This is a genomic window from Pseudomonas sp. P4_C1, from assembly GCF_056402155.1.
Genome location: NZ_JBFUHY010000003.1, coordinates 57,672 through 115,342, shown reverse-complemented (window position 1 = coordinate 115,342; position 57,671 = coordinate 57,672). Strand labels below are relative to the sequence as shown.

General features: G+C 59.2%; 51 protein-coding genes (1 of these 51 only partly in view). 30 read left to right on the top strand and 21 right to left on the bottom strand.

Going from position 1 to position 57,671, the window contains the following annotated elements; genetic code table 11:
* Positions 1-780 precede the first annotated feature (780 nt).
* The 7 genes from AC1DU9_RS02995 to AC1DU9_RS02965 all read left to right on the top strand — a co-directional run bounded on the left by AC1DU9_RS02995 (position 781) and on the right by AC1DU9_RS02965 (position 12,746).
* Entirely contained in the window at positions 781-2,832 is a 2,052-nt protein-coding gene (locus AC1DU9_RS02995) for a putative bifunctional diguanylate cyclase/phosphodiesterase (RefSeq protein WP_223459999.1), read from the top strand.
* 253 nt (positions 2,833-3,085) lie between these two features.
* Positions 3,086-4,441 carry an imelysin family protein gene (locus AC1DU9_RS02990; RefSeq protein WP_223459997.1) on the top strand — a complete coding sequence of 452 codons (1,356 nt, stop codon included), beginning with the start codon at positions 3,086-3,088 and terminating at the stop codon, positions 4,439-4,441.
* A gap of 281 nt (positions 4,442-4,722) precedes the next feature.
* A complete protein-coding gene (locus AC1DU9_RS02985; RefSeq protein ID WP_223459995.1) occupies positions 4,723-6,150 on the top strand; it encodes a di-heme oxidoreductase family protein in 1,428 nt (475 codons plus the stop codon).
* 27 nt (positions 6,151-6,177) lie between these two features.
* On the top strand, positions 6,178-7,242 hold the full coding sequence (locus AC1DU9_RS02980) for an imelysin family protein (RefSeq protein ID WP_223459992.1): 1,065 nt from the start codon (positions 6,178-6,180) through the stop codon (positions 7,240-7,242).
* 14 nt (positions 7,243-7,256) lie between these two features.
* Positions 7,257-8,357 carry a DUF1513 domain-containing protein gene (locus AC1DU9_RS02975; protein WP_223459990.1) on the top strand — a complete coding sequence of 367 codons (1,101 nt, stop codon included), beginning with the start codon at positions 7,257-7,259 and terminating at the stop codon, positions 8,355-8,357.
* Positions 8,358-8,557: 200 nt separating this feature from the next.
* Complete coding sequence (locus AC1DU9_RS02970) at positions 8,558-9,706, top strand: efflux RND transporter periplasmic adaptor subunit (RefSeq protein ID WP_223459988.1); 1,149 nt, start codon at positions 8,558-8,560, stop codon at positions 9,704-9,706.
* Positions 9,707-9,719: 13 nt separating this feature from the next.
* The gene (locus AC1DU9_RS02965) at positions 9,720-12,746 is read left to right on the top strand and encodes a multidrug efflux RND transporter permease subunit (protein ID WP_223459986.1); all 3,027 of its coding nucleotides are present in this window, start codon (positions 9,720-9,722) and stop codon (positions 12,744-12,746) included.
* A 216-nt stretch (positions 12,747-12,962) separates the two neighbouring features.
* Here AC1DU9_RS02965 and AC1DU9_RS02960 read toward each other — a convergent pair whose 3' ends face one another.
* The 5 genes from AC1DU9_RS02960 to colR all read right to left on the bottom strand — a co-directional run bounded on the left by AC1DU9_RS02960 (position 12,963) and on the right by colR (position 16,681).
* The gene (locus AC1DU9_RS02960; protein WP_223459984.1) at positions 12,963-13,190 is read right to left on the bottom strand and encodes a hypothetical protein; all 228 of its coding nucleotides are present in this window, start codon (positions 13,188-13,190) and stop codon (positions 12,963-12,965) included.
* Between the two features lie 2 nt (positions 13,191-13,192).
* Positions 13,193-13,906 carry a lipopolysaccharide kinase InaA family protein gene (locus tag AC1DU9_RS02955; RefSeq protein ID WP_223459982.1) on the bottom strand — a complete coding sequence of 238 codons (714 nt, stop codon included), beginning with the start codon at positions 13,904-13,906 and terminating at the stop codon, positions 13,193-13,195.
* Positions 13,907-13,910: 4 nt separating this feature from the next.
* Positions 13,911-14,579, bottom strand: a complete 669-nt coding sequence (locus AC1DU9_RS02950) for a class I SAM-dependent methyltransferase (protein ID WP_223460067.1) — start codon at positions 14,577-14,579, stop codon at positions 13,911-13,913.
* A 160-nt stretch (positions 14,580-14,739) separates the two neighbouring features.
* The gene (locus AC1DU9_RS02945; protein WP_223459979.1) at positions 14,740-16,008 is read right to left on the bottom strand and encodes a sensor histidine kinase; all 1,269 of its coding nucleotides are present in this window, start codon (positions 16,006-16,008) and stop codon (positions 14,740-14,742) included.
* Positions 15,998-16,681 (bottom strand): two-component system response regulator ColR, encoded by a 684-nt coding sequence (gene colR, locus AC1DU9_RS02940; RefSeq protein WP_007985839.1) that lies wholly within the window; start codon positions 16,679-16,681, stop codon positions 15,998-16,000. Before colR ends, AC1DU9_RS02945 begins: the two co-directional genes overlap by 11 nt.
* A gap of 202 nt (positions 16,682-16,883) precedes the next feature.
* Between colR and AC1DU9_RS02935 the strand changes: the two genes are divergently transcribed.
* Together AC1DU9_RS02935 and AC1DU9_RS02930 are read left to right on the top strand one after the other, a co-directional pair.
* The gene (locus AC1DU9_RS02935; protein ID WP_477809717.1) at positions 16,884-18,833 is read left to right on the top strand and encodes an LTA synthase family protein; all 1,950 of its coding nucleotides are present in this window, start codon (positions 16,884-16,886) and stop codon (positions 18,831-18,833) included.
* Positions 18,834-18,887: 54 nt separating this feature from the next.
* Positions 18,888-19,631 carry a phosphatase PAP2 family protein gene (locus AC1DU9_RS02930; RefSeq protein ID WP_477809716.1) on the top strand — a complete coding sequence of 248 codons (744 nt, stop codon included), beginning with the start codon at positions 18,888-18,890 and terminating at the stop codon, positions 19,629-19,631.
* A 191-nt stretch (positions 19,632-19,822) separates the two neighbouring features.
* On the opposite strand, the gene groL is transcribed toward AC1DU9_RS02930, so the two are convergent.
* The 4 genes from groL to AC1DU9_RS02910 all read right to left on the bottom strand — a co-directional run bounded on the left by groL (position 19,823) and on the right by AC1DU9_RS02910 (position 23,335).
* Positions 19,823-21,469 carry a chaperonin GroEL gene (groL, locus tag AC1DU9_RS02925; RefSeq protein ID WP_150728305.1) on the bottom strand — a complete coding sequence of 549 codons (1,647 nt, stop codon included), beginning with the start codon at positions 21,467-21,469 and terminating at the stop codon, positions 19,823-19,825.
* A gap of 49 nt (positions 21,470-21,518) precedes the next feature.
* A complete protein-coding gene (locus tag AC1DU9_RS02920; RefSeq protein ID WP_007985847.1) occupies positions 21,519-21,812 on the bottom strand; it encodes a co-chaperone GroES in 294 nt (97 codons plus the stop codon).
* Positions 21,813-22,060: 248 nt separating this feature from the next.
* Positions 22,061-22,537, bottom strand: coding sequence for an FxsA family protein (locus tag AC1DU9_RS02915; protein ID WP_223459973.1), 477 nt, complete (start codon positions 22,535-22,537; stop codon positions 22,061-22,063).
* 66 nt (positions 22,538-22,603) lie between these two features.
* Positions 22,604-23,335: a HugZ family pyridoxamine 5'-phosphate oxidase gene (locus tag AC1DU9_RS02910; RefSeq protein WP_477809715.1), complete on the bottom strand. Its 732-nt coding sequence runs from the start codon at positions 23,333-23,335 to the stop codon at positions 22,604-22,606.
* Positions 23,336-23,496: 161 nt separating this feature from the next.
* Here AC1DU9_RS02910 and AC1DU9_RS02905 point away from each other — a divergent pair, with 161 nt between their 5' ends.
* Complete coding sequence (locus AC1DU9_RS02905) at positions 23,497-24,255, top strand: SDR family oxidoreductase (protein ID WP_223459968.1); 759 nt, start codon at positions 23,497-23,499, stop codon at positions 24,253-24,255.
* Positions 24,256-24,376: 121 nt separating this feature from the next.
* Here the strand turns inward: AC1DU9_RS02905 and apbC are convergent, their stop codons facing one another.
* Positions 24,377-25,471: an iron-sulfur cluster carrier protein ApbC gene (gene apbC / locus AC1DU9_RS02900; RefSeq protein WP_477809714.1), complete on the bottom strand. Its 1,095-nt coding sequence runs from the start codon at positions 25,469-25,471 to the stop codon at positions 24,377-24,379.
* A 184-nt stretch (positions 25,472-25,655) separates the two neighbouring features.
* On the opposite strand from apbC, the gene metG reads away from it, so the two are divergent.
* The 8 genes from metG (at position 25,656) to AC1DU9_RS02860 (ending at position 32,559) form a co-directional block, all read left to right on the top strand.
* Positions 25,656-27,707 (top strand): methionine--tRNA ligase, encoded by a 2,052-nt coding sequence (gene metG, locus AC1DU9_RS02895; protein WP_223459964.1) that lies wholly within the window; start codon positions 25,656-25,658, stop codon positions 27,705-27,707.
* A gap of 164 nt (positions 27,708-27,871) precedes the next feature.
* A complete protein-coding gene (locus AC1DU9_RS02890; protein ID WP_477809713.1) occupies positions 27,872-28,441 on the top strand; it encodes an electron transport complex protein RnfA in 570 nt (189 codons plus the stop codon).
* A complete protein-coding gene (gene rsxB / locus AC1DU9_RS02885) occupies positions 28,438-29,451 on the top strand; it encodes an electron transport complex subunit RsxB (RefSeq protein ID WP_477809712.1) in 1,014 nt (337 codons plus the stop codon). The genes AC1DU9_RS02890 and rsxB overlap by 4 nt, the downstream gene beginning before the upstream one ends.
* Positions 29,438-30,424 (top strand): RnfABCDGE type electron transport complex subunit D, encoded by a 987-nt coding sequence (locus AC1DU9_RS02880; RefSeq protein WP_477809711.1) that lies wholly within the window; start codon positions 29,438-29,440, stop codon positions 30,422-30,424. The genes rsxB and AC1DU9_RS02880 overlap by 14 nt, the downstream gene beginning before the upstream one ends.
* Positions 30,421-31,032, top strand: a complete 612-nt coding sequence (locus AC1DU9_RS02875) for an RnfABCDGE type electron transport complex subunit G (RefSeq protein ID WP_477809710.1) — start codon at positions 30,421-30,423, stop codon at positions 31,030-31,032. Before AC1DU9_RS02880 ends, AC1DU9_RS02875 begins: the two co-directional genes overlap by 4 nt.
* Positions 31,025-31,609 (top strand): Rnf-Nqr domain containing protein, encoded by a 585-nt coding sequence (locus tag AC1DU9_RS02870; protein WP_223459953.1) that lies wholly within the window; start codon positions 31,025-31,027, stop codon positions 31,607-31,609. The genes AC1DU9_RS02875 and AC1DU9_RS02870 overlap by 8 nt, the downstream gene beginning before the upstream one ends.
* Positions 31,610-31,634: 25 nt before the next feature.
* Positions 31,635-32,273: an endonuclease III gene (gene nth, locus AC1DU9_RS02865; RefSeq protein WP_223459951.1), complete on the top strand. Its 639-nt coding sequence runs from the start codon at positions 31,635-31,637 to the stop codon at positions 32,271-32,273.
* Between the two features lie 106 nt (positions 32,274-32,379).
* The gene (locus AC1DU9_RS02860) at positions 32,380-32,559 is read left to right on the top strand and encodes a PA3496 family putative envelope integrity protein (protein WP_223459949.1); all 180 of its coding nucleotides are present in this window, start codon (positions 32,380-32,382) and stop codon (positions 32,557-32,559) included.
* An 80-nt stretch (positions 32,560-32,639) separates the two neighbouring features.
* Here the strand turns inward: AC1DU9_RS02860 and AC1DU9_RS02855 are convergent, their stop codons facing one another.
* The gene (locus AC1DU9_RS02855; protein WP_008053528.1) at positions 32,640-33,266 is read right to left on the bottom strand and encodes a response regulator transcription factor; all 627 of its coding nucleotides are present in this window, start codon (positions 33,264-33,266) and stop codon (positions 32,640-32,642) included.
* A gap of 471 nt (positions 33,267-33,737) precedes the next feature.
* Between AC1DU9_RS02855 and AC1DU9_RS02850 the strand changes: the two genes are divergently transcribed.
* Positions 33,738-34,442, top strand: a complete 705-nt coding sequence (locus AC1DU9_RS02850; RefSeq protein WP_477809734.1) for a hypothetical protein — start codon at positions 33,738-33,740, stop codon at positions 34,440-34,442.
* Between the two features lie 149 nt (positions 34,443-34,591).
* On the opposite strand, the gene AC1DU9_RS02845 is transcribed toward AC1DU9_RS02850, so the two are convergent.
* Positions 34,592-35,809: an argininosuccinate synthase gene (locus AC1DU9_RS02845; protein WP_007985864.1), complete on the bottom strand. Its 1,218-nt coding sequence runs from the start codon at positions 35,807-35,809 to the stop codon at positions 34,592-34,594.
* A 129-nt stretch (positions 35,810-35,938) separates the two neighbouring features.
* Entirely contained in the window at positions 35,939-36,844 is a 906-nt protein-coding gene (locus tag AC1DU9_RS02840) for a flagellar protein MotY (protein ID WP_477809709.1), read from the bottom strand.
* A gap of 159 nt (positions 36,845-37,003) precedes the next feature.
* On the opposite strand from AC1DU9_RS02840, the gene pyrC reads away from it, so the two are divergent.
* Both pyrC and rnt read left to right on the top strand, forming a co-directional pair.
* Positions 37,004-38,050 carry a dihydroorotase gene (gene pyrC / locus AC1DU9_RS02835; RefSeq protein WP_223459944.1) on the top strand — a complete coding sequence of 349 codons (1,047 nt, stop codon included), beginning with the start codon at positions 37,004-37,006 and terminating at the stop codon, positions 38,048-38,050.
* Positions 38,047-38,724, top strand: a complete 678-nt coding sequence (gene rnt / locus AC1DU9_RS02830; protein WP_046043606.1) for a ribonuclease T — start codon at positions 38,047-38,049, stop codon at positions 38,722-38,724. The genes pyrC and rnt overlap by 4 nt, the downstream gene beginning before the upstream one ends.
* A 211-nt stretch (positions 38,725-38,935) precedes the next feature.
* Here the strand turns inward: rnt and AC1DU9_RS02825 are convergent, their stop codons facing one another.
* Complete coding sequence (locus AC1DU9_RS02825; protein ID WP_093226492.1) at positions 38,936-39,538, bottom strand: peroxiredoxin; 603 nt, start codon at positions 39,536-39,538, stop codon at positions 38,936-38,938.
* A 311-nt stretch (positions 39,539-39,849) separates the two neighbouring features.
* Between AC1DU9_RS02825 and AC1DU9_RS02820 the strand changes: the two genes are divergently transcribed.
* A complete protein-coding gene (locus tag AC1DU9_RS02820) occupies positions 39,850-40,068 on the top strand; it encodes a bacterioferritin-associated ferredoxin (protein ID WP_008053520.1) in 219 nt (72 codons plus the stop codon).
* Between the two features lie 198 nt (positions 40,069-40,266).
* Positions 40,267-40,743, top strand: a complete 477-nt coding sequence (gene bfr / locus AC1DU9_RS02815; RefSeq protein ID WP_223459941.1) for a bacterioferritin — start codon at positions 40,267-40,269, stop codon at positions 40,741-40,743.
* A gap of 181 nt (positions 40,744-40,924) precedes the next feature.
* Here bfr and grxD read toward each other — a convergent pair whose 3' ends face one another.
* Positions 40,925-41,263 (bottom strand): Grx4 family monothiol glutaredoxin, encoded by a 339-nt coding sequence (gene grxD / locus AC1DU9_RS02810; protein ID WP_223459939.1) that lies wholly within the window; start codon positions 41,261-41,263, stop codon positions 40,925-40,927.
* 97 nt (positions 41,264-41,360) lie between these two features.
* Positions 41,361-43,469, bottom strand: coding sequence for a molybdopterin oxidoreductase family protein (locus AC1DU9_RS02805; RefSeq protein ID WP_477809708.1), 2,109 nt, complete (start codon positions 43,467-43,469; stop codon positions 41,361-41,363).
* A gap of 540 nt (positions 43,470-44,009) precedes the next feature.
* Between AC1DU9_RS02805 and argF the strand changes: the two genes are divergently transcribed.
* Positions 44,010-44,930 (top strand): ornithine carbamoyltransferase, encoded by a 921-nt coding sequence (gene argF / locus AC1DU9_RS02800; protein ID WP_223459934.1) that lies wholly within the window; start codon positions 44,010-44,012, stop codon positions 44,928-44,930.
* Positions 44,927-46,036 carry an ABC transporter ATP-binding protein gene (locus AC1DU9_RS02795; RefSeq protein WP_223459932.1) on the top strand — a complete coding sequence of 370 codons (1,110 nt, stop codon included), beginning with the start codon at positions 44,927-44,929 and terminating at the stop codon, positions 46,034-46,036. The genes argF and AC1DU9_RS02795 overlap by 4 nt, the downstream gene beginning before the upstream one ends.
* Positions 46,037-46,164: 128 nt before the next feature.
* Here AC1DU9_RS02795 and AC1DU9_RS02790 read toward each other — a convergent pair whose 3' ends face one another.
* The gene (locus tag AC1DU9_RS02790) at positions 46,165-46,947 is read right to left on the bottom strand and encodes a PhzF family phenazine biosynthesis protein (RefSeq protein ID WP_223459929.1); all 783 of its coding nucleotides are present in this window, start codon (positions 46,945-46,947) and stop codon (positions 46,165-46,167) included.
* 106 nt (positions 46,948-47,053) lie between these two features.
* Positions 47,054-47,524 carry a Cys-tRNA(Pro) deacylase gene (gene ybaK, locus AC1DU9_RS02785; RefSeq protein ID WP_477809707.1) on the bottom strand — a complete coding sequence of 157 codons (471 nt, stop codon included), beginning with the start codon at positions 47,522-47,524 and terminating at the stop codon, positions 47,054-47,056.
* A 348-nt stretch (positions 47,525-47,872) separates the two neighbouring features.
* Between ybaK and AC1DU9_RS02780 the strand changes: the two genes are divergently transcribed.
* The 4 genes from AC1DU9_RS02780 to glpD all read left to right on the top strand — a co-directional run bounded on the left by AC1DU9_RS02780 (position 47,873) and on the right by glpD (position 52,893).
* Positions 47,873-48,724, top strand: a complete 852-nt coding sequence (locus AC1DU9_RS02780; RefSeq protein ID WP_108214995.1) for an MIP/aquaporin family protein — start codon at positions 47,873-47,875, stop codon at positions 48,722-48,724.
* A gap of 74 nt (positions 48,725-48,798) precedes the next feature.
* A complete protein-coding gene (glpK, locus tag AC1DU9_RS02775) occupies positions 48,799-50,304 on the top strand; it encodes a glycerol kinase GlpK (RefSeq protein ID WP_477809706.1) in 1,506 nt (501 codons plus the stop codon).
* Between the two features lie 95 nt (positions 50,305-50,399).
* Positions 50,400-51,155: a DeoR/GlpR family transcriptional regulator gene (locus tag AC1DU9_RS02770; protein ID WP_007971301.1), complete on the top strand. Its 756-nt coding sequence runs from the start codon at positions 50,400-50,402 to the stop codon at positions 51,153-51,155.
* A 199-nt stretch (positions 51,156-51,354) separates the two neighbouring features.
* On the top strand, positions 51,355-52,893 hold the full coding sequence (gene glpD / locus AC1DU9_RS02765; RefSeq protein ID WP_477809705.1) for a glycerol-3-phosphate dehydrogenase: 1,539 nt from the start codon (positions 51,355-51,357) through the stop codon (positions 52,891-52,893).
* 67 nt (positions 52,894-52,960) lie between these two features.
* Here the strand turns inward: glpD and AC1DU9_RS02760 are convergent, their stop codons facing one another.
* The 3 genes from AC1DU9_RS02760 to AC1DU9_RS02750 all read right to left on the bottom strand — a co-directional run bounded on the left by AC1DU9_RS02760 (position 52,961) and on the right by AC1DU9_RS02750 (position 56,662).
* On the bottom strand, positions 52,961-54,067 hold the full coding sequence (locus tag AC1DU9_RS02760) for an NADH:flavin oxidoreductase/NADH oxidase (RefSeq protein WP_223459920.1): 1,107 nt from the start codon (positions 54,065-54,067) through the stop codon (positions 52,961-52,963).
* Between the two features lie 276 nt (positions 54,068-54,343).
* Positions 54,344-56,053 carry a single-stranded-DNA-specific exonuclease RecJ gene (gene recJ, locus AC1DU9_RS02755; RefSeq protein WP_477809704.1) on the bottom strand — a complete coding sequence of 570 codons (1,710 nt, stop codon included), beginning with the start codon at positions 56,051-56,053 and terminating at the stop codon, positions 54,344-54,346.
* A gap of 66 nt (positions 56,054-56,119) precedes the next feature.
* Positions 56,120-56,662 (bottom strand): YaeQ family protein, encoded by a 543-nt coding sequence (locus tag AC1DU9_RS02750; protein WP_223459916.1) that lies wholly within the window; start codon positions 56,660-56,662, stop codon positions 56,120-56,122.
* Between the two features lie 147 nt (positions 56,663-56,809).
* Here AC1DU9_RS02750 and AC1DU9_RS02745 point away from each other — a divergent pair, with 147 nt between their 5' ends.
* Positions 56,810-57,671, top strand: partial view of a CaiB/BaiF CoA transferase family protein gene (locus AC1DU9_RS02745; protein WP_223459914.1) — the 5' portion only. Its footprint extends 338 nt past the window's final position; 862 of the gene's 1,200 nt are visible here — the first part of the coding sequence; the start codon lies at positions 56,810-56,812; its stop codon lies beyond the right edge, outside the window.

Sequence of the window (57,671 nt, the reverse complement as noted above, 5' to 3'; positions counted from 1 at the left end):
GCACCCGGCCAGACAAAAGTCTGCCCGCACACAGCCGCCATAACGCATTTACAAACAGCGGATAAGCTGGCGGCAATTATGCGGATACTGGCACTGGATGACTATGACTTGCCGGGTTCTCACACCCGATCGCTGAGTTTTCAGCGACAGCCAAAGGCTATTCAGCCCGCTTCCGACGGGCAACCTGAAAACTGCGTGGGAAACTTCTGGCGCTTTCCTACACCGCTAACCAGCAAAAACGTAACGCGGAGTGTCTCTGGCAGCATTCCCACGCGGGAACGTGGGAACGATCAGCTTAGAGGCGTGGGAGATTGGTCGGCTGGCAGGCCTGGTTCTTCATGCGTACGCATTTCCCTGTAGGAGCTGTCGAGTGCAACGAGGCTGCGATCTTTTGGCTTTATTACCTACAAACAAGATCAAAAGATCGCAGCCTTCGGCAGCTCCTACGGAGTAATACATCCGCGAAATCAGGTCGGCTATCTGGCCGCCTGAGCGAGCAACCCAGGACAATTTCCCACGATGAAACAAGTCTTGCCCTCCTTGCCCCAACGCCCCGGACGACTAACATCAAACAAAAGGAAAATATCTCCACTCCTGCCCCTCAAGTTGAAGGACTCGACAACCGACACAGTGCTAATAGGCTAACTCGCCAGGACAACTGCAAATCGGCCAGGCTGAAGGCAAAATCCCCCAGGGATGATTGTCCCTTTGACTGCCATCACGGGATTGCCAATACTCATGGCAACTTGATGCTACCCGCACGGAACAAGGAATAACCCTTTGAAGCTGGAACTCAAGAACAGCTTGTCGGTGAAGTTGCTCCGGGTCGTGCTCCTGTCGGCATTGATCGTCGGCGTGGTCTTGAGCTGCGCCCAGATTGTGTTCGATGCCTATAAAACACGCCAGGCCGTCGCCAGCGATGCCCAGCGCATCCTCGACATGTTTCGCGACCCCTCGACCCAGGCTGTATATAGCCTGGACCGGGAAATGGGCATGCAGGTAATCGAAGGCCTGTTTCAGGACGCCGCCGTGCGCCAGGCCTCCATCGGCCATCCCAACGAAGCCATGCTCGCGCAAAAAACCCGCGAGTTGCAGCACTCCTACAGTCGCTGGCTGACCGACCCGATTCTTGGCAAGGAACGCACCTTCACCACCCAACTGGTCGGTCGCGGGCCTTACAGCGAGTATTACGGCGATCTGAGCATCACCCTCGATACCGCCACTTACGGCCAAGGGTTCATTGTCAGCTCGGTGATCATCTTCATTTCCGGCGTACTGCGCGCGCTCGCCATGGGGTTGGTGTTGTATCTGGTCTATCACTGGCTGCTGACCAAGCCGCTGTCGCGGATCATCAAGCACCTCACGGAAATCAATCCGGATCGTCCCAGCGAACACAAGATTCCGCTGCTCAAGGGCCACGAGAAAAACGAACTGGGCATCTGGATCAACACCGCCAACCAGTTGCTCGAATCCATCGAACGCAATACCCATCTGCGCCACGAAGCGGAAAACAGCCTGTTGCGCATGTCCCAATACGACTTCCTGACGGGACTGCCGAACCGGCAGCAATTGCAGCAGCAACTGGACAAGATCCTCATCGACGCCGGCAGACTGCAGCGCCGGGTCGCGGTGTTGTGTGTCGGCCTCGATGACTTCAAGGGCATCAACGAGCAGTTCAGCTACCAGACCGGCGACCAGTTGTTGCTGGCCCTGGCCGATCGCCTGCGCGGGCATAGCGGTCGCCTGGGTGCCCTCGCCCGTCTCGGTGGCGACCAGTTCGCCCTGGTCCAGGCCGATATCGAGCAACCCTACGAAGCCGCCGAGCTGGCACAAAGCATTCTCGATGATCTGGAAGCGGCGTTTGCTCTCGATCATCAGGAGATCCGCCTGCGCGCCACCATCGGCATCACGCTGTTCCCCGAGGACGGTGACAGCACCGAGAAGTTGCTGCAAAAGGCCGAGCAGACCATGACACTGGCCAAGACCCGTTCGCGCAACCGCTATCAGTTCTATATCGCCAGCGTCGACACCGAAATGCGCCGCCGCCGCGAGCTGGAAAAAGACCTGCGCGATGCACTGATCCGCAATCAGTTCTACCTCGTCTACCAGCCGCAGATCAGCTATCGCGATAACCGCGTGGTGGGCGTCGAAGCCCTGATTCGCTGGCAACACCCCGAGCACGGCATGGTGCCACCGGACCTGTTCATCCCGCTGGCCGAACAGAACGGTACCATCATTGCCATCGGCGAATGGGTGCTGGACCAGGCCTGCAAACAATTACGCGAGTGGCATGACCAGGGCTTCAGCGACCTGCGCATGGCGGTAAACCTGTCCACGGTTCAATTGCACCACGCCGAACTGCCACGGGTGGTCAACAACCTGCTGCAGATGTATCGCCTGCCACCACGCAGCCTGGAGCTGGAAGTCACCGAAACCGGTCTGATGGAAGACATCAGCACGGCGGCCCAGCACCTGCTCAGCCTGCGCCGCTCCGGCGCGCTGATCGCCATCGATGACTTTGGAACCGGCTATTCATCCTTGAGTTATCTCAAGAGCCTGCCGCTGGACAAGATCAAGATCGACAAGAGCTTCGTTCAGGACCTGCTCGATGACGACGACGATGCGACCATCGTTCGGGCCATCATCCAACTGGGCAAGAGCCTGGGCATGCAGGTGATTGCCGAAGGCGTGGAAACCGCCGAGCAAGAGGCCTACATCATCTCCGAAGGCTGCCACGAAGGTCAGGGCTATCACTACAGCAAACCCTTGCCGGCACGGGAGCTGGGCGCCTACCTGAAGCAGGCCCAACGCAGTAACGCCGCTATTTTGTAAAAAACACACCCCTCCTGTAGGAGCGAGCCTGCTCGCGATGGACGTCTCGGCGCCGCGTACATTCAGACTGCGCGCGTCATCGTTGACGTCCATCGCGAGCAGGCTCGCTCCCACAGGATGAAATGCGCGCCTCCGTGAATAAGAAATATTTACAGGTACAACCCTTTACACATAATGCGAAAGATTTGCATTATGTCGCAGTTTTGCGTGCGCATCGCACCACTCCACCCCTTATCGAAGCAGGATGTTCGCCATGATTCGTATGCCTCTGGCTACCGCCAGTCTGTTGGCCATCGCTATTTCCCTCGCCGGTTGCGGCGAAGGTAAAGACCAGGAAAAAGCTGCCGCGCCTGCACCAGCTGCCAGCACTGCGACTGCCCCGGCTGCTCCAGCCGCTGCGCCTGCCGCTGCCGGTAAAGTCGACGAAGCCGCCGCCAAAGCCGTTGTCGCCCATTACGCCGACATCGTTTTCGCCGTTTACAGCGATGCCGAATCCACCGCGAAGACCCTGCAAACCGCCGTCGACGCCTTCCTCGCCAAGCCGAACGCCGACACCCTGAAAGCCGCCAAGGCAGCCTGGGTTGCCGCTCGCGTGCCTTACCTGCAGAGCGAAGTGTTCCGCTTCGGCAACACCATCATTGACGACTGGGAAGGTCAGCTGAACTCCTGGCCGCTGGACGAAGGCCTGATCGACTACGTCGACAAGTCCTACGAACACGCCTTGGGCAACCCGGGTGCCACCGCCAACATCATCGCCAACACTCAAGTGCAGATCGGCGAAGACAAGGTCGATGTCAAAGACATCACCCCGGAAAAACTCGCCAGCCTGAACGAGCTGGGCGGTTCCGAGGCCAACGTCGCCACCGGCTACCACGCCATCGAATTCCTGCTCTGGGGCCAGGACCTGAACGGTACCGGTCCTGGCGCCGGCAACCGTCCGGCTTCGGACTACCTGGAAGGCAAAGGCGCCACTGGCGGTCACAACGATCGTCGTCGTGCCTACCTGAAGTCCGTGACTCAGCTGCTGGTCAGCGACCTGGAGGAAATGGTCGGTAACTGGAAGCCGAACGTGGCCGACAACTACCGCGCCACCCTGGAAGCGGAACCGGCTGAAACCGGCCTGCGCAAAATGCTGTTCGGCATGGGCAGCCTGTCCCTGGGCGAACTGGCGGGCGAGCGCATGAAGGTTTCCCTGGAAGCCAACTCCCCGGAAGACGAACAGGATTGCTTCAGCGACAACACCCACAACTCGCACTTCTACGATGCCAAGGGCATCCGTAACGTGTACCTGGGTGAATACACCCGTGTCGACGGCACCAAAATGACTGGCGCCAGCCTGTCGTCCCTGGTGGCCAAGGCTGATCCGGCCGCTGACACCGTACTGAAAGACGACCTGGCTGCTACCGAAGCCAAGATCCAGGTCATGGTCGACCACGCCAACAAGGGTGAGCACTACGACCAGTTGATCGCTGCCGGCAACACTGCGGGCAACCAGATCGTCCGCGACGCTATCGCATCGCTGGTCAAGCAGACCGGTTCGATCGAAGCCGCCGCTGGCAAACTGGGCATCAACGACCTGAACCCGGACAACGCTGATCACGAATTCTGATCAACGCTGGCTGAGTGATCAGTAAGGCGACCTTCGGGTCGCCTTTTTCTTACCTGCTACACGCAGTCCCCCTTGTGGGAGCGAGCTTGCTCGCGATGCGGTATGTCATTCAAAGTTGATGTCGACTAACACGGCCCCATCGCGAGCAAGCTCGCTCCCACAGGGGGCCGGGTTGGCCGCGACAATTGCCCCACATCAAGCAAACGATAATTCCTCTTATTCAAATTCCCATCCCCTGTTAGACTTTGCGCCCTTGTTTTGCTCGTCTTGCAGGATGTCTGATGCCCTCGCTGCCTCTTCGCTTGTCCGCACTGTTTCTGGCCCTGGGCCTGAGTGCCTGCGATGACGCCCCGCAATTCACCCGGGCAGAACCCGGTGAAGCCCGCTCCGGCGGCAGTGCGACAGTGCGCAAGACCGATCAGAACGCGTTTTCCATGCCCTCGGCGAATCTGCCGCCGTCACGGCGCGTGGATTTCAGTGTCGGCAACAGTTTCTTCCGCAGCCCTTGGGTGATCGCCCCGTCGACGACGACCGCCCGCGATGGCCTCGGTCCACTGTTCAACACCAATGCCTGCCAGGGCTGCCACATCAAGGACGGCCGCGGCCATCCGCCGACTCCGGACGATGTGAACGCCGTGTCGATGCTGGTACGCCTGTCGATTCCCGACGCCCCGGCGTATGCCAAGGTCATCGAACAGCTTGGCGTAGTGCCGGAGCCCGTCTACGGCGGTCAGTTCCAGGACATGGCCGTACCCGGCGTGGCCCCCGAAGGCAAAGTGCGAGTCGACTACACCCCCGTGCAGGTTCGCTTCAAGGACGGCACCGAAGTCGAACTGCGCAAACCAAGCCTCAACATCACCCAGTTGGGCTACGGCCCGATGCACCCCGACACCCGTTTCTCGGCACGTGTAGCGCCGCCGATGATTGGCCTGGGCCTGCTCGAATCGATCCCMGACGAAGCGATCCTGGCCAATGCCGAGGCACAGGCCAAGGCGAACAACGGCATCGCCGGACGCCCGAACCAGGTGTGGGACGATGCCCAACAAAAGACAGTGTTGGGACGATTTGGCTGGAAAGCCGGACAACCGACCCTCAATCAACAAAATGTTCACGCGTTCTCGGGTGATATGGGCCTCACGACCAGCCTCAGACCCTTTGATGACTGCACGGACGCGCAAACGGCTTGCAAACAGGCACCCAGTGGCAACGGCCCGAATGGCGAGCCGGAAGTCAGCGACAACATCCTGCGTCTGGTGCTGTTCTACAGCCGTAACCTCGCCGTACCGGCCCGTCGTGACGTCAACGCACCTGAAGTGCTGGCCGGCAAGTCCCTGTTTTATCAGGCGGGCTGCCAGTCCTGTCACACCCCGAAATACACCACCGCCGCCAACGCCGCCGAACCTGAACTGGCCAATCAAGTGATTCGCCCGTACAGCGATCTGCTGCTGCATGACATGGGCGACGGCCTGGCCGACAACCGTAGCGAATTCCAGGCCAGCGGCCGCCAGTGGCGTACCCCGCCCTTGTGGGGCATCGGCTTGACACAGGCGGTCAGCGGCCACACCCAGTTCCTGCACGACGGCCGCGCCCGCAACCTGCTCGAAGCCGTGCTCTGGCATGGCGGCGAGGCGACAGCGGCGCAGCAACAGGTTTTGTCTTTCAATGCCGAGCAACGCGCTGCGTTGCTGGCGTTCCTGAATTCCCTTTAACACGCATTCCACTCGCGGGAGCCCGACATGTTCCGTCCCAAACTGTTGTTCACCAGCCTTGCCGCACTCGCCCTGGGCGCCTGCTCGCCCCAAGACCCACAAGCGGTCACGTCGTCGGCCATCGCCAAGTCGGTGATCCTGCCGACCTATACCCGCTGGGTTGAAGCCGACCGTCAATTGGCGGTCAGCGCCCTCGCCTACTGCGAAGGCAAGGCAACCCTGGAAACCGCTCGTGCCGATTTCCTGCACGCGCAAAAGGCCTGGGCCGAACTGCAACCGCTGCTGATCGGGCCGCTGGCCGAAGGCAACCGTTCGTGGCAAGTACAGTTCTGGCCGGACAAGAAAAACCTGGTCGGCCGTCAGGTGGAGCAACTGGTCACCGCCCAGCCACAGATCGATGCCGCTGCTCTGGCCAAATCCAGCGTCGTAGTACAGGGCCTTTCGGCTTACGAATACATTCTGTTCGACAGCAAGCCTGATGTGGCCAACGCTGAACAGAAGGCCAAGTACTGCCCGCTGTTGGTCGCGATTGGCGAACGCCAGAAGCAACTGGCCGAAGAGATTCTGCAAACCTGGAACAACACCGATGGCATGCTCGCGCAAATGAGCAAATTCCCGAACCAGCGCTACGCGGACTCCCATGAGGCGATCGCCGATCTGCTGCGCGTGCAAGTCACGGCCATCGACACCCTGAAGAAAAAACTCGGCACGCCGATGGGCCGCCAGACCAAGGGCGTGCCGCAACCGTTCCAGGCCGATGCATGGCGCAGCCAGTCGTCCCTGACCAGCCTCGAAGCCAGCCTCGCGGCCGCCAAAACGGTCTGGGAAGGCGTGGACAACAAAGGCCTGCGCAGCCTGTTGCCGAGCGAGCAGAAACCGTTGGCCGACAAGATCGATGCCGCCTATGCCGCCTCGCTGAAACTGTTCGCCAGCAACCAGCGCTCGCTGACCGAAATGCTCGGTGACGACGCCGGCCGCCAGCAGCTCAATGACCTGTACGAAAGCCTCAACGTTGTACATCGTCTGCACGAGGCTGATCTGGCCAAAGCGCTGGGCATCCAACTGGGCTTCAACGCCAACGACGGTGACTGATGAGGGCCCGTTCCATGCTGCGACGCCAGGTTCTGACATTAGGTAGTTTGCTGCTGGGTGCAGTGACGCTGAGCGGCTGGAAGCTGTTCAAGCAAAAGGACAAGAGTCCATTGTTGCTGTCGGCACGGGACGATACCGATGGCCGGCATTACGCCGTCGGTTATCGACTCGATGGCACCCAGGTGTTCGCCACCCGGGTCGGCCAGCGTTGCCACGACATCATCAACCACCCGACACTGCCGATTGCGCTGTTTGTCGCCCGCCGCCCGGGTACCGAGAGCTACCTGATCGACCTGCGCGACGGCGCGCTCCTGCAAACCGTGGTGTCACAGCCGAACCGGCACTTCTACGGACACGCGGTCATTCACCACAGCGGCGACTGGCTGTACGCCACCGAAAACGACACCAGCGATCCGGGTCGCGGCCTGCTCGGCGTGTACAGATTCGAAGGCGAACGGCTGGTGCACAGCGGTGAGATTTCCACCCACGGCCTCGGGCCGCACCAGGTGTCGTGGATGCCCGATGGCGAAACCCTGGTGGTGGCCAACGGCGGGATTCGCACCGAGGCCGAAAGCCGGGTTGAGATGAACCTCAACGCCATGGAACCAAGCCTGGTCCTGATGCAACGTGACGGCACCCTGCTGAGCAAGGAAACCCTCGCCCAGCAGATGAACAGCGTGCGCCATCTGGCCATCGCCAGCGACGGCACCATCGTCGCCAGCCAGCAGTTCATGGGCGCGGCCCATGAGTCGTCCGAACTGTTGGCGATCAAGCGTCCCGGTCAGCCTTTCGTCGCGTTCCCGGTGCCCGAGCACCAGTTGCAGGCCATGGGGCATTACACCGCCAGCGTCGCGGTACACAGTGACTTGCGCCTGGTGGCGTTGACCGCACCGCGGGGCAACCGCTTTTTCATCTGGGACCTGGACAGCGGTGAAGTACGGCTGGATGCACCTCTGCCCGATTGCGCCGGGGTCGGTGCCGTGGCCGATGGTTTTGTCGTGACTTCGGGACAGGGGCGCTGCCGCTACTACGACTGCCGCCAGACCAATCTAATTGCAAAGCCCTTGGAGCTACCCGCAGGGCTCTGGGACAACCATCTGCATCTGATGGCGTAAATCATTCAAAAGATCGCCGCCTTGGGCCGCRCCTGCATCGGGATAACGAACATCCCGCAGGCGCGGCCCGAGGCGGCGAATCTTTTCAGGCTTTCCCCCCTCTAATACCTCACAACCTGTAAAAACGGCAGTCGGATTACCCTCTACACTCCCGGTAATGTGCCCCGCTGTCTCACCTGATTTTCTCCAAGGAACTGGATATGCTGCGTCGCCGCATGCTGATCATGTTGGGTGTCGTTCTACTGATTGTGCTGGTCCTGGCCGCGTACAAAGCCTTCTCGATCTACACGATGGTTCAAGGCTACTCTGCGCCCAGACCGGCCATCAGCGTTGCCGTGGCCACCGCCACCGAGCGCCCATGGCAAGCCCGCCTGCCTAGCGTTGGCACGCTCAAGGCATTGCAAGGCGTGGACCTGAGCCTGGAGACCGATGGTACCGTCATTGATGTCCAGTTCGAGTCAGGGCAAAAGGTCAAGGCCGGTCAACCACTCCTGCGCCTCGACAGCGCCGTGGAAAGTGCCCTGCTGGAAACTGCCCTGGCCGACCTCGGGCTGGCACAGCTCGATTACGGTCGCGGTAGCCAACTGGTCGGCAGCCAGGCCATTTCCAAAGGCGAGTTCGACCGACTTTCAGCGGTGCTGAAAAAGAGCAAGGCCACGGTCAATCAACTCAAGGCCGCGCTCGGCAAAAAAAGCATCGTCGCGCCCTTCAGCGGCACCATCGGCATTCGTCAGGTAGACGTTGGCGACTATCTTGCCAGCGGCACCATGATCGCCACCCTGCAAGACCTCAGTAGCCTGTATGTCGACTTTTTTGTGCCCGAGCAGTCGGTGCCGAAGATTGCTCTCGGCCAGCCAGTGCAGGTCATTGTCGCGGCGTATCCGACCCAGGAGTACCCCGGCACCATCAGTGCAATCAACCCCAAAGTCGAAAACAGCACCCGTAACGTGCAGGTCCGCGCCACGCTGGCCAACCCCGATGGCAAGTTGATGCCAGGCATGTTCGCCAGCCTCCAGGTGCTCCTGCCCGACCCGCAATCGCGCATCGTGGTACCGGAAAGCGCGATTACCTACACGCTCTACGGCAACTCCGTGTATGTGGCCGTACCAAAGAAGGCCGAAGATGGCAGCCCGGAAAAGGACGACAAGGGCCAGCCGGTGCTGATCGCCGAACGGCGTTTTGTCGAAACCGGCGAACGCCGCGATGGGCAAGTGATGATCACCAAAGGCGTGCAGAGCGGCGAGAAAGTGGTGACCGCCGGCCAGCTCAAACTGGACAACGGCGCACACATTGCCATCAGCGACGACAAGACCCTGGCCGAGCGGAACAGCCCGCCACGCGCGGACTGATCAAGGAATCCCCATGGCTTTTACCGATCCGTTCATCCGCCGCCCGGTTCTCGCAACCGTGGTCAGCCTGCTGATTGTGCTGCTGGGCTTCCAGGCCTGGGGCAAGCTGCCCCTGCGCCAGTACCCGCAAATGGAAAACGCCCTGATCACGGTGACCACCGCCTACCCCGGGGCCAACGCCGAGACCATCCAGGGCTACATCACCCAACCGATGCAGCAAAGCCTGGCCAGCGCCGAGGGCATCGACTACATGACCTCGGTGAGTCGCCAGAACTTTTCGGTGATCTCGATCTACGCGCGCGTCGGCTCCAACAGCGACCGTCTGTTTACCGAACTGCTGGCCAAGGCCAACGAGGTCAAGAGCCAGCTGCCCCAGGACGCTGAAGACCCGGTGCTGAGCAAACAATCTGCCGATGCGTCAGTGCTGATGTACATGAGTTTTTTCAGCAAGGAATTGAGCAACCCGCAGATTACCGATTACCTGTCGCGGGTGATCCAGCCGAAACTGGCGACCTTGCCCGGCATGGCCGAAGCCGAGATCCTCGGCAACCAGGTCTTTGCCATGCGCCTGTGGCTGGACCCGGTGAAGCTCTCTGGTTTCGGCCTCAGTGCCAGCGATGTGACCAACGCGGTGCGCCAGTACAACTTCCTCTCGGCCGCCGGTGAGGTGAAAGGCGAATACGTTGTCACCAGCATCAACGCCAATACCGAACTCAAGTCCGCCGAAGCCTTCGGGGCGATTGCGCTCAAGGTCGATGGCGACAGCCGCGTGCTGCTGCGCGATGTGGCGCGTGTGGAAATGGGCGCGGAAAACTACGACACCATCAGCTCGTTCGGTGGCACCCCTTCGGTGTACATCGGCATCAAGGCGACGCCCGGCGCCAACCCGCTGGAAGTGATCAAGGAAGTGCGCAAGATCCTTCCGGAACTTGAAGCCCAGCTACCGCCGAACCTCAAGGCTGAGATCGCCTACGACGCCACCCTGTTCATCCAGGCCTCGATCGATGAAGTGGTGAAAACCCTGTTCGAAGCGGTGCTGATCGTGATCGTGGTGGTGTTCCTGTTCCTCGGCGCCCTGCGTTCGGTGGTGATCCCGGTGGTGACCATCCCGCTGTCGATGATCGGCGTCATGTTCTTCATGCAGATGATGGGGTACTCCATCAACCTGCTTACCCTGCTGGCGATGGTATTGGCCATCGGTTTGGTGGTGGATGACGCCATCGTGGTGGTGGAAAACATTCACCGCCACATCGAGGAAGGCAAGACACCGCTCGACGCCGCCATTGAAGGTGCCCGGGAAATCGCCATGCCGGTGGTCTCGATGACCATCACCCTGGCCGCGGTGTATGCACCGATCGGCTTCCTGACCGGCCTGACCGGGGCACTGTTCAAGGAGTTCGCCCTGACTCTGGCCGGCGCGGTGGTGATTTCCGGCATTGTTGCCCTGACCCTGTCGCCGATGATGTGTGCGTTCCTTCTGCGTCACGATGAGAACCCCAGTGGCCTGGCCCATCGCCTGGACATGATTTTCGAAAACCTCAAGCGCCGCTACCAGAGCATGCTTCACGGCACTCTCAACACCCGGCCGGTGGTGCTGGTGTTCGCCGTGATCGTACTGTGCCTGATTCCGGTCTTTCTCAAATTCACCAAATCGGAACTGGCGCCGGATGAGGACCAGGGCATCATTTTCATGATAGCCAACGCCCCGCAACCGACCAACCTCAACTACCTGAACATCTACACCGATGAGTTCGTCTCGATCTTCAAGGCGTTTCCCGAGTACTACTCGTCATTCCAGATCAACGGTTTCAACGGCGTGCAGTCGGGCATCGGCGGTTTCCTGCTCAAGCCGTGGAACGAGCGCAGTCGCACGCAAATGGCGATCCTGCCCGAGGTGCAGGCCAAACTGGAAAAGATCCCGGGGTTGCAGATTTTCGGCTTCAACCTGCCATCACTGCCGGGCACCGGCGAAGGCGTGCCGTTCCAGTTCGTCATCAACTCCGCCAACGATTACGAATTGCTGCTGCAGGTGGCCGACCGGGTAAAAAAACGTGCAAAGGAATCCGGCAAGTTTGCGTTTGTCCACGTTGACCTGGCCTTCGACAAGCCGGAAGTGGTGGTCGATATCGACCGCGCCAAGGCCGCGCAGATGGGGGTTTCCATGCAGGATCTGGGGGGAACCCTGGCGACCATGCTGGGTGAAGCCGAGATCAACCGTTTCACTGTTGAAGGTCGCAGCTACAAAGTCATTGCCCAGGTCGAGCAGCCGTTCCGCGACAACCCGGACTGGCTGAACAATTACTACGTGAAAAACACCAAAGGCGAACTGTTGGCGTTATCGACCCTGATCACCGTCACCGACCGTGCCCGACCACGACAACTGAACCAGTTCCAGCAACTCAACTCGGCCATCCTGTCCGGAGTACCGCTGGTGAGCATGGGGGAAGCCATCGACCTGGTGCGCCAGATCGCCCGGGAAGAGGCACCCGCCGGCTTTGCCTTCGACTACGCCGGCGCATCGAGGCAGTACGTTCAGGAAGGCAGTGCCCTATGGGTCACCTTTGCCCTGGCACTGGCGATCATTTTCCTGGTGCTGGCGGCCCAGTTCGAAAGCTTCCGCGACCCGCTGGTGATCCTGGTCACCGTGCCCCTGTCTATCTGCGGAGCATTGATTCCGCTGTTCCTGGGTTGGTCGAGCATGAACATCTACACCCAGGTCGGGCTGGTGACGTTGATCGGGCTGATCAGCAAGCACGGCATTCTGATCGTCCAGTTCGCCAACCAGCTACGCAAGGACAAGGGCCTGACGGCACGGGAAGCAGTAGAGGAAGCGGCGGCCATCCGGCTGCGTCCGGTCTTGATGACCACCGCGGCGATGGTGTTCGGCATGGTGCCATTGATCATCGCCACCGGTGCCGGCGCGGTCAGCCGGTTCGATATCGGCACGGTCATCGCGACGGGCATGTCGATCGGCACGCTGTTCACCCTGTTTGTGTTGCCCTGCATCTACACGTTGCTGGCCAAGCCCGATCAACCCTGACACAGATGTATCTATGGGAGAGGAACCTGTGGGAGCAAGCTTGCTCGCGATGAGGACGTGTCAACCACCATAGATATCGACTGATACGCCGCCATCGTCGGAACGCCGCCCGGAGCAAGCTCGCTCCCACAGGGTTTTGTGTGATACCTGGCTGCTTTCTTCAGGTAAAAAAAAGGCCTCGCATCAGCGAGGCCTTTCATTTGGGCTTCAATCGGTTCAATTTTGCGACCTCAATCCCTGAGAAAGTCCGAACATGAACAACAACAGATCATGATCGGGTCGAGTGGCCACGGATGCCTTCGCAACCCGTGGCAATGGACAATGTTCTTCCGCGCTTATCGAGCTGAGAACCTGGGGGCGTGGTTGCTCCCAGGTTGCCATCGCGATCGATGCAACTGCCAAGGCTCCTACCAGAAACAAACCTCGTGCAATTTCGAGTTTCATCGCTATAAACCCTTGATAGCGCTGCCAAACGCCGTCTCATAAAAATAGATGAACTTTTGCCAGTCTGCCGCGCTGAACGACGAGTGGCGACGCAACTGCTTCAAGTCATGGACAGCTGCGCGATAGGCGGTCAAACGCCGTCGGCACTTCTCCAGATCGATCAGGGCAACTTCGACCTTGGCCGACTCGCCCTCACCCGTCACGCGAACGAATACGTGCTTGTCGTAAAGGCAACCGTGCTGCCAGCGGCCCTTGTGCATGCGAGCCAGGTTTTCAGCCAGGTCCTTGAGCACCCGGTCGTTTATGGCTTCACCATGACGTTCGCGACCGCCACCGGCATACCAGCGATCGATTTCCTCGTAGCCGTCCAGCGACTTGGTGACCAGCAAGGCACGCCACTTGTGCACAGGATCGCGCTGTGCGCCGCAGAAAACGATTTGCGGAACCCGTACGCCAAGCTCGGTCACACCGATGAGCGCAGCATGCTCGCGCATTACCGTAGGCCGCCCGAAAGGGTGCTGCAAGCTACGATGGATATGCCCGGTCTGACGCTTGACGTAGAGCAGTTGACCATCGCTGCCCATCACCCGTTGAACGCCGCTTTCCCCGCCGCGACGGACGTTGGGTTCTTCCACCCATTCACCGCGCTGATTCCAAAAGTAATCGAAGCGGTCCTGGGGAGCGACTTCCGTTTCTGCTGCACACTGCACTGCCATCCTGTTACCTCTTGCGTAATACGTAAACTCGCCACATCGCATAGAGCGGCAAAAAGTCCAGTTGTTCCTGGATGAGGAAACCCGCCTGCTCAATTTCCTTTTCTACGGTAGCGGCCGGTAACACAAACCGGTTTTGGTAACCTTCCTGCCCACGGGTTTTCTCCGAGCGCTTGCGTTTCCATGCCTCGAAGTTGCCATCGACCCACAGCGAAAGGATCACACTGTCACGGGAAACTCGCTCGAATTCGCGCAAAATGGCCATGCGATGCTCGGCTTCACCGATGTGGTGGAACAAGCGCATGCAAAAAATGCTGTCGACGGAGTTGTCCGGCAAAGCAATGTCGAATGCAGACGTGTGCAAGGGTTGTACCCGTTTTACCACGTCGGCAGGTTGCGCCCGGGCTGCGATCTTCAGCATGGACTGCGAGTTATCGGCGCCGATGATCACGCGGTTGGATTTTTTTGCCAGCAAGGGCCAGAAACGCCCTGCACCGCACGGCAAATCGAGGATCAAACCAGGCTCGCCAACCAGAGCCAACGCCTTGCGCGCCAGTTGTTCGTCACGCCAATGGGACAATCGACGGCCGAGACCCTCCTGATGTTTGCGCAAATAGCGTTGTGCGTGCTGATCGTCGTACTTTTCGGAAAAATCGAGTTTGATCGGACCGCCCATCATCAGGTCTCCTGAACTTCTGATAGCAACTACCTTGGGCTTTGGGGTGTCGGCGACAGGTGATCCACTTGTGAAAAATCTGTCACGGGAAACCCCGAAATATTACAGGGTTTTACAGAATAGGTAGCGTTTGCTGAACACCCGACTCAACTGATCAAATTCAGGACAACTCCACCTGAAAACGGCAGCCACTAGGTTCCATGGTTGTCAGGCTGACGCTCCAGCCCTGGTTTTCACAGATCCGCTGCACCAGTGAAAGCCCCAGGCCCAGGCCTTCCCCGCGCTTTTCGTCGCCCCGAACGAAGGGTTCGAACATCGCCTCGCGTTTTTCCTCGGGAATGCCCACGCCACTGTCTTCGACCACAAAGCCCGTACCCGTCAGGGTCAGGCGGATGAAGCCCTGTTCGGTGTAATGCAAGGCATTGCGCAGCAAGTTACCCATCACCGCGTGCAGGAATGTCGCGTTGTAGCCCTTGGCCTTGGGGTTCCCCGGTTCGAAGATCAACTTCAATCCTTTTTCTTCTATGGGCTCGCGCCACAGACCGAGCAGGCCCTCGGCCACCTGGCTAAGGGACTGTTGCGGCGACATGCTGGCGTCTTCGCGTTGAGCACGGGCCAGCATCAGGAAGGTTTGCACCAGCTCACGCATTTCTTCGCACGCCCGGGCAATGCGCTCGACCTGGGCGCGGCCGCGCTGATCGATACCGGGGTTTTCCAGCAACAACTCGCAGGAACTGGCCAATATCATCAGGGGCGTACGCAATTCGTGGCTGACGTCGCTGGTGAACAACCGCTCGCGGGTCAAGGCCTGACGCAAGCGCCCGAGGGTGGCGTCGAAGGCCACGGCCAGTTCGCCCACTTCGTCGGCAGCATAGTCCGGGGCCAAAGGGGGGGCTAAACCGAGCAGTTGATCACGATGGCGTACCTGGCGGGCCAGCCGCACCACCGGCGCCATGACCTTGCGGGCCAGGACCCAGCCGAGAAATACCGCCAGCGCCAGGCTCAGTACGAAACCCACCAGCACCACGGCAAACAGCACCCGCTCACGCTCTTCGAAGTCGCTCTGGTCCTGCAACAGCACGTAACGTCGGCCGTCGACGATTTCGACCATGGCGTGGTACGACAGGTTTTCACGGAACACTTCATGAAAGCCCGGCTCCAGGTGCCGCAAATCCTTGGGCAACCTGAAATCGCCTGGCCCGCTGCTGAAGTAGAATAATTGGTCCGGCTCGGGACGATGGCGCCAGTCCGTGACATTGTCCATCAGCAACAGGCGCTGCAAATCGCCGCCCAGGCCTGCCGAAATCAGCTTTTCTTCCACCAGGTGCACGGTCGCCACGATGCCCATGGCAAAGGCACCCGCCACCAGTGCGCTCATCAGCGCAAAGGCAATGATGATTCGTTGAGAAAGGCTCTGCTTAAACTCCATCACGCCCCTCGGCCAGGCGATACCCCACACCGTGCACGGTTTGCAGCAATGGCTTGGCGAACGGCTTGTCGATCACCTGGCGCAGTTGGTGGACATGGCTGCGCAGGCTGTCGCTGTCCGGGCAGTCGTCGCCCCAGAGCGCTTCTTCAAGAATTTCACGGCGCAACACATGCGGGCTTTTCTGCATCAACACGGCCAGCAACTTCAGGCCGACCGGGTTGAGTTTCAGCAAGCGGCCTTCGCGTGTGACTTCCAGGGTGTCGAGGTCATAGCTCAGGTCGCCGACCTGCAAGGTCCGCCGTCCGCCGCCCTGGGTACGGCGCATGACCGCTTCGATACGCGCCGCCAGCTCAGACAGGGCGAACGGTTTGATCAGGTAGTCATCGGCACCGGACTTGAAGCCTTGCAGACGGTCATCCAGTTGATCGCGGGCCGTGAGCATGATCACCGGCGTTTCGCGGCGGGCATCTTCGCGCAGACGCTTGCACAGGGTGTAGCCGTCGATGCCGGGCAGCATGATATCGAGCACGATCAAATCGTAATGCTCGGTGGCTGCCAGATGCAGACCCGAAAGACCGTCCTGCGCGCAATCCACGGTATAGCCTTTGAGCCCCAGGTAATCGGCCAGGTTGGCCAGGATATCGCGGTTGTCTTCAACCAATAGAATTCGCATGGGTATCTCTCCGTCCACAGTAACGGCCGTCGTGGCCCGCGCAGCTTAAGGCCAAGTGTGGCCCACGGCTAGGGGAAGGCTGTGCATGGATCAATTCGCTCAACCAAAAGGTRTGATTGACAGGTTTTTCACTATCGATTCACGCGCTGACTACAGTGGTCAGCCGAGACTCTCACGCGCTTGATAACAAGGAATACAAAAAATGGACTATTTGAAGACGGCACCCATGCGCTTTTTGCTGCTGGTGACCGGGTCCTGGCTGGTGATTTTTTTTCTGACTCGAACGGTCCTGCTGCTCACGCATCTGGATGAGGCCGGAAGCGGCTTCCTGTCGGTGTTCGGCATCGGCCTGCTTTACGACCTGGGCTTTATCGCTTACGCAGCGCTGCCAATGGGCCTCTACCTGTTGCTGTGCCCGCCGGGCTTGTGGCGCACTCGTGGCCATCGCTGGTTTCTTCAAGGTCTGCTGACCGTCAGTCTGTTCGCGATGCTGTTCACCTCGGTGGCCGAGTGGCTGTTCTGGGATGAATTCGGCGTGCGCTTCAACTTCATCGCCGTCGACTACCTGGTGTATTCCGACGAAGTACTTAACAACCTGCTGGAGTCATACCCGATCGGCACGCTGCTGAGCATTCTCGCCGTGTTGGCCGTGGTCCTGAGTCTTGCATTGCGTAAAGCTTTCAACGCAGCACTCGATGCACCGTTGCCGCCCCTGCGTGGCCGCTTGCTCAATGCACTCGGTTTGTTGATCGTCGCCGGCCTGAGCCTGCAGTTGCTCAGCCAGGATGCCCCGCGCGCCCAGGGCGGCAATGCCTATCAGAACGAGCTGGCGAGCAATGGTCCCTACCAGTTCTTCGCCGCGTTCCGTAACAATGAACTGGACTACCCGCAGTTCTACAGCACGCTGCCGTCGGCGGTCGTTGCACAACAGATTCGCGCCGAACTGGCAGAACCCAATGCCCGATTCGTTGGCCAGGACCCGCAGGACATCCGTCGGCAAATCGATAACCCGGGCACGCCGCGCAAGCCCAACATCGTGCTGGTCACCATTGAAAGTTTCAGCGCCAAGTACATGGGCAGCAACGGCGACACCCGCAACCTGACGCCCAATCTTGATGCCTTGCGCAAGCAGAGCCTGTATTTCAATAATTTCTACGCCACCGGCACCCGCACCGATCGCGGCCTGGAAGCCATCACCCTGGCGATTCCGCCGACGCCGGGGCGCTCGATCGTCAAGCGCGTAGGTCGCGAAAGCGGCTTTGCCAGCCTTGGCCAGCAACTCAATGCCGTGGGCTACGACAGTGTGTTTGTCTACGGCGGCCGCGGTTACTTCGACAACATGAATGCGTTTTTCAGCGGCAACGGTTATCGCGTAGTGGACCAGAGCAGCGTTGAAGAGTCGGAGATTCACTTCAAGAATGCCTGGGGCATGGCTGACGAGGATCTCTACAACCAGACGCTGAAACTGGCCGATGCCGACTATGCCAGGCAGCAGCCATTCCTGCTGCAACTGATGACAACGTCCAACCACCGCCCCTATACCTATCCGGAAAACCGGATCGACATCAAGTCCGGCAACGGCCGTGACGGCGCAGTGAAATACACCGACTACGCCATTGGTCAGTTCCTTGATCAGGCGCGTCAAAAACCGTGGTTTGACAATACAATCTTCATCTTCGTCGCCGACCACACTGCAGGCAGCGCCGGCAAGGAAGACTTGCCCATCGACAACTATCAGATTCCGCTGTTCATCTATGCACCCAAGCTGATCGAAGCTCGGGAAACGGCACAATTGGCTAGCCAGATCGATCTGGCGCCGACGTTGCTGGGCTTGCTCAATCTGGATTATGAATCGACGTTCTTTGGCCGCAACCTGTTGCAGGACAACCCATTGCCGCCTCGCGTGGTGCTCGGCAACTATCAGCACCTGGGGTTGTTCGACGGCAAGGACCTGGCGATCTTGAGCCCGCGCCAGGGATTGCGTCGTCACGATGACGCCCTGACTGAAAGCCGCGAGTCCCGGTCGACCGCCGATGACCCGCTGATTACCCGCGCAATCACCTATTACCAAACCGCCAGTTATGGCTTCAAGCAACAGCTGCTTGGCTGGAAAGCACCCAAGGAGGGTGCCGGCCAAGTCGGCGAACGTTAACCGAATCGCCCCGGGCCGATGCCCCGGGGCTTGTTCCTTTGTTCAGGATCCACCATGTCATCAACCGCTGTCCGCCCTGCCCCACGCCCGCTCAACCTCTGGGTGTACCTGGGGGTTCCCGCCGTTGCGGCGATCGTTCTGGTGTTGCTCGAACTGACCTCACTGGACATGGACCTTGCCAAGCTGTTCTACGACCCGGTCGCGGGTGACTTCATCGGACGGCACAGTTACTTCCTGGAAAACATCCTGCATACCCGCGCCAAGCAAGTGGTCATTGCCTTCTCGGTATTTGCGATCGTTGTCTACGTTGCCTCGTTTTTCATGATCAAGCTCAAACCGTACAAGCGCGAACTGGGTTGCCTGGTGCTGTCCCTGGGCCTTGCGACTTCCTTTGTCACGCCCATGAAAGCGGTGACCGCTGTGCAATGCCCCTGGAGCCTTGAGCAATTCGGCGGTCACGAGACCTACAGCGAATTGTTGAGCCATCGCCCGGCTACCGAAAAACCGGGACGTTGCTGGCCTGGCGGCCATGCGGCCACCGGCTTCACCCTGTTTGCCCTGTTTTTCGTATTGCGTGATCGTCGCCCGCGCATGGCTCGCGCAGCGTTTGTCTTCGCCTTCGCTCTCGGCTCGGTGTTCTCCATCGGGCGGATGATGCAGGGTGCGCACTTCTTCTCGCACAACGTGTGGACGGCGGTGTTCTGCTGGCTGATTTGTTTGGGGTCGTATTACTACGTTCTGTATCGGCCGGCTTTGAAGGCTGAACGCGGGGCCAATGCGATACCTGTCAGCGCCTGAAAAACAGTTCAACTGTAGGAGCGAGCCTGCTCGCGAAGCGGTTCAACATTCAACGATGATGTTGACCAATAGATCGCTTTCGCGAGCAAGCTCGCTCCCACAATGGTTCGATGTGGCCATCGAAATCCGGGCAATAAAAAACCCCGCCTGCTTTCGCAGGCGGGGTTTTTTCGTACAGGGGTAAGGCTGGCTTACATCATGCCGCCCATGCCGCCCATACCGCCCATGTCTGGCATACCGCCGCCAGCACCGCCGTCTTTCTTCGGTGCATCAGCAACAGCGGCTTCGGTGGTCAGGATCAGACCGCCGATCGACGATGCAGCTTGCAGCGCGGAACGGGTGACCTTGGTCGGATCCAGGATACCCATTTCGATCATGTCGCCGTATTCGCCAGTCGCAGCGTTGTAACCGAAGTTACCTTTGCCGTTCTTGACTTCGTTGACCACAACGCTTGGCTCGTCACCGCTGTTGGCAGCGATCTGACGCAGCGGTGCTTCGATGGCACGACGCAGAACGGCGATACCCACGTCCTGGTCGGCGTTGTCGCCTTTCAGGTCGAGGATTGCTTCCAGAGCGCGGATCAGCGCAACGCCACCGCCAGGTACCACGCCTTCTTCAACGGCTGCACGGGTTGCGTGCAGGGCGTCTTCAACGCGAGCTTTCTTCTCTTTCATTTCTACTTCGGAACCAGCGCCAACCTTGATCACTGCAACGCCGCCGGACAGCTTCGCCAGACGCTCTTGCAGTTTTTCACGGTCATAGTCCGAGGAAGTTTCGGCAACCTGAGCACGGATCTGAGCAATGCGGGACTCGATGTCGCCTGCTACGCCAGCACCGTCAACGATGATGGTGTTTTCCTTGGAGATGGTCACGCGCTTGGCGCTGCCCAGGTTTTCCAGGGTGGCTGCTTCCAGGCTCAGACCGATCTCTTCGGAGATAACGGTACCGCCGGTCAGAACGGCGATGTCCTGCAGCATGGCCTTGCGGCGGTCGCCGAAGCCTGGAGCCTTGACGGCTGCGACTTTAACGATGCCACGCATGTTGTTCACGACCAGAGTCGCCAGGGCTTCGCCTTCAACGTCTTCGGAAACGATCAGCAGTGGACGGCCGGCTTTGGCAACGGCTTCCAGCACTGGCAGCATTTCGCGGATGTTCGAGATCTTTTTGTCGACCAGCAGAACCAGCGGGTTGTCCAGCTCGGCAACCATGGTTTCCGGCTTGTTGACGAAGTACGGGGACAGGTAGCCACGGTCGAACTGCATGCCTTCTACAACCGACAGTTCGTTTTCCAGGCCAGTGCCTTCTTCAACGGTGATCACGCCTTCTTTACCGACTTTTTCCATGGCTTCGGCAATGATGTCGCCGATGGAGTTGTCGGAGTTGGCCGAGATGGTGCCAACCTGAGCGATTGCCTTGGTGTCAGCGCATGGCTTGGACAGGTTTTTCAGCTCTTTGACGATGGCGATGGTCGCCTTGTCGATGCCGCGCTTCAGATCCATCGGGTTCATGCCGGCAGCGACGGCTTTCAGGCCTTCGTTGACGATCGACTGAGCCAGAACGGTAGCGGTGGTAGTACCGTCACCAGCGTCATCGTTGGCACGGGAGGCAACGTCTTTGACCAGCTGCGCGCCCATGTTTTCGAAACGGTCTTCCAGTTCGATTTCTTTGGCGACAGAAACGCCGTCCTTGGTGATGGTCGGAGCGCCGAAGCTCTTCTCGATGATCACGTTACGGCCTTTCGGGCCCAGGGTCGCTTTTACCGCGTCAGCCAGGACGTTGACGCCTTTGAGCATTTTCTTGCGGGCGGAATCGCCAAACAGAACTTCTTTAGCAGCCATGATCGATATTCCTTAAATACTTTGTAGTAGCGGAAAATGAACGGGGGTATCAGCCTTCGATAACAGCGAGGATTTCGTTCTCGCTCATTACCAGCAGGTCTTCGCCGTCGACTTTCACAGTGTTGCTGCCGGAGTAAGGACCAAACACAACCTTGTCGCCCACTTTCACGGACAGTGCACGCACTTCACCGTTTTCCAGTACGCGGCCGGTGCCTACAGCGAGGATTTCGCCGCTGTTGGCTTTTTCGGCAGCCGAACCTGGCAGGACGATACCGCCAGCGGTTTTCTTTTCTTCTTCGCTGCGACGGATAACGACGCGGTCATGCAGAGGACGAAGCTTCATTGTCGATCTCTCCTAATTGTGGTTTTCATCGGCCGGTGTAGTCCCGGCGGGTTTAACAAAGGCCGGCGGTGCCGGTTGCGGTTCGTCAAGCGAACCGCGGAAGTCTGTCTGGCGTGTTCGCCAGAAACCTTGCGGTGACCGTTACATAAGGGCGCATAAGCTTATTACAAGGGCAGGGATCGAAAAATTTTCAGTTCGCTGCCCCGCAAACGAACACGGCACCCGAAGGTGCCGTGTCGATGTGCGTATTACTTGGTATCGCGGTGTTCGAACTCGCCTTCGATCACGTTGGGCTCACGGCCCAGCGGCTCGCGAGGTGCCGGGCCGCCACGGGCCTGGAGGTCGTCGGCGAACGCTCGCTGACGCATCGCCTGCTCTTCGGCGCGCTGGCGCATTTTACCCGCCAGCAGACGACGACTGAACGGCAGCAGCATGAACAGGCCGATCACATCGCTGATGAAACCGGGAAGAATCAACAGGCCGCCAGCCAATGCCAGCATCAGGCCTTCGAGCATGGTCTGGGCCGGCAGCTCGCCGCGGTTCAGGCTCTCACGGGCACGCAGGGCCGTGGCCAGGCCGGCGACGCGCAGCACGAACACACCGAACATCGAGCCGAGAATGATCAGCAGCAGGGCCGGGAAAAACCCGATGGACCCTGCCACCTTGACGAATACGAACAGCTCCAACACCGGGAACAGCAGAAAGAGCAACAAAAAAGGGCGCATCAAATGGTTCCTCAACGCAAGAATGCCTTGCCAGTTCACCTTAGATGACGTCGCCGTTTCGTGAATTCAAGCATCGGCCACTTCATTTTTCGGCCAATGATCGGCGTGAGCCAGAGAAACCAAGGCTTCGCGGACTTGTGTCGGGGTATTACAAGGCGCTTGAAACGGCAACCAGTACAGGCTTTGACCGATACGCAGGTGCATACCTTCGCTGTCGATACCGGCCATTTGCGCTGGCACGTTTTTCGGCAGCCCGGCCAGATCGACGTAATGGGCGATGGCCTTGGCGTGATCGGCGTTCATGTGCTCGACCATGCTCACTTCGGCCTTGCCGGCGAACGGGTTGGCCAGTGTCAGGTCGTTGACCCAATGAATGGCGCCAAAACCGCCGATATAACGGTGGCGTACAGGCTTGAGCACCCAGAAGTCGAAATCGTGAGCCTTGTGATAACCCTGCGACTCGGGAAAGTAGCGGTAGTAACGTTCGGAGCCGGCCTCGATAGCTGCTTCATCTTCAAGCTGCTGCGCCTCAGCCAGGTAAGTCAGTCGACCAACAGCCTGGACATCTTCGGCGCCACGTTCGCCGACAAAGAGCGAACACTTCGGATCTTTCTGCAGATTATGCGTGTGCTGGGCGATGCGGCTGATCAGGATCAGCGGCCGGCCCAGCTCGTCCAGGCAGTACGGAACCACGGAGCCGAACGGAAAACCGGGCATCGATTTGGAGTGCGTCGAGAGCACCCCACGGTATTCCTTGAGGAGCAATTCTCGTGCATGCTTAGCCGCTTCAACGCTCAATTTATGACTCCTTAAATAGAATCCGTCAGAAAAACGGACGAGCTGCTGGTGAAAGTCCCAGCACGCCATCGGGGCAGTTCTCATGTGCAGCCAAGCCAGGTCAGGCGCAGATCGAGAGGCTCTCTAAAGGAAACCACTCAGACCTGCACCGGGGCATGCGAATGCAACTCACTGACAAAGTAATCATTATCACTGGCGGTTGCCAGGGTTTAGGCCGCTCCATGGCCGAGTATTTCGCAGGCCTGGGCGCGAAACTCGCGCTGGTGGACCTCAATCAGGAAAAACTCGACGATGCCGTCGCGGCCTGCAAGGCCCAGGGTATCGAGGCCCGCGCCTACCTGTGCAACGTGGCCAATGAAGAGCAAGTGACCCACATGGTCGCCCAGGTCGCCGAAGACTTCGGCGCGATCCACGGCCTGATCAACAATGCCGGGATCCTGCGCGACGGCCTGCTGCTCAAGGTCAAGGATGGCGAAATGACCAAAATGAGCCTGGCCCAGTGGCAGGCGGTCATCGACGTCAACCTGACCGGCGTGTTCCTGTGCACCCGTGAAGTCGCGGCGAAAATGGTCGAGCTGAACAACAGCGGGGCGATCATCAATATCTCGTCGATTTCCCGCGCTGGCAACGTCGGTCAGACCAACTACTCGGCGGCCAAGGCCGGTGTCGCGGCGGCAACCGTGACCTGGGCCAAGGAACTGGCACGCTACGGCATTCGTGTCGCCGGCATTGCACCGGGCTTCATCGAAACCGAAATGACCCTGAGCATGAAGCCTGAAGCCCTGGAGAAGATGACCGCCGGGATCCCGCTCAAGCGTATGGGCAAGCCGGAAGAGATCGCCCATTCGGCGGCGTACATCTTCGAGAACGACTACTACACCGGTCGGATTCTGGAGATGGATGGCGGGTTGCGGATCTAAGACGCGACAAAGAACAACTGTAGGAGCGAGCCTGCTCGCGAAGGTGTATCAGTCGACACCGCGGTGCCTGACACACCTTCGCGAGCAGGCTCGCTCCTACAGGGATTCGTATTTCAGCTTATTAGTCGTCGCTGACGCTGATATTCGGCATCGCCGGCGTCAACGCTTCCTGCAATACGATCCGCGCACCGACATGGCGAGCCAGTTCCTGGTAGACCATGGCGATCTGGCTGTCAGGCTCGGCGATCACCGTTGGCTTGCCGCCATCGGCCTGTTCGCGGATGACCATCGACAGCGGCAACGAGGCCAGCAGCTCGACGCCATACTGGTTGGCCAGTTTCACGCCACCGCCTTCACCGAACAGATGCTCGGCATGTCCGCAATTGGAGCAGATGTGCACGGCCATGTTTTCCACCACGCCCAGCACCGGAATGTTGACCTTGCGGAACATTTCCACGCCCTTGCGCGCGTCCAGCAATGCCAGGTCCTGCGGGGTGGTCACGATGACTGCACCGGCCACTGGCACTTTCTGCGCCAGGGTCAACTGGATGTCACCGGTGCCTGGCGGCATGTCGATGACCAAATAGTCCAGGTCGCCCCACGCAGTCTGGGTCACCAATTGCAGCAAGGCGCCGGAGACCATCGGACCGCGCCAGACCATCGGCGTGTTGTCGTCTGTCAGGAACGCCATGGACATCACTTCGACGCCATGGGACTTGAGCGGAACGAACCATTTCTGATCCTTGACCTCAGGACGGGTGCGCTCGGGGATGCCGAACATGATGCCCTGGCTTGGGCCGTAGATGTCTGCATCGAGAATCCCGACCTTGGCACCTTCGCGGGCCAGGGCCAGGGCCAGGTTGGCCGCCGTGGTGGATTTGCCCACGCCGCCCTTGCCGGACGCCACAGCTACCACGTTCTTGACGTTGGCCAGCCCCGGAATCTGTGCCTGGGCCTTGTGTGCGGCGATGACGCTGCTGATGTCGACACGGGCGGATGCCACGCCGTCCAGGCCTTCGATGGCCATTTGCAACATCTGCGCCCAGCCGCTCTTGAACAGACCGGCGGCGTAGCCCAGTTCGAGCTGAACGCTGACGCGGTCGCCCTGGATCTCGATGTTGCGCACACACCCGGCGCTGACCGGGTCCTGGTTCAGGTATGGGTCGGTGTATTGGCGAAGGACGGCTTCCACCGCTGCGCGATTGACGGCGCTCATGGGCAACTCCGAAAACAGGACTTGGAAAAGATGGAGAGTATCGTACCTGTTCTAAGCGTCAGGCGGGATGCTCAAAAGATTGCATCGACCCGTTACTCATCCAATGAAACAGGCCCACAGGGTGAAAAATATGCGCCAGCGCTTTATAGTGGCCGACCTCCGTTTCATCAAGTAGCCGAGCCCCATGTCCGAGCCACGCAAGATCCTCGTCACCAGCGCCCTGCCCTATGCCAATGGTTCGATTCACCTCGGCCATATGCTGGAATACATCCAGACCGATATGTGGGTGCGCTTCCAGAAGCACCGCGGCAATCAATGCATCTATGTCTGCGCCGACGACGCCCACGGTTCGGCGATCATGCTGCGCGCGGAAAAGGAAGGCATCACCCCGGAACAACTGATCGCCAACGTCCAGGCTGAACACAGCGCCGACTTTGCCGACTTTCTGGTGGATTTCGATAACTTCCACTCCACTCACGCCGAAGAAAACCGTGAGCTGTCGAGCCAGATTTACCTGAAGCTGCGTGACGCCGGGCACATCGCCACGCGCTCGATCACCCAGTATTTCGACCCGGAAAAGAAAATGTTCCTGGCCGACCGCTTCATCAAGGGCACCTGCCCGAAATGCGGCACCGAAGACCAGTACGGCGACAACTGCGAAAAATGCGGCGCGACTTACGCGCCAACCGACCTGAAGGATCCGAAGTCGGCGATCTCCGGCGCCACCCCGGTGCTCAAGGACTCCCAGCACTTCTTCTTCAAGCTGCCAGACTTCCAGGCCATGCTGCAGACCTGGACCCGCAGCGGCACCCTGCAAGACGCCGTAGCCAACAAGATCGCCGAATGGCTGGACGCCGGTCTGCAACAGTGGGACATCTCCCGCGATGCGCCGTACTTTGGTTTTGAAATTCCCGACGAGCCGGGCAAATACTTTTACGTGTGGCTGGATGCACCGATCGGCTACATGGCCAGCTTCAAGAACCTGTGCAACCGTACGCCGGAGCTGGACTTCGATGCGTTCTGGGGCAAGGACTCCACCGCCGAGCTGTACCATTTCATCGGCAAGGACATCGTCAACTTCCACGCCCTGTTCTGGCCAGCCATGCTCGAAGGCGCAGGCTACCGCAAGCCGACCGGGATCAACGTGCACGGCTACCTGACCGTCAATGGCCAGAAAATGTCCAAGTCCCGTGGCACCTTCATCAAGGCCCGGACCTACCTGGACCACCTGTCGCCGGAATACCTGCGCTACTACTACGCGGCCAAGCTGGGCCGTGGCGTCGACGACCTCGACCTGAACCTCGAAGACTTCGTACAGAAGGTCAACTCCGACCTGGTGGGCAAAGTCGTCAACATCGCCAGCCGTTGCGCCGGCTTCATCAACAAGGGCAATGCCGGCGTGATGGTCGACACCAACGCCGCGCCGGAACTGACCGAAGCCTTCCTGGCCGCCGCGCCGAGCATCGCCGACGCCTATGAAGCCCGCGACTTCGCCCGCGCCATGCGCGAGATCATGGGCCTGGCCGACCGCGCCAACGCCTGGATCGCCGACAAGGCGCCGTGGTCGTTGAACAAACAGGAAGGCAAGCAGGATGAAGTCCAGGCCATCTGCGCCACAGGCGTCAACCTGTTCCGCCAGTTGGTGATCTTCCTCAAGCCTGTGCTGCCATTGCTGGCCGCCGATGCCGAGGCGTTCCTCAACGTCGCGCCGCTGACCTGGAACGACCACGCGACCTTGCTCAGCAATCACCAGTTGAACGAGTTCAAGCCGTTGATGACCCGAATCGACCCGGTCAAGGTGCAAGCCATGACCGACGCCTCGAAAGAAGACCTGACCGCCAGCCAGACCGACACCGGCGCAGCCGCACCTGCCGGCAATGGCGAACTGGCCAAGGATCCGCTGTCGCCGGAAATCGAGTTCGACACCTTTGCCGCCGTCGATTTGCGCGTCGCGCTGATCGTCAAGGCCGAACACGTGGAGGGCGCCGACAAGCTGTTGCGCCTGACCCTGGACATTGGTGACGAGCAACGCAACGTGTTCTCCGGGATCAAGAGTGCCTACCCGGACCCATCCAAGCTCAATGGTCGCCTGACCATGATGATCGCCAACCTCAAGCCACGGAAAATGAAGTTCGGCATCTCCGAAGGCATGGTGATGGCCGCCGGCCCTGGTGGCGAAGAAATCTACCTGCTCAGCCCTGACAGCGGCGCCAAGCCAGGTCAGCGCATCAAGTAAATTTCTGCGCTGAACCGATCCCACAGCCGTGCCTGACGCGACTGTGGGATTTTCATGTCTGGCCCACCCTCCCGCCTTGCCGGATAATGCCTAAGCTTTTCAGACCATCTCCTGTAGGAGCGAGCTGGCTCCTACAAAAACTACCGTTCCTGCCGGCACGAACAATGACCGAAATCCTGCTTACGCTCATCAGCGCTGCCCTGATCAACAACCTCGTGTTGCACTGGCCGTTGGCCGTCGATCCGTTGCTGGCCGGCCAGCGCCGTCAGGTCCATGCCTTGGGCATTGCGACGACGTGCCTGATCCTGGTCGTGGGCATGCTCGGCTACGCGCTCTATCACTGGCTGTTGGTGCCGCTGCAATTGACGCCGTTGCGTCTGTTTGTGTTTCTGCCATTGAGCGTGCTGCTGATCAGCCCGTTGCTGAAGTTTCTGGCGCGGTTGTTTTCGACACTGCCGTTTGAAGGCCTCTGGCCGTTGCTGCTGGGCAATGCCGGCGTGCTCGGCGTAGCCTTGCTCAATGCTCAGGAAGACAAGGGTTTCTTTCACGCCACAGCCTTGGGCCTCGGTGCAGGGCTGGGCTTCTGGCTGGTGCTGAGCCTGTTCGTTGATTTGCGTGAACGTACGGCCGGCAACGATGTTCCCCTGCCCTTTCGCGGCCTGCCGATCGACCTGATTGGTGCCGGCCTGATTGCAGTGGCTTTTCTCGGATTCAGCGGACTGATCAAAACATGAGTCTGATTCAACGCATCGACGCACTCTTGCCGCAAACCCAATGTGGCAAATGCGGCCACCCCGGGTGCAAGCCGTACGCCGAAGGCATCGCCAGCGGTGAGCCGATCAACAAGTGTCCGCCCGGTGGCAAGGAAACCATCGCGGCCCTGGCCGAGTTGCTGAAGGTGCCTGTGCTGGAACTGGACATCACTCGCGGCTCGGCACCTGCGCAGATCGCCTATATCCGCGAAGCCGAGTGTATTGGTTGCACCAAGTGCATTCAGGCCTGTCCGGTCGATGCCATTGTCGGTGCAGCCAAACTGATGCACACGGTGATCATCGATGAGTGCACCGGTTGCGATCTTTGCGTGGCACCGTGCCCGGTGGACTGCATCGAAATGCGCCCGCTGCCAATGGACACCGTATTGCCGGTTGTCGGGGGCCTGGCCCTCACACCGCAAGCACGGCAGGCCCGCACCCTCAAGCGCGATCACGCACGGCGCCGCTTCGAACAACGCAATGCCCGCTTGCAGCGCGAAGAACAACAGAAAATCGCCGAACGCCAGGCCCGGCAACGTGCCGCGCAACCTGCCGAGGCGACTGTCGACCCGGTGCAGTCCGCCCTCGAGCGTGTTCGCGCACAGAAAGCCGCCAATGCCGATGCCGCGCTGAAAAAGGCGAAAATCGATGTCGCGATGAGTCGGGCGCAGCTGCAAAAATCGCTGAAGGCGTTCGGGCATCCGCCAACCTTCGAACAGCAATCGCAGTTGATCGTCCTGCAACAGCAGTTCGAAGCCGCCGAACAAAAACTGGCGCAACTGGAAACCATCACCCCACCAGCCCCTGCGCCGGCGGTCGCAGCGGTGTCGTCAAATGACGCCGATCTGAAACGGGCCAAGATCCAGTTGGCCATGCGCCGCGCCGAACTCAAGAAGGCTCAGGCCAGTGCAGCACCGGCGGAACAAATCGAAGCCCTGGAGCGCGCACTCGGTGAAGCCGAACGCCAGGTGGACGCCCATGCCAGCCCTTGAAGCGGTTGATGATCGCCTGCAACAGGCGATGAAACTGGTGCTGCTGGCCACGCTGCCAGGAATACTGGCGGCGTTCTGGCTGTACGGCTGGGGCGTGTTGATCAATCTGGTTCTGGCGACCGCTGCTGCGCTGGCCGTCGAGGCCGCCGTCGTGCAATGGCGCAGGCGGCCGCTACAACCAACCCTGAGGGACGGTAGCGCGTTGGTCAGTGCCACCTTGCTGGCTCTGGCGCTACCGCCTTACTGCCCATGGTGGCTGACCCTCAGTGCTGCCGCTTTTGCCATGGTGTTTGGCAAGCACTTGTATGGCGGTGTCGGCTCGAATCCTTTCAACCCGGCGATGCTCGGTTTTGCTCTGGTGCTGGTGACCTTCCCCCAACCAATGACCCATTGGCCATCGTCCCATGGCATGGATCTGCCGAGTGGTTTGCAGCAAGTGTTCGGTGTCGGCCAGGCGCCGGATGCATGGGTGCAGGCCACGGCACTGGACAGTCTGCGGATCAACAAAAGCCTGACCATGGATGAACTGTTTGCCGGCAACCCGGCATTCGGCCACTTCGGCGGCCGGGGAGTGGAATGGATGAGCCTGGCGTTTCTGGCAGGTGGATTGTTTCTCCTGCAACGGCGGGTGATCAGTTGGCATGCCCCGGTCGGCATGCTGGCCAGCCTGTTCATCATCAGCTTGCTGTGCTGGAACGGGTCGGGCTCCGACTCCCATGGTTCACCGCTGTTTCATCTGCTTAGCGGCGCAACCATTCTGGGGGCGTTCTTCATCATCACCGAACCGGTGTCCGGCGCCAGAAACCCAGGCGCGCGACTGCTGTTCGGCGCTGGCGTCGGACTGCTGACTTATCTGATCCGTACCTGGGGCGGCTATCCGGACGGCATCGCCTTTGCCGTGCTGTTTATGAACCTGTGCGTGCCGGCGCTGGAGAGGTTCGTGGCGGCCAGACAACAGCCGGAGGCACCATGAACCGGACGTCAAGCATCGCGCTTCTAGTGCTTTTGACCGCACTGGGCCTTGGTGTGACGTACTTCGTGCAGCTCGGCAGCGCGCCGCGCATTGCAGCCGAACAGCGCCTGATCGACAGCCGTAATCTGCTGGACCTGATCGCGCCGGACAGCTACGACAATCAACCACTCGAACACCCCATCAGGGTCGAATCAACTGCCCTGACCAACAGCGCCTTGCTCGGTGGCTATCTGGCGACCCGGACCGATCAACCCGTCGCAGTGTTGCTGCGCAGTCAAACCCTTGGCTACGCGGGTGCCATCGACCTGTTGATCGCTGTCGACGCCAATGGCAGGTTGCTGGGCGTCAAAACCCTCAAACAGTCGGAAACCCCTGGACTGGGTGCGCGGATCGCCGACTGGCCCAATGCCTGGCTTCAGGTTTTTTCCGGCAAGTCTCGAACAGAACCGGGCGACAGTGGCTGGGCGTTGAAAAAGGATCAGGGGCAGTTCGATCAGATTGCAGGTGCGACTATCACCTCAAGGGCGGTGATCAATGCCGTCCACGATGCGTTGCGCTACTTCGATGAACACCGGCAACAACTGCTCGGAAACCCTGCCCATGGATAACTCATCGACTCCGCGCAACGCCTTGATGCTGACGCCGCTGATCGGCGCTAGCGAGTCGCTGATGGCCGCACTTGGCCTGTGCCTGATGTTCATGGTAGTGACCCAGTTGTTCAGCCTGGCCATGGGCGCCCTGCGATCCCGACTGGTCCCGGCGAACCGTTTGCTGGCCAGCATCCTGTTGGCAACCACGCTCACCAGTTGCGCGGAACTCATGGCACAGGCCTGGTCGCTGCAATGGCAGCAGCATCTGGGGTTTTATGGCGCTTTGATCGCCTTGCAATGCGTCGTACTGGAACACACGGGATTCTTTCAGAACAGCTGGCACACACGCCTGCGACTCAATGGACAGTTTGTCGTGCTGATGATCGCACTGGGCCTGCTGCGCGAACTCATCGGCAACGGGACACTCGGAAATCACCTGGCGTGGCTGATCGGCGCTACGCAAACTGACTGGCAAGGCTGGGTACTGATGGCCGATGGCGGGCTGCGCCTGGCCACATTGGTCCCTGGCGGGTTCATTCTGCTCGGATTGCTGATCGCCGCCTGGCAGGCCTGGCGACCCAGCTCCACACATTGATCGTCTTCGAGGAAACGCACTGCCCATGAATGCCGCAAAACGTCTGGAAATTTTCCGCAGGCTGCACGAGGACAACCCGGAACCAAAGACCGAACTGGCCTATTCCTCACCGTTCGAATTGCTGATTGCCGTGATTCTCTCGGCGCAGTCGACCGATGTCGGCGTCAACAAGGCCACAGCCAGGCTGTTCCCGGTCGCCAATACCCCGGCAGCGATCCATGCCCTGGGTGTCGAAGGACTGTCGGAGTACATCAAGACCATCGGTCTGTACAACAGCAAGGCAAAAAACGTGATCGAAACCTGCCGCCTGCTGGTCGAGCGCCACGCAGGTGAAGTGCCACAAACCCGCGAAGAGCTGGAAGCACTGCCCGGCGTCGGCCGCAAAACCGCCAATGTGGTACTCAATACGGCATTCCGTCAGCTGACCATGGCCGTCGACACGCATATTTTCAGGGTCAGCAACCGGACTGGCATTGCTCCCGGCAAGAATGTGATTGAAGTCGAGAAAAAGCTGATGAAATTCGTGCCCCGGGAGTACCTGCTCGACTCCCATCACTGGCTGATCCTTCACGGCCGCTACGTTTGCCTGGCCCGCAAGCCCCGATGCGGGAGCTGCCGGATCGAGGACTTGTGCGAATACAAGCACAAAACCTCCGACGATTGAGGCGCTATTAGGTTTATTGAATTGTCGATTGAAAAAATCTTTTTTACCCGCCGGGAGATTGTCGATATAAGGAGCGCCAAAGGCCTTCTTAGCCTGGAGTAACTAAATGAGTACTGGCAAAGAGCAATTGGACGTAGAAGACGACTTCACCACCGCCGAAACCGATGATGCTGAGCCGGTGGTTGAAGCAGCGAAAACTAATCTGAGCAAACGCCGCACCATCGACAATCTGCTGGAGGAGCGCCGACTGCAAAAGCAATTGGCCGATTACGATTTTGACTTATGACACCTGAGAGCCTCCCGAAACGGAGGCTTTTTTTTAAGTGCCATACTCTGGTGGACGCCCCTTGTCGCACAATTACGTCATCACACCAGACCATTGCGTTGTGCCAACTCGATCAAATCGACCAGAGACCTCGCATTCAGTTTGAGCAACAGGCGGGTCTTGTAAGTACTGACTGTTTTATTGCTGAGAAACATTCCATCGGCAATCTCTTTATTGGTCTTTCCTCGGGCCAACTGTTGCAGGACCATCATTTCCCGCCCCGACAATCGATCAACCATATCGGCCTCGCTGGCGTTCCCCAAACTGCAACGCACGGTATGCAAGGCTTGATTAGGAAAGTAACTGTAGCCTGACAACACGGCCTTTATCGCACTGAGCAACTCCGTCAGGTCTTGTTGCTTGCAGACATAACCGGCCGCACCGGATTGCATGCAACGCATTGAAAAATGCCCCGGCGCCTGGGAAGTCAGGATCAGAACTTTCATCGGCATTGAGGTCGAAGACAAACGCGCAATGACTTCCAACCCGTCCAGCTTCGGAATCCCGATATCCAGAATGACAATATCCGGCATAAGTTCACGGGCCAGTTGCAGTGCATCCACACCATTATCGGTTTCTGCAATAACTTCGTAGCCATGACGTTCCATTAGCATACGTACCGCAAGACGAATGACGGGGTGATCATCCACGATCAGCACTTTATTCATGGGCAAGTCCAATTTTCGCTGTTCGAATTTTTAGAGCCCGCACAATAGCCTAGTCGTTTCACCCATGGCATGTCGCCCCTCCCAGCCACCCACACCAAGAGACATCCCCTACAAACAACACGGATTCCTCCTACAAAAATCCCTCGAACGGAATGAGTTGAAAACTGTGTCAGCGTCAGTGTGTCGCACTTTCCAGCCGTCACCTCTATCGATTTACGACCAAAATTTTCCGAGAGCCCGCCTGAGCGGTCGCGCCCTGACAAACATAAGCCTCTACCCCCTGTTAAAACGTAACTGATATTTTCGCACTAAACATTCACACCAGAAATATCACACATCAGGCATCCAATTACTCTTACAGCAAATAATATTTTTTGAGCAATCATTAAAGCACCACCAACACCCAAAGAACCGAAGAAAACACAACGACCACTACATAAAACCACTCGAAAAAGACAATAGAGCATGAATATGGAACATAATAAAAAACGAATCACCAACCCGATGACAATTATCGCGATATTCGCAGCACTCTCTGAGACATCGGCAGCCATTTCTCTACCCTTCCTCGACCAAGAGGAAAGAGAACTCTATGTCTGGTTTCTGATCAGCTTTCCGTTTTATTTACTTTTGCTTTTTTTCGTGACACTCAACTTCAACTACAAATCCCTTTATGCGCCCTCCGACTTTGAAAAAGGAAAACACTTCATGAGGGTCATGGATGTTGCCGGGCGGCCGGAAAAAAAAGCGTCCGGGAAGTCCTCTGGGAGTTCCGCTCTGGAAACGTCGACGAATGACCGGCGGTCAGCTCGGACGCCCTGCGGCGCACAGGGCCCACCAACGGAAATTGGCCTGCAAAGCACCGTATTTGTTCAGCATCGACTTCAGTTACCGGAGTTTATAAAAGACCTGTACATCGTGGATGCACGCTGGATGAGCAAGGAGGTCGAGTTTGGAGCGCTGCTGGAAAACCTCCAGAGGCCACGGGAAAAGACGGCGTACGTGATTCTGTTTGTCACCTGTGCCGTTTCGGAGACTTTACTGAAAGCCAGTGCGCTTAAATATTCAAAGCAGGCCAGGAAGCGCTGTGCCGCCTTTTATGTTGCCTACAATCTGGACTCGCACAGGTTGTCGGTCATTGATCAGGCCGGGCAACCGGCAAACAACAATGTGTAGTACAGGTCAGACCATTGGAAGGAGGAAAACAGGAAATCATCAGCGCAAACGAAAACACCCGACAACGTAGCAACTGGCGTCACACCCCGTTTTCAGGTACCTGACCTCATCGAGGACGAGGTCAGGTATCCATCACGATCTCAAAGGTCTCAGAACAGCTTCCGGCCTTTATTCGCCGCAATGCGCATGCGCAAGGCGTTGAGCTTGATGAAGCCCGCCGCATCCGCCTGGTTGTACGCGCCGCCATCTTCTTCAAAGGTCGCGATGTTGGCGTCGAACAGCGAGTCGTCGGACTTGCGGCCAGTGACGATCACATTGCCCTTGTACAGTTTCAGGCGCACAACGCCGTTCACGTTGACCTGGGACGCATCGATCATCTGTTGCAGCATCAGACGCTCAGGGCTCCACCAGTAGCCGGTGTAGATCAGGCTGGCGTACTTGGGCATCAGCTCGTCTTTGAGGTGCGCCACTTCGCGGTCCAGGGTGATCGATTCGATCGCACGGTGGGCGCGCAGCATGATGGTGCCGCCCGGGGTTTCGTAGCAGCCGCGGGACTTCATGCCCACATAGCGGTTCTCGACGATGTCGAGACGGCCGATACCATGTTCGCCACCGATACGGTTCAGCGTTGCCAACACGGTGGCCGGAGTCATTTCGACGCCGTCCAGCGCGACGATGTCGCCGTTGCGGTAGGTCAGTTCCAGGTACTGCGGCTTGTCTGGAGCGTTTTCCGGGGAAACGGTCCAGCGCCACATGTCTTCTTCGTGCTCGGTCCAGGTGTCTTCCAGCACGCCGCCTTCATAGGAGATGTGCAGCAGGTTGGCATCCATGGAGTACGGGGATTTCTTCTTGCCGTGGCGTTCGATCGGGATCGCGTGCTTATCGGCGTAATCCATCAGCTTTTCACGGGACAGCAGGTCCCATTCGCGCCAAGGGGCAATCACTTTCACACCTGGCTTCAAGGCGTAGGCACCGAGTTCGAATCGAACCTGGTCGTTACCCTTGCCGGTGGCGCCATGGGAAATGGCGTCAGCGCCGGTTTCGTTGGCGATTTCGATCAGGCGCTTGGCGATCAGCGGACGAGCGATGGAAGTACCCAGCAGGTACTCGCCCTCGTAAACGGTGTTGGCGCGGAACATCGGGAAAACGAAATCGCGCACGAACTCTTCGCGCAAGTCATCGATGTAGATCTCTTTGACGCCCATGGCCTGCGCCTTGGCGCGTGCCGGTTCGACCTCTTCGCCCTGACCCAGGTCAGCGGTGAAGGTCACCACTTCACAGTTATAAGTATCCTGCAGCCACTTGAGGATCACCGAAGTGTCCAGGCCGCCGGAATACGCCAGAACGACCTTGTTTACGTCCGCCATGCCATCACTCCACGGGATTCTACGGAAAGCCGGGAAGTCTACCGCTCATGCAGAATAATTTACAGTGGCGCGACAGCTTATGACGACGAAGCGACAGATTCTGTCGAGAGCGCGACGATGACCGGAGAGTCAGGAAGTTGCCGAGATGGCCGCTTTCGTCGCTTGTGGGGCGACTTGTTCCGTAGATGCTCCGCGCTCCAGGCGTACCGCTACCCGACGGTTCTTCGCACGGTTGGTGTTGCTGGTATTAGGCGCCAACGGATAACGTTCGCCATGGAAACGCACAGTGATTTGCGACTCCTGGATGCCGTTGGCCTTGAAGAAATCCATCACTGCCAGGGCTCGGCGCCGCGACAGGTCGCGGTTGGTCAGGCGGTTGCCGCTGTTGTCGGAGTGACCGTCGAGTTCGATGTGATTGACCGTCGGATCGGCCTTCATGTACTCCAGCATCACCTGCAACTTGGCCTTCGCGGCGCTGTCGAGTTCGATTCCGCCGCCGGGGAAGCCGATTTCGGATCGCTTCACCTGTTCGAAGTTCTGCGGCAACAGTTTGGCCACGCAGCTTTGATAATCGGCAAACGCCTTGGTGAACCTGACCGGCAGCAAGCGCACTTCCGACACCCGGCCATCCCCCGAAGAATGGCGAACCACCGGGCTGCGACCGTCCATCAGTCCGCTGATCAGGCGCCCGGCCTGAACCTGTGAACTGTTGAACAACACGTTGCCGCTGCCGATTCTCACCGTTCCCAGGTTGATATCGTCACGCCCCGGTTGCCACGGTGCCGCAGCGGCCAGCAAGGTCGCCGAGCCCCCGCCCATCATCGGGTTATAGGCTTTCAGACGAAACGTTGCCTGCTCACCGGCCTTGCGCACGAACTCGCCCGAACCGAAGTCGGTAATCGGCTGAGTCAGGCGGCATTCGAACTTGTCACCTTCGACCGTCCACTCAATGCTCTCCAGACGAGTCTGGAAAGTGAGCGCCATCGCGGGAAGGCTGGCAAACACACTGAGCAAGGCTAAATAACGCTGGCGCACGGGAGGCTCCACTGGCTTCTACAACAAAAAGACCGACACACACATGTTTACGGCATACCTGTTGGATATCGGAAGCTTCCTGCAAAACTTGATAGCGAGTGCCTGCAAGAGTCTTTTCCGGTAGCATTCCCTTGAGTTTGACCCGCCTGGAATCCCCTCATGTCCGACCGCCTGACCCTGCTGCGTCCCGACGACTGGCACATTCATCTTCGAGATGGTGCCGTGTTGACCAATACCGTCGCGGATGTCGCGCGCACCTTTGGCCGCGCGATCATCATGCCCAACCTGGTTCCACCAGTGCGCAACGCGGCCGAAGCCGACGGCTATCGCCAGCGGATTCTCGCTGCCCGCCCGGCCGGCAGCCTGTTCGAGCCACTGATGGTCCTGTACCTGACCGACCGCACCCAGCCCGAAGAAATTCGCGAGGCCAAGGCCAGCGGATTCATTCACGCCGCCAAGCTGTACCCGGCCGGCGCGACTACCAACTCGGATTCTGGCGTCACCAGCATCGACAAGATCTTTCCTGCACTCGAGGCCATGGCCGAAGTCGGGATGCCGTTGTTGATTCACGGTGAAGTCACCCGAGGCGATGTCGACGTTTTCGATCGCGAAAAAATCTTCATCGACGAGCACATGCGTCGTGTGGTCGAGCGTTTCCCGACCCTCAAAGTGGTGTTCGAACACATCACCACCGCGGACGCCGTGCAGTTCGTCAACTCGGCTTCGGCCAACGTCGGCGCGACCATCACGGCTCACCACCTGCTGTACAACCGCAACCACATGCTGGTGGGCGGGATTCGGCCGCACTTTTATTGCCTGCCGATCCTCAAGCGCAATACGCACCAGGAAGCCCTGCTCGACGCCGCCACCAGCGGCAGCGACAAGTTCTTCCTCGGCACCGACTCGGCGCCCCACGCCCAGCACGCCAAGGAAGCGGCCTGCGGCTGCGCCGGTTGCTACACAGCCTTTGCTGCCATCGAGATGTATGCCGAAGCCTTTGAACAGCGCAACGCGCTGGACAAGCTCGAAGCCTTCGCCAGCCTCAACGGCCCGCGGTTCTATGGTCTGCCGGCCAACACCGATCGCATCACCCTGGTCCGCGAAGAATGGACCGCCCCGACCAGCCTGCCATTTGGCGAGCTGACCGTTATCCCGCTGCGCGCCGGTGAAAAACTGCGCTGGCGCCTGCTGGAGGAACACGCGTGAGTGAAGACCATTTCGACGACGAACTGGAAGGCAATGGCGGCGGAGGCGGTCCTCGTCATCCAATGGCTGCCAGGTTCCGTGGTTACCTGCCAGTTGTCGTCGACGTAGAAACCGGTGGCTTCAACTCAGCCACCGATGCCCTGCTGGAGATCGCCGCGACCACCATCGCCATGGATGAAAAGGGTTTTGTTTACCCGGATCACACCTACTTTTTCCGTGTCGAGCCGTTCGAAGGCGCGAACATCGAAGCGGCCGCCCTGGAGTTCACCGGGATCAAGCTCGATCACCCGCTGCGCATGGCCGTGAGTGAAGAGTCTGCCCTGAACGATATCTTCCGCGGCGTGCGCAAGGCCCTCAAGGCCAATGGTTGCAAACGGGCGATCCTGGTCGGGCATAACAGCAGCTTCGACCTGGGCTTTCTGAATGCAGCGGTTGCGCGCCTGGACATGAAGCGCAATCCGTTCCATCCGTTCTCCAGTTTCGATACCGCAACGCTCGCGGGCCTGGCCTACGGTCAAACCGTGCTGGCCAAGGCTTGCCAGGCAGCGGACATCGACTTCGATGGTCGCGAGGCTCACTCGGCCCGTTACGACACCGAGAAGACCGCTGAACTGTTCTGCGGCATCGTCAATCGCTGGAAGCAAATGGGCGGTTGGGAAGATTTCGACGATTGATGCTGTTGGCTCTTTGTGGGAGCGAGCCTGCTCGCGATGGACTAGAGAACACTGCGGGGTGTCAGGCTCCCAGCGTCATCGTTGACGACCATCGTCGGAACGCCGCCCGGAGCAGGCTCGCTCCTACAGTGACCAGAAATCCCGCCCATAAAAAAACCGGCCTCGAAGGCCGGTTTTTTTGTACCTGCTTTTTATAGCTGGAGCGTGCGCCTTACAGAGCAGCAGCGTGCTCGGTCAGGTAAGCCGCAACGCCTTCTGGCGAAGCGTTCATGCCTTTGTCGCCTTTTTTCCAGTTGGCAGGGCAGACTTCGCCGTGCTCTTCGTGGAATTGCAGAGCGTCGACCAGACGCAGCAGCTCTTCCATGTTACGGCCCAGCGGCAGGTCGTTGATGATCTGCGAACGGACAACGCCTTTGTTGTCGATCAGGAACGCGCCACGGAAAGCCACGCCGTCAGCGGACTGAACGTCATAGGCTTTCATGATTTCCTGCTTGATGTCGGCAGCCATGGTGTAGCGAACTTCGCCGATACCGCCATTGTTGACCGGGGTGTTGCGCCAGGCGTTGTGGGTGAAGTGCGAGTCGATCGACACAGCGACCACTTCAACGTTACGCGCCTTGAACTCGGACATGCGGTTGTCCAGAGCGATCAGCTCGGACGGGCAAACGAAGGTGAAGTCCAGTGGGTAGAAGAACACCAGGCCGTATTTGCCTTTGATCGCCGAAGACAGGGTGAAGCTGTCAACGATCTCGCCATTGCCGAGTACGGCCGGTACGGTGAAGTCAGGGGCTTGTTTGCCTACGAGTACGCTCATTGGATATCTCCTGGTGTAATAGCGTGAGAAACAGGGTTCGTATCAGCCTGCCACCCTGAGGCGACAGCCCTGTGACACGATCCCCGGTCGCAAAAGACCGGTCATCATACACCGCGTGTTTGAGCTGGATTAGCTGTTTTTTCCCGGTACGATGAAATCCTCATCGGTTTTGTATCACCGATTCGCCAGACAGACCGTTCGTCAGCCATCCCCGTTTATGACGGAAAGTGCACTGAAACCACTTTGACAATCATTCTCGTTAACATTAAGATCCATCGCAATTGAGTCACAATCAGCGACGGTCCTTCCTTATGTATGTTTGCCTCTGCACTGGCGTCACCGACGGTCAAATCCGCGATGCGATCTATGAAGGATGCTGCAGCTACAAGGAAGTCCGAGTGGCCACCGGCGTTGCCAGTCAATGCGGCAAATGTGCCTGCCTCGCCAAGGAAGTGGTCCGCGAGACCCTGACCAAACTGCAAACGGCTCAGGCTGCAATTCCTTTTCCAGCGGAATTTACCGCGGCTTAAATATCGAATTTCAAAGAACCGGACATATGTCCGGTTTTTTTATGTCTCAAAATCAACTAGTTATGCTCTAGACGCGGAACACAAACATTCTTATTCCGATTAATTTTCATTTAAGTTTCAATAACTTAGGTTTGACACTCTTAAATACGCAGCTCAAACTCTGCCCTATTGACAGCTAATAAAGGGCAGGACCCCATCATGAAAGGCGACGTTACAGTCATCCAGCATCTCAACAAGATCCTCGCCAATGAGCTGGTCGCGATCAATCAATACTTCCTGCATGCGCGCATGTATGAAGATTGGGGCCTGAACAAGCTCGGCAAGCACGAGTACCACGAATCCATCGACGAGATGAAGCACGCGGACAAGCTGATCAAGCGCATTCTGTTCCTTGAAGGCCTGCCGAACGTCCAGGACCTGGGCAAGCTGCACATCGGCGAACACACCAAGGAAATGCTCGAGTGCGACCTGCGTATCGAACGCATCGGTCACGCTGATCTCAAAGTGGCTATCGCTCATTGCGAAACAGTTGGCGACTTCGGTAGCCGTGAGCTGCTTGAAGATATCCTCGAGTCCGAAGAAGAACATATTGACTGGCTGGAAACCCAGTTGGGCCTGATCGAAAAAATCGGACTCGAGAACTATCTGCAATCGCAGATGGGCGACGACGAGTAAGTTCTACGTCGTTAATCTCGATGCATTAAAAAGCCCCGCCCTCTTTCGAGGAGCGGGGCTTTTTATTGCCCGGATGTAGGAGCGAGCTTGCTCGCGAGAATCGCGAACGTTAACGCGTAAAACCAGATACCCAGCGGGGCTTTGGTTTTTTCGCGAGCAAGCTCGCTCCTACAGGTGCCAGTCAGGCTTCAGTCTTGGCAGCGGCCTTGGCGGCGGCTTCCTTGATCAGTTTCTCCAGCGAACCGTCAGCAGCCATCTCAGTCATGATGTCGCTACCGCCGACCAGCTCACCGGCGACCCACAGCTGTGGGAAGGTTGGCCAGTTGGCGTATTTTGGCAGGTTGGCGCGGATTTCCGGGTTCTGCAGGATGTCCACGTACGCAAACTTTTCGCCACACGCCATCACGGCCTGCGCGGCCTTCGCAGAGAAGCCGCACTGCGGGGCATTCGGCGAGCCTTTCATGTAAAGCAGAATGGTGTTGTTGGCAATCTGCTCTTTAATCGTTTCGATGATATCCATGGAGCACCTCGGCTGAACTTTCCGACTCATGGGTCGGCACGGTGGCGCATTGTAACGGAAAGCCGAGCGCCCTGCTCGGTCTCTCCGTCAGTCTGATTCAAGCCGCCGAAACTGTCACCGGCACGCCATTGAGCGCGGCATTTCCCGACAGTTCGTCAAGCCGGCATTCGTCAGTCAGGTCGTTGGCGCTCGAGCCCGGCTGACTGCTGGCAATCGACATTTGCACGCCCGGCCGCGCATGGCCCCAGCCATGAGGCAGGCTGACCACGCCCTTCATCATGTCCAGACTGCCAAGCACTTCGACCTCAATCACACCCACCCGTGAACTGACTCGCACACGTTGCCCGTCACTGAGCCCGCGACTGGCCAGGTCGTCCGGATGCATCAGTAACTGATGACGCGGCTTGCCCTTCACCAACCGATGATAATTATGCATCCATGAGTTGTTGCTGCGCACATGCCGGCGGCCAATCATCAACAACTCATCGGCGGCCGGTGGCTGCAAGACTGCGAAGCGCGCCAGGTCCGCAAGAATCACCACAGGAGCAGCCTGGATGCGTTGATTGGCGGTCTTCAGGCGTGGTGCCAGGTTAGGCTTGAGCGCTCCCAGATCAACGCCATGGGGGTGATCGAACAAGGTCGCCAGCGACAGCTTGTGCTCTGACGTGTCGCCGTACATCCCCATGCGCAGGCCGCGATCGATCATTTGCGCCGGGGTGATGGTGGGCTTCAATTCTTTGCCGGTCCTGGCGGCAAATGCCTTGGCCAGCCCGACGAAAATCTCCCAGTCGTGCAATGCACCTTCGGGTTTGGCAAGGATTGCGCGGTTGAAACGGCTGACGTTGCGCACCGCAAACAGGTTGAAGGTGGTGTCGTAATGGTCGTTTTCCAGTGCCGATGTGGATGGCAGGATCAGGTCGGCGTAACGCGTGGTTTCATTGATGTACAGGTCGATACTGACCATGAACTCCAGTCCGTCCAGCGCCTGCTCGAGCTTTCGGCCATTGGGCGTGGACAGCACCGGATTGCCTGCCACAGTGATCAGCGCCCGGACTTGCCCTACCCCTTCGGTGAGCATCTCTTCGGCCAGCGCCGACACCGGTAACTCTCCGGCGTATTCCGGGCGCCCGGAAACCCGGCTCTGCCACAGATTGAAATGCCCGCCAGAGGTCGACGCCACCAGGTCCACCGCCGGCTCGGTGCACAAGGCGCCCCCCACGCGATCGAGGTTGCCGGTGACCAGGTTGATCAACTGCACCACCCAGTGGCACAGCGTACCGAAGGCCTGGGTCGAGACGCCCATGCGGCCATAGCAGACTGCACTCGGTGCCGCGGCAAAGTCCCGCGCCAATTGGCGGATCTGTTCGGCCGGTACGGCGCACAACGGGCTCATGGCTTCGGCGGTGAACCGCGCGACGGCATCCCGCACGTCCTCCAGACCGTCTACCGGCAGATGGCTGTCGCGGGTCAGACCTTCAGCGAACAAGGTATTGAGCAGCCCGAACAACAGCGCAGCATCACCGCCCGGGCGCACGAACAGATGCTGATCGGCAATTGCCGCCGTTTCACTACGGCGCGGGTCGACCACCACCACCTTGCCACCCCGGGCCTGTATCGCCTTCAAGCGTTTTTCCACATCCGGCACGGTCATGATGCTGCCGTTCGRAGCCAGTGGGTTGCCGCCCAGGATCAGCATGAAATCGGTGTGATCGATGTCCGCAATAGGCAGCAACAACCCGTGGCCGTACATCAAATGACTGGTCAGGTGATGGGGTAATTGATCGACCGAGGTGGCGGAAAACCGGTTGCGGGTTTTCAGCAGGCCGAGGAAGTAATTGCTGTGGGTCATCAGCCCGTAATTGTGCACGCTGGGGTTGCCTTGATAGACCGCCACGGCGTTTTGCCCGTGACGTTCCTGAATGGCGGCGAGGCGTTCGGCGACCAGATTGAATGCCGCTTCCCACTCGATGGGCTGCCACTCATTGCCCACCCGCTGCATCGGCTGGTGCAGGCGATCCGGATCGTTCTGAATGTCTTGCAACGCCACGGCCTTGGGGCAGATGTGCCCACGACTGAACGTGTCCTGGGGGTCGCCCTTGATCGAAGTGATCTGGACGTTTCCGCCTTCGACCTCGGTGGTTTCGATGGTCAGGCCACAGATGGCTTCACACAAATGGCACGCACGGTGATGGAGAGTCTTGGTCATGGCCAGTCTCTGTCTTGTTATGGGCGGGCAACGTTGGCCGCGGAAACAAAACTATGGCGCCAGACCCGCCGCCACGCCAGCGACGTGCGTCTTGTGAATCGGTGGATATCAGGCCAGCCGATGGCCACCGGAGTTCAGTTCGAAGGTAGCCCGGGTGGCGCCTGCAGCTGAATTTCCTGAAGAGTTTCAATCGGCTCGTGGGGGCCGTTCGTCGAGCCCGGTACTGATGAATGACAGGTCAGAAACCGACTGTCAGCGTACCATTGCCGCCCCGCTTGATTGCCAAGCCCCGAGAGGCCGGTGTACAAATGGGTCGCTGCTATCAGGAAACAGGCTTCAAAAGCGCTACCTCGGTGAACCCGTAGCACCTCTGAAACTCCCTAAAAACTGTAGCCCTATTGGTAAGACGCGACATTTAATTATAAGATCGCGCCTTCCCCTATTTCGTCGCCCCGTGCGGCTTACGCCGCAGGTCTCGCCCGTTGTTCCGTTAAACAAGGCTTTGAGCATCTGCGGTTTGTAGCAAAAAGGTAGTCAATGATGAGCGCAAGGCACTTTCTCTCCCTGATGGATTGCACGCCCGAAGAGCTGGTCAGCGTGATCCGTCGAGGCGTTGAGCTCAAGGACCTGCGTAACCGCGGCGTACTGTTCGAGCCTCTGAAAAACCGCGTCCTGGGGATGATTTTCGAGAAATCATCGACCCGCACCCGGATCTCCTTCGAGGCTGGCATGATCCAGCTCGGCGGCCAGGCGATCTTCCTGTCGCCACGCGACACCCAACTGGGCCGTGGCGAGCCGATCGGCGATTGCGCCATCGTCATGTCGAGCATGCTCGACGCAGTGATGATCCGTACCTTTGCCCACAGCAACCTGACCGAATTCGCCGCCAACTCCCGCGTACCGGTAATCAACGGTCTGTCCGATGACCTGCACCCGTGCCAGTTGCTGGCGGACATGCAGACCTTCCTCGAACACCGCGGCTCCATCCAGGGCAAGACCGTGGCCTGGATCGGCGACGGCAACAACATGTGCAACAGTTATATAGAAGCGGCGATCCAGTTCGACTTCCAGTTGCGCGTGGCCTGCCCGGAAGGCTACGAGCCCAATCCTGAATTCGTGGCCAAGGCCGGCGATCGGGTCTCCATCGTTCGCGACCCGAAAGAAGCCGTGCGCGGTGCACACCTGGTGAGCACCGACGTCTGGACCTCCATGGGTCAGGAAGAAGAAACCGCCAAGCGTCTGAAGCTGTTCGCACCGTACCAGGTCAACCGCGCCCTGCTTGACCTGGCCGCTGAAGACGTACTGTTCATGCATTGCCTGCCGGCGCACCGCGGCGAAGAAATCAGCGTCGACCTGCTCGACGACAAACGTTCGGTGGCCTGGGATCAAGCCGAAAACCGCCTGCACGCGCAAAAGGCCTTGCTCGAGTTTCTCGTCGAACCGGCGTACCACCACGCATGAGCCAGCCTTTACTGCTTAACCTGCGCAACCTCGCCTGCGGCTATCAGGACCAGCGTGTAGTACAGAACCTGAACCTGCATCTGAACGCTGGTGACATCGGTTGCCTGCTCGGCTCTTCGGGCTGCGGCAAGACCACCACACTACGGGCGATTGCCGGCTTTGAACCGGTACATGAAGGCGAAATCCAGCTGGCGGGCGAAACCATCTCCAGCGCCGGCTTCACCCTTGCTCCGGAGAAACGTCGCATTGGCATGGTGTTCCAGGACTACGCGCTGTTTCCGCATTTGAGCGTGGCCGACAACATCGCCTTCGGCATTCGCAAGCATCCGCAAAAGGATCGCGTTACCGAAGAACTGCTGGAACTGGTCAACCTGAAGAACCTCGGCAAGCGCTTCCCCCACGAGCTTTCAGGTGGCCAGCAGCAACGCGTCGCCCTGGCCCGCGCACTGGCGCCAGATCCGCAATTGCTGTTGCTCGACGAGCCGTTCTCCAACCTCGATGGTGAATTGCGCCGCAAGCTCAGCCACGAAGTACGCGACATCCTCAAGGCCCGAGGCACCAGCGCGATCCTGGTGACTCACGACCAGGAAGAAGCCTTCGCAGTCAGTGACCACGTTGGCGTGTTCAAGGAAGGTCGCCTGGAACAGTGGGATACGCCCTACAACCTGTATCACGAACCGCTGACACCCTTCGTGGCGAGTTTCATCGGCCAGGGCTATTTCATTCGCGGTCAGTTGAGCAGCCCGGAATCGGTGCAAACCGAGCTCGGCGAATTGCGCGGCAACCGGGCCTACACCTGGCCGGTAGGCGGTGCCGTGGACGTGCTGCTGCGTCCGGACGACATCGTGTACGCGCCGGACAGCGCACTGAAGGCGCGAATTGCCGGTAAGACGTTCCTGGGTGCGTCGACCCTGTATCGCTTGCAGCTGCCGACAGGCGCACAGCTGGAATCAATCTTCCCGAGCCATGTCGATCGCCAGGTTGGGGCGGATGTGGGTATTCGTGTCGCGGCTGAACACCTGGTGCTGTTCCAGGCGTCCGGCAGCACGGCGGCGCAGATTCCCGCTGTTGAACCAGGTGTCCGGCGTTACAGCACCGCTAGCTAAACAACACAATCCCTGTGGGAGCGAGCTTGCTCCGGGCGGCGTTCCGACGATGGCGTTGGATCAGTCAACACCTCTGTTGAATGTGATACCGCTATCGCGAGCAGGCTCGCTCCTACAGTGGTTTTGGATCAGCCCAACATCAGCGTCCCGCTCGCCACGAGCGTCGCATTTCCGCCGATCTTCACTCGATCGCCTTCCAGTCGACAGAACAATTCCCCACCCCGCGCCGAACGCTGAAAAGCCGTCAGGTTCGACTTGTCCAAGCGTTTCGACCAGTACGGGATCAGGAGGCAATGGGTCGATCCGGTCACCGGGTCTTCATTGATGCCGATTGCCGGTGCGAAATAGCGAGAGATGAAATCGTGCTGACTGCCTCGGGCCGTCACGATGGCGCCCAGCCATGGCAATTTCGCCAGGGCAACCATGTCCGGCTTGCAGTCGAGCACGTCCTGCTCGGATTCAAGCACCACGAACAGCTCGTTTGAGCCAAGTACCTCCAGGGCTTTCACACCCAGTGCACGTTCGGCAGCCAGAATGTCGCTCACTTGCGTCGGCACGATGGCCGGAAAGTCCAGCCACAACCGCCCACCTTCACGGGTCACGCTCAACGGTCCGGATTTGCAGGTGAAGTCCAGTCGCTCGACGGGCTCTTTATAGATCTCAAACAACACATAGGCGCTAGCCAGCGTCGCGTGACCACACAATGGCACCTCGGTGGTCGGCGTAAACCAGCGGATGTGCCAGCCCTGCCCTTCGCGCACGACAAACGCCGTTTCGGCGAGGTTGTGCTCGGCGGCTATCTTTTGCATCAATTCATCGGCGAGCCAGGTATCGAGCCGATAGACCATTGCCGGGTTACCACTGAACGGCTGATTGCTGAACGCGTCGACCTGATGAAACTCAAGCTGCATAACCTTCTCCCTTGGTTTGTCCGCTGAGCATGCAGCGCCGACCGAACGAGCGCCAGTGACAGAGCGGGCAGATTTTCACCATACAGCACTGCACCTGCTTCGAAGCTCACGCACGGCCGATATCGGCAAACTTCGCCTGGGTGTGTTCAGCCAGCACCGCCGGTGCCAGCTCGACTTCCAGCCCACGTCGGCCCGCACTGACAAAAATGCTGGCGAAGGGCTGGGCCGAATTATCAATGAAGGTACGCAAACGCTTTTTCTGCCCCAGCGGACTGATCCCGCCCAACAGATAGCCGGTAGAGCGCTGCGCTGCCGCCGGGTCGGCCATTTCGACCTTTTTCACCCCCGCGGCGTGGGCCAGCCCTTTCAAGTCCAGGCTGCCGATAACGGGCACCACAGCCACCAGCAGCTCGCCCTTTTCGCTGGCCGCCAGCAAGGTCTTGAACACCTGCGCCGGATCGAGCCCGAGTTTTTCCGCCGCTTCCAGCCCGTAGGAGGCGGCCTTGGGATCATGTTCGTAACTGTGTACGCGATGTTCGGCCCGAACCTTTTTCAACAAATCCAATGCGGGGGTCATGACAGCTCCAGACTGGGCGGCAGAAGAAAAATACTGCGCCCGATTCTAGGACATTGATCATTAAAAGGCTCTACAGCGGCGCATCCATAACGCCATTGCCTGGCCATCCCATTCCCCAATGACTCACCCATTCATGCAACAAATAGTTTTTTTGTGACCGACGGTTCACTTTCGACCTTTGACAGCAGCGTTTCTTGTCTATATTTTTTCGTTTCTGAAACTGCACGAAACGTCCTACCGCTGCACCCAGCAGTAAACCGCGACTAGGATGGGGATCCTGTCTCGCTGAAAACCGCGCTCCGACCATGATGGAAAAGAGCGCCAGACAACAAAAAAAATGAGGTTTCAATGACAACTGCTTTACAACAACCGTCGCTCTCGAGCCAATGCATGGCCGAGTTTCTGGGTACGGCGCTACTGATTTTTTTTGGTACAGGTTGTGTTGCCGCGCTCAAAGTCGCGGGTGCCAGTTTTGGTTTGTGGGAAATCAGCATTATCTGGGGCGTCGGCGTCAGCATGGCGATCTACCTCACCGCCGGGGTTTCCGGAGCTCATCTGAACCCTGCCGTCAGCATTGCCCTGAGCATTTTCGCGGACTTCGAAAAACGTAAATTGCCTTTCTATGTACTCGCCCAGGTGGCGGGTGCCTTCTGTGGAGCGTTGCTGGTCTACACCCTCTACAGCAATCTATTCTTCGAATTCGAACAAACGCACCACATGGTTCGCGGCACTCAAGCCAGCCTCGAATTGGCCTCTGTGTTCTCCACCTTCCCGAATCCTGTGCTGACCACCGCCCAGGCATTTCTGGTCGAGGTGATCATCACGGCCATCCTGATGGGCGTGATCATGTCCCTGACCGATGACAACAATGGCCTGCCCAAAGGCCCGTTGGCACCGCTGCTGATCGGCCTGCTGATTGCGGTGATCGGTAGCTCGATGGGACCGCTGACCGGTTTTGCCATGAACCCTGCGCGGGACTTCGGCCCTAAACTGATGACTTTCTTCGCTGGCTGGGGTGAAATTTCCTTCACCGGCGGACGCGATATTCCGTATTTCCTGATTCCTGTTTTTGCACCGATTGTCGGTGCCTGCCTCGGCGCCGCCGCCTATCGCGGGCTGATTGCCCGCCATCTGCACGGCGCCGTACCTGCTACAAAGGATGCAACAGCTGCCATTGACGGCAAACCCAGAACTTCTTGATACCGTTGGCGCGTGCCCCTGCCCTTTGATCACGCGCCAGACCTCACTCCCTCATTCCGTCCAAGGCAATCGACATGACCGACACACAGAATAAGAACTACATCATTGCCCTCGATCAGGGTACGACCAGCTCCCGCGCGATCATTTTCGACCGCGACGCGAACGTGGTCTGCACCGCCCAACGGGAGTTCRCTCAGCATTACCCGCAAGCAGGCTGGGTCGAACACGATCCGATGGAAATCTTCGCCACCCAGAGCGCCGTGATGGTCGAGGCCCTGGCGCAAGCCGGCCTGCACCACGACCAGGTAGCAGCCATCGGCATCACCAACCAGCGCGAAACCACCGTGGTCTGGGACAAGAACACCGGCCGCCCGATCTACAACGCAATCGTCTGGCAATGCCGACGCAGCACCGAGATCTGCCAGCAACTCAAGCGCGATGGCCACGAGCAATACATCAGCGACACCACAGGTCTGGTCACCGACCCGTACTTCTCCGGCACCAAGCTCAAGTGGATCCTCGACAACGTCGAAGGCAGCCGCGAACGCGCGCGCAACGGTGAGCTGCTGTTCGGCACTGTCGACAGCTGGCTGATCTGGAAATTTACCGGCGGCAAGGTGCATGTCACCGACTACACCAACGCTTCGCGCACCATGCTCTTCAACATCCACACCCTGGAGTGGGACGCGAAGATGCTGGAAGTCCTCGACATCCCGCGTGAGATGCTCCCGCAAGTCAAATCGTCGTCCGAGATCTACGGCCACACCAAAAGCGGCATCGCCATCGGCGGCATTGCCGGTGACCAGCAAGCCGCTCTGTTCGGCCAGATGTGTGTCGAGCCAGGCCAGGCGAAAAACACCTACGGCACTGGCTGCTTCTTGCTGATGAACACTGGCGACAAAGCCGTGAAATCCCGACACGGCATGCTGACCACCATCGCCTGCGGCCCGCGTGGCGAAGTGGCCTATGCCCTGGAAGGTGCGGTGTTCAACGGCGGCTCCACGGTGCAGTGGCTGCGTGACGAACTGAAGATCATCAACGACGCCCACGACACCGAATACTTCGCCAACAAGGTCAAGGACAGCAACGGCGTGTACCTGGTGCCGGCCTTCACCGGTCTTGGCGCTCCCTACTGGGATCCGTACGCCCGTGGCGCATTGTTCGGCCTGACCCGCGGCGTACGCGTGGATCACATCATTCGTGCCGCACTGGAGTCGATTGCCTACCAGACCCGAGACGTGCTCGACGCCATGCAACAGGACTCCGGCGAACGCCTCAAGGCCCTGCGTGTGGATGGCGGCGCGGTGGCCAACAACTTCCTCATGCAGTTCCAGGCCGACATCCTCGGCACACAGGTCGAGCGTCCGCAAATGCGCGAAACCACGGCACTGGGTGCGGCTTACCTGGCAGGCCTGGCCTGTGGCTTCTGGGGTAGCCTGGAAGAGTTGCGCGGCAAGGCAGTGATCGAGCGCCAGTTCGAGCCGACGCTGGATGAAACGGCGAAGGAAAAACTCTACGCAGGGTGGAAAAAAGCGGTCAGCCGTACTCGCAATTGGGCGGCTGAAGACGAGGCTGAATAAGCGAACTCCAGCCCCCGTATCTGTATGTAACTGGTCGGGAGCAGATTCCTGCGGCATCATGGGCAAATTTTGCACGGCAGCCCAAAGGACGCCCCATGAATCTGCCTCCCCGTCAGCAGCAAATCCTCGAACTGGTCCGCGAACGCGGCTATGTCAGCATCGAGGAAATGGCCACTCTGTTCGTAGTTACCCCGCAGACCATTCGCCGCGACATCAATCAGCTCGCGGAAGCCAATTTGTTGCGTCGCTACCATGGCGGCGCGGCTTACGACTCCAGTGTCGAAAACACTGCCTATGCCATGCGCGCCGATCAGATGCGCGATGAAAAACAGCGTATCGGCGAAGCCATTGCCGCACAGATTCCCGACCATGCCTCGTTGTTCATCAACATCGGCACGACCACCGAATCCATTGCCCGGGCACTGCTCAACCACAGTCACCTGAAAATCATCACCAACAACCTGCATGTGGCATCGATGCTCAGCGCCAAGGACGACTTCGACGTGCTGCTGACCGGTGGCAATGTACGRCGTGACGGCGGCGTGGTCGGTCAGGCCAGTGTCGACTTCATCAACCAGTTCAAGGTCGATTTCGCCCTGGTCGGCATCAGTGGTATCGATGAGGACGGCAGCCTGCTGGACTTCGATTATCAGGAAGTGCGGGTATCCCAGGCGATTATCGCCAATGCCCGACAAGTGATCCTCGCGGCCGACTCCAGCAAGTTCGGGCGCAACGCCATGATTCGCCTGGGACCGATCAGCCTGGTCGATTGCCTGGTCACCGATCAGCAGCCTTCCCCGGCGCTGGCGCAACTGTTGAACCAGCACAAGGTTCGGCTGGAAGTCGTTTAAGCCCACCCTCCTTCTTCGGCGTCTGTATTGACGCCAATGCACAACAAAATGTTCGTAAATTTTCCTTTAACGGCCCTTCGATGAGTATTTTCAATCGAAGCTGACTGGCCGTACGGGTCTTTATGGGCTAGTATTTTCGAAAATGAACATTAATGTTCGAATTCAAATACAGAACATAAAGAATTCCGAGGCCGAGCCGATGCCCAATTCCACCTTGCCTACGCCCCCTCTCGCCGAGGTCTACGATATCGCCGTCATCGGTGGCGGGATCAATGGCGTGGGAATTGCCGCGGATGCCGCCGGTCGCGGTCTCTCGGTGTTCCTTTGCGAAAAGGATGACCTGGCCAGCCATACCTCGTCGGCCAGCAGCAAGCTGATTCACGGTGGCCTGCGCTACCTCGAACATTACGAATTCCGCCTGGTGCGTGAAGCCTTGGCCGAACGTGAAGTACTGCTGGCCAAGGCTCCACACATCGTCAAGCAAATGCGTTTCGTGTTGCCGCACCGCCCGCACCTGCGCCCGGCGTGGATGATTCGCGCCGGTCTGTTTCTCTATGACAACCTGGGCAAGCGCGAGCAATTGCAAGGTTCGAAAAGCCTGAAGTTCGGCCCCGACAGCGCGCTCAAAAGCGAGATCACCAAGGGCTTCGAATACTCCGATTGCTGGGTCGACGACGCGCGCCTGGTGGTGTTGAACGCCATGGCCGCCCGGGAAAAAGGCGCCCACGTCCACACCCAGACCCGCTGTGTCAGCGCGCGCCGTACCAAGGGTTTGTGGCACCTGCATCTGGAACGCGCCGATGGCAGCCTGTTTTCGATCCGCGCCAAGGCGTTGGTCAATGCGGCCGGGCCATGGGTCGCCAAGTTCATTCGTGATGACTTGAAAATGGAGTCGCCTTACGGCATCCGCCTGATCCAGGGCAGCCACCTGATCGTGCCGAAACTGTACGAAGGCGAACACGCGCACATCCTGCAAAACGAAGATCAGCGCATCGTGTTCACCATTCCGTACCTGAATCACTTCACCCTGATCGGCACCACCGATCGCGAGTACACCGGCGATCCGGCGAAAGTGGCAATTACCGATGGCGAAACCGATTACCTGTTGAACGTGGTCAATGCCCATTTCAAAAAACAAATCAGCCGCGACGACATCCTGCACAGCTATTCCGGTGTGCGGCCTCTGTGCAACGACGAATCCGACAACCCGTCGGCCGTGACCCGCGATTACACCCTGGCGCTGTCTGGCACTGGCGAAGAGGCTCCGTTGCTGTCGGTGTTCGGTGGCAAGCTCACTACTTATCGCAAGCTGGCCGAGTCGGCGCTGGCGCAACTGGCACCTTACTTCAAGCACATCCAGCCAAGCTGGACCGCCAGCGCCACGCTGCCGGGCGGTGAAGGCATGACCACCCCGCAAGCCTTGAGCTCGCGTATCCGCGACCAATTCGACTGGCTACCGAGCGAGATCGCGCGCCGCTGGGCCACCTCCTACGGCAGCCGCACCTGGCGCATGCTCGAAGGCGTACAGGACCTCAGCGATATGGGCGAGCACATCGGCGGCGGTCTCTACACCCGTGAAGTCGACTATCTGTGCAGCGAAGAATGGGCAACCAGCGCCCACGACATCCTCTGGCGTCGCAGCAAGCTCGGCTTGTTCACGACGGTGGCCGAGCAGGAAAAGCTCAAGGACTACCTGAACAAGGTCGAACAGAACCGCAGCAAGATCGAAGCGGCCTGATCGGTCACCGGCATAAACAAAAGCCCCTGAATCTCGCGATTCAGGGGCTTTTTCGTATCGATGGATTTCAGTCACGCAAATCCGATTCGTGAATCGGCTGCTCACGGTGAGTCGCCCGCTGATACTGCGCCGGCCACACGGCCTTGTGCCCGCCCAGATCGTCATCTGCATGCAACGCCCAGTAGGGGTCACGCAACAACTCACGGGCCAGGAAGATGATGTCCGCCTGACAGGTGCGCAGGATGTGCTCGGCCTGTGCCGGCTCGGTGATCATGCCAACCGTGCCGGTGGCCATGCCCGACTCCTTGCGCACACGTTCGGCGAAGCGGGTCTGGTAACCAGGGCCTGTGGGAATTTCGGCATTCACCGCCGTCCCGCCCGACGAGACGTCGATCAGGTCGACCCCCAGGGCTTTGAGGCGGCGTGCCAGTTCCACGGTTTCATCAGGGTTCCAGCCGTCTTCCACCCAGTCGGTGGCCGAGACCCTGACAAACACCGGCAACTCCTCAGGCCACACCGCGCGCACCGCTTCGGTGACCTGCAGCACCAGCCGAATGCGATTTTCGAACGAACCGCCATATTGATCACGACGCTGGTTGCTCAACGGCGACAGGAACTGATGCAGCAGGTAACCATGGGCCGCATGCACTTCGACCACCTTGAAACCGGCCGTCAGTGAGCGCTTTGCCGCATCGACAAAGGCCTGGATCACCTTGGCGATCTCGCCGTCATCGAGTTGTCTGGGTTGGGTGTGCTGTGGGTCGAACGCAATCGGTGAAGGGCCGACCGGCACCCAGCCGCCCTCATCGGGCTTGACGCTGCCATGCTTGCCGAGCCACGGCCGGTAGGTGCTGGCCTTGCGCCCGGCATGGGCCAGTTGAATGCCGGCAACGGCGCCCTGGGCGGTGATGAAGCGGGTGATGCGTTGCAGGGGTTCGATCTGTTCGTCATTCCACAGACCGAGGTCCTCGGCCGTGATGCGCCCGTCGGCGGTGACCGCCGTGGCTTCGGTAAACACTAGCCCGGCCCCGCCGACAGCGCGGCTGCCGAGGTGGACCAGGTGCCAGTCATTGGCCAGGCCTTCGGCGCTGGAGTACTGGCACATCGGCGATACCGCGATGCGGTTGGGCAGGGTCAATTGGCGAAGGGTAAAGGGTTCAAGCAGCAGACTCATGGGGCACCTCTCGAATCAGTGGGCAGGCTCCAGGTTCTGTTTGAATAGTCGACGAGTGACAGGAAAAAGGTACAGCACCCGCCCCCGCGGGCAAAAAATTCGACAAGACGTCACAAGGCCAAAATCAAGCAGTGTTTAGAGCCTAGTCGACATCGAGGGATGTCGCCCCTTTGTAGGAGCGAGCTCGCTCGCGATGGACGACAGGACACCGCGGGGTATCAGGTCCCCAGCGCCATCGTTCACGCCCATCGCGAGCTCGCTCCTACAGGTGTCGGTTCAACGCGGTTCGATGTGGGCAATCATCAGCTGGACCGTCTCGTTGCCACGAAACTCGTTGAGGTCGAGCTTGTAGGCCAGTTCCACCCACTTGATGGTCGGATTTGGCCAGATGTCGCGGTCGATCCCAAAGGCAATGCCGTCGAGTTTCACCGAACCACATTCACTTTTCAGCACGACTTTAAGGTGCCGTTCGCCAACGACGCGCTGCTCGACCAACTGGAACACCCCATGAAACAACGGTTCCGGAAAGTGCTGCCCCCACGGGCCGGCATGCCGCAGGGCTCGGGCCAGCTCCAGGTGAAACTCTTCCACCGCCAGGGTGCCGTCCGACAGCAGCCGGCCAGTCAGGTCCTCTTCGCGCAATTGCCGGCGCACTTCAGCGTCAAAGGCTTCGGCGAACAAGGGAAAATTCGCTTCCGGCAGCGTCAGGCCGGCCGCCATCGCGTGGCCGCCATACTTGGTGATCAGATTCGGGTGCTGCGCCGCCACCACGCTCAAGGCGTCGCGGATATGAAAGCCCTGGACCGAACGCCCCGAGCCCTTGAGCAGGCCATCTCCGGCATCGGCAAAGGCGATGGTCGGGCGGAAATAGCGCTCTTTCATCCGTGACGCGAGAATACCTATGACGCCCTGATGCCACTCGGGATCGAACAGGCACAAGCCGAACGGCATCGACTCCACCGGCAGATCCTTGAGCTGCGCCAGCGCTTCACGCTGCATGCCTTGCTCGATGGATTTGCGATCCTGGTTCATGCCGTCCAATTGAGCAGCCATCTCACGGGCCAGACCTGCGTCTTCGGTCAGCAGGCACTCAATACCCAGGCTCATGTCATCCAGCCGTCCCGCCGCGTTCAGGCGCGGGCCGACAATGAAACCCAGATCGGTGGAGGTGATGCGCGCATGATCGCGCTTGGCCACTTCGAGGATCGCCTTGATCCCCGGCCGGGCACGTCCGGCACGAATCCGCTCGAGGCCCTGATGCACCAGAATCCGGTTGTTGGCATCCAGCGGCACCACGTCGGCCACGCTGCCCAAGGCCACCAGATCGAGCAGTTCGCCGATGTTCRGCTGCGGCTTGCTTGTGTACCAGCCGAGCTCGCGCAACCGCGCACGCAAGGCCATCAGCACATAGAAAATCACCCCGACACCGGCCAGTGCCTTGCTCGGAAACTCGCAACCAGGCTGGTTCGGATTCACGATCGCATCGGCGAAGGGCAGTTCGTCGCCGGGCAAGTGGTGGTCGGTGACGAGCACCTTGAGCCCGACCTTTTTCGCCGCGGCCACGCCTTCGACGCTGGAGATGCCATTGTCGACGGTAATCAGCAAATGCGGCTGACGCTCAAGCGCCACCGCGACGATTTCCGGTGTCAGGCCGTAGCCGTAGTCGAATCGGTTGGGCACCAGGTAATCGACATGTGCCGCCCCCAACAGACGCAGACCCAGGGTGCCCACGGTGCTGGCCGTCGCGCCGTCGGCATCGAAGTCGCCGACGATCAGAATGCGCTGGCGCTGTTCGAGTGCCGTCACCAGCAGATCCACGGCGGCATCGATGCCCTTGAGCTGCTGGAACGGAATCAACCGCGCCAGGCTCTTGTCCAGTTCTGCCTCGGATTGCACACCCCGCGCCGCGTACAGGCGGGTCAGCAGCGGCGGAATATCACCGAGGAATGGCAGGGTGTCGGGCAGCAGGCGAGGTTCGATGCGCATGGGGTGAATGATGCTTCTCTTCGATACGTAGGATAAAACCGGGTGACGCGGTGCAATGGCGAATAATCAGCCGCGCTCACCGGCCAGCCACTGCAACTGGACTTCGTGCTGACCACGGTCGTCGGTGACGAAAATCGTTCCTTCGCTGATCATCACGTCCCACTTGATAACGCGCGGCATGTCTTTGGCCAGGGTTTCCAGGACTTCCTGCGGAACAGCCGCGATATGTACGTTTTTCAGATTTTTGATCGCCGGGATCACTTTGGTTTCCCAGACGCGCAGGCTGCCATAGGCCAGCAGGCTGGTGCGCTCGGTGCGGCGCGAGCACCAGGTCAGGCGCTCGGCATCGGGCTGGCCGACTTCGATCCAGTGCAGGACGCGGTCATCCAGACTTTTTTCCCACAAGGCCGGTTCATCCACTTCCGACAGACCACGGCCAAAAGACAGTTGCTCGTTGTACCAGAGGGCGTAGGCCAGCAGGCGCACGGTCATGCGCTCTTCGGTTTCCGAAGGGTGACGGGCGATGGTCTGCTTCACGCTCTCGTAGACGCTGCGGTCAAGGTCGGTGAGGTTCAGTTCAAACTTGTAGGTCGTGGACGGCTGGGCCATGAACGGGCTTCTTGATACGAGGAAAGGCGGCAAGTCTAACCGATGCGCAAGGCAATCCACGAATTGAAGGTGATCAACCTGAAGCGCCTGACCGTCGGCTATGTTAAAACGCTGTATTCGCTCATCCTTTGTCCTGCAGGATCCCGCATGCCGCTCACCGCCAAACCGCTTTCCGGTCTGAAAGTCATCGAATTGGGTACCTTGATTGCCGGCCCGTTTGCTTCGCGCATTTGCGCTGAATTCGGTGCCGATGTGATCAAGGTCGAGTCCCCGGACGGCGGTGATCCATTGCGCAAATGGCGCAAGTTGTATGAAGGCACTTCGTTGTGGTGGTTCGTCCAGGCCCGCAATAAAAAGTCCCTGACCCTCAATCTCAAGCACCCTGACGGTCAGGCGATCCTGAAACAGCTGCTGGGTGAAGCAGACATTCTGATCGAAAACTTTCGTCCCGGCGTCCTGGAGAAACTCGGCCTGGGCTGGGACGTCCTGCACACCTTGAACCCGAAACTGGTCATGGTGCGGCTGTCGGGTTTCGGCCAGACCGGCCCGATGAAAGATCAGCCCGGCTTTGGCGCAGTTGGTGAATCCATGGGGGGCCTGCGCTACATCACCGGCTTCGAAGACCGGCCACCGGTGCGCACCGGCATTTCCATCGGCGACTCGATTGCCGCGCTCTGGGGCGTGATCGGCGCACTGATGGCCCTGCGTCATCGCGAGGTCAACGGTGGCCAGGGGCAAGTGGTGGACGTGGCGCTGTACGAAGCCATCTTCGCGATGATGGAAAGCATGGTCCCGGAGTTCGATGTGTTCGGCTTCATTCGCGAACGCACGGGCAACATCATGCCGGGCATCACCCCGTCCTCGATCCACACCAGCGCCGATGGCAAGCACGTGCAGATCGGCGCCAATGGCGACGCGATTTTCAAACGTTTCATGCTGATCATTGACCGGGAAGACCTGGCCAACGATCCTCTGCTTGCCAGCAACGATGGCCGCGATGCCCGACGCG

Coding starts and splice junctions, on each gene's coding strand:
- AC1DU9_RS02855 (WP_008053528.1), bottom strand. CDS start 33,266: ATGAATAAAGTGCTGATCGTGGATGATCACCCCGTCATTCGTCTTGCG.
- AC1DU9_RS02955 (WP_223459982.1), bottom strand. CDS start 13,906: ATGGCAGTGCAGTGTGCAGCAGAAACGGAAGTCGCTCCCCAGGACCGC.
- AC1DU9_RS02820 (WP_008053520.1), top strand. CDS start 39,850: ATGTATGTTTGCCTCTGCACTGGCGTCACCGACGGTCAAATCCGCGAT.
- AC1DU9_RS02975 (WP_223459990.1), top strand. CDS start 7,257: ATGCTGCGACGCCAGGTTCTGACATTAGGTAGTTTGCTGCTGGGTGCA.
- nth (WP_223459951.1), top strand. CDS start 31,635: ATGAATGCCGCAAAACGTCTGGAAATTTTCCGCAGGCTGCACGAGGAC.
- AC1DU9_RS02860 (WP_223459949.1), top strand. CDS start 32,380: ATGAGTACTGGCAAAGAGCAATTGGACGTAGAAGACGACTTCACCACC.
- argF (WP_223459934.1), top strand. CDS start 44,010: ATGAGCGCAAGGCACTTTCTCTCCCTGATGGATTGCACGCCCGAAGAG.
- AC1DU9_RS02790 (WP_223459929.1), bottom strand. CDS start 46,947: ATGCAGCTTGAGTTTCATCAGGTCGACGCGTTCAGCAATCAGCCGTTC.
- grxD (WP_223459939.1), bottom strand. CDS start 41,263: ATGGATATCATCGAAACGATTAAAGAGCAGATTGCCAACAACACCATT.
- AC1DU9_RS02870 (WP_223459953.1), top strand. CDS start 31,025: ATGGATAACTCATCGACTCCGCGCAACGCCTTGATGCTGACGCCGCTG.
- AC1DU9_RS02965 (WP_223459986.1), top strand. CDS start 9,720: ATGGCTTTTACCGATCCGTTCATCCGCCGCCCGGTTCTCGCAACCGTG.
- AC1DU9_RS02825 (WP_093226492.1), bottom strand. CDS start 39,538: ATGAGCGTACTCGTAGGCAAACAAGCCCCTGACTTCACCGTACCGGCC.
- pyrC (WP_223459944.1), top strand. CDS start 37,004: ATGTCCGACCGCCTGACCCTGCTGCGTCCCGACGACTGGCACATTCAT.
- groL (WP_150728305.1), bottom strand. CDS start 21,469: ATGGCTGCTAAAGAAGTTCTGTTTGGCGATTCCGCCCGCAAGAAAATG.
- AC1DU9_RS02980 (WP_223459992.1), top strand. CDS start 6,178: ATGTTCCGTCCCAAACTGTTGTTCACCAGCCTTGCCGCACTCGCCCTG.
- AC1DU9_RS02875 (WP_477809710.1), top strand. CDS start 30,421: ATGAACCGGACGTCAAGCATCGCGCTTCTAGTGCTTTTGACCGCACTG.
- AC1DU9_RS02795 (WP_223459932.1), top strand. CDS start 44,927: ATGAGCCAGCCTTTACTGCTTAACCTGCGCAACCTCGCCTGCGGCTAT.
- AC1DU9_RS02935 (WP_477809717.1), top strand. CDS start 16,884: ATGGACTATTTGAAGACGGCACCCATGCGCTTTTTGCTGCTGGTGACC.
- AC1DU9_RS02760 (WP_223459920.1), bottom strand. CDS start 54,067: ATGAGTCTGCTGCTTGAACCCTTTACCCTTCGCCAATTGACCCTGCCC.
- AC1DU9_RS02905 (WP_223459968.1), top strand. CDS start 23,497: ATGCAACTCACTGACAAAGTAATCATTATCACTGGCGGTTGCCAGGGT.
- AC1DU9_RS02960 (WP_223459984.1), bottom strand. CDS start 13,190: ATGAAACTCGAAATTGCACGAGGTTTGTTTCTGGTAGGAGCCTTGGCA.
- AC1DU9_RS02990 (WP_223459997.1), top strand. CDS start 3,086: ATGATTCGTATGCCTCTGGCTACCGCCAGTCTGTTGGCCATCGCTATT.
- AC1DU9_RS02915 (WP_223459973.1), bottom strand. CDS start 22,537: ATGCGCCCTTTTTTGTTGCTCTTTCTGCTGTTCCCGGTGTTGGAGCTG.
- AC1DU9_RS02850 (WP_477809734.1), top strand. CDS start 33,738: ATGGAACATAATAAAAAACGAATCACCAACCCGATGACAATTATCGCG.
- apbC (WP_477809714.1), bottom strand. CDS start 25,471: ATGAGCGCCGTCAATCGCGCAGCGGTGGAAGCCGTCCTTCGCCAATAC.
- AC1DU9_RS02950 (WP_223460067.1), bottom strand. CDS start 14,579: ATGGGCGGTCCGATCAAACTCGATTTTTCCGAAAAGTACGACGATCAG.
- AC1DU9_RS02780 (WP_108214995.1), top strand. CDS start 47,873: ATGACAACTGCTTTACAACAACCGTCGCTCTCGAGCCAATGCATGGCC.
- AC1DU9_RS02970 (WP_223459988.1), top strand. CDS start 8,558: ATGCTGCGTCGCCGCATGCTGATCATGTTGGGTGTCGTTCTACTGATT.
- AC1DU9_RS02750 (WP_223459916.1), bottom strand. CDS start 56,662: ATGGCCCAGCCGTCCACGACCTACAAGTTTGAACTGAACCTCACCGAC.
- AC1DU9_RS02880 (WP_477809711.1), top strand. CDS start 29,438: ATGCCAGCCCTTGAAGCGGTTGATGATCGCCTGCAACAGGCGATGAAA.
- AC1DU9_RS02845 (WP_007985864.1), bottom strand. CDS start 35,809: ATGGCGGACGTAAACAAGGTCGTTCTGGCGTATTCCGGCGGCCTGGAC.
- AC1DU9_RS02920 (WP_007985847.1), bottom strand. CDS start 21,812: ATGAAGCTTCGTCCTCTGCATGACCGCGTCGTTATCCGTCGCAGCGAA.
- bfr (WP_223459941.1), top strand. CDS start 40,267: ATGAAAGGCGACGTTACAGTCATCCAGCATCTCAACAAGATCCTCGCC.
- AC1DU9_RS02945 (WP_223459979.1), bottom strand. CDS start 16,008: ATGGAGTTTAAGCAGAGCCTTTCTCAACGAATCATCATTGCCTTTGCG.
- AC1DU9_RS02890 (WP_477809713.1), top strand. CDS start 27,872: ATGACCGAAATCCTGCTTACGCTCATCAGCGCTGCCCTGATCAACAAC.
- ybaK (WP_477809707.1), bottom strand. CDS start 47,524: ATGACCCCCGCATTGGATTTGTTGAAAAAGGTTCGGGCCGAACATCGC.
- rsxB (WP_477809712.1), top strand. CDS start 28,438: ATGAGTCTGATTCAACGCATCGACGCACTCTTGCCGCAAACCCAATGT.
- colR (WP_007985839.1), bottom strand. CDS start 16,681: ATGCGAATTCTATTGGTTGAAGACAACCGCGATATCCTGGCCAACCTG.
- AC1DU9_RS02930 (WP_477809716.1), top strand. CDS start 18,888: ATGTCATCAACCGCTGTCCGCCCTGCCCCACGCCCGCTCAACCTCTGG.
- metG (WP_223459964.1), top strand. CDS start 25,656: ATGTCCGAGCCACGCAAGATCCTCGTCACCAGCGCCCTGCCCTATGCC.
- glpD (WP_477809705.1), top strand. CDS start 51,355: ATGCCCAATTCCACCTTGCCTACGCCCCCTCTCGCCGAGGTCTACGAT.